The 56,085-nt window shown below is 71.8% G+C and carries 52 protein-coding genes (1 of these 52 running past the window's edge); 22 read left to right on the top strand and 30 right to left on the bottom strand.

The window, feature by feature from the left end:
- Positions 1–119 precede the first annotated feature (119 nt).
- The 3 genes from ACFVGS_RS06015 to ACFVGS_RS06025 form a co-directional block, all read right to left on the bottom strand.
- On the bottom strand, positions 120–764 hold the full coding sequence (locus ACFVGS_RS06015) for a dihydrofolate reductase family protein (protein ID WP_384413928.1): 645 nt from the start codon (positions 762–764) through the stop codon (positions 120–122).
- Between the two features lie 173 nt (positions 765–937).
- The gene (locus tag ACFVGS_RS06020; protein ID WP_384413931.1) at positions 938–2,425 is read right to left on the bottom strand and encodes a membrane-associated oxidoreductase; all 1,488 of its coding nucleotides are present in this window, start codon (positions 2,423–2,425) and stop codon (positions 938–940) included.
- A gap of 216 nt (positions 2,426–2,641) precedes the next feature.
- Entirely contained in the window at positions 2,642–4,033 is a 1,392-nt protein-coding gene (locus ACFVGS_RS06025) for an MFS transporter (RefSeq protein ID WP_384413934.1), read from the bottom strand.
- A 175-nt stretch (positions 4,034–4,208) separates the two neighbouring features.
- Between ACFVGS_RS06025 and ACFVGS_RS06030 the strand changes: the two genes are divergently transcribed.
- Positions 4,209–4,817, top strand: coding sequence for a helix-turn-helix domain-containing protein (locus ACFVGS_RS06030; protein ID WP_384413937.1), 609 nt, complete (start codon positions 4,209–4,211; stop codon positions 4,815–4,817).
- A gap of 87 nt (positions 4,818–4,904) precedes the next feature.
- Here the strand turns inward: ACFVGS_RS06030 and ACFVGS_RS06035 are convergent, their stop codons facing one another.
- From ACFVGS_RS06035 to ACFVGS_RS06050, 4 genes are all read right to left on the bottom strand, one after another.
- On the bottom strand, positions 4,905–5,708 hold the full coding sequence (locus tag ACFVGS_RS06035; RefSeq protein WP_384413940.1) for an MBL fold metallo-hydrolase: 804 nt from the start codon (positions 5,706–5,708) through the stop codon (positions 4,905–4,907).
- 125 nt (positions 5,709–5,833) lie between these two features.
- Positions 5,834–6,127, bottom strand: coding sequence for a hypothetical protein (locus ACFVGS_RS06040; protein ID WP_384413942.1), 294 nt, complete (start codon positions 6,125–6,127; stop codon positions 5,834–5,836).
- Positions 6,128–6,453: 326 nt separating this feature from the next.
- On the bottom strand, positions 6,454–7,191 hold the full coding sequence (locus tag ACFVGS_RS06045) for a VOC family protein (protein WP_384413945.1): 738 nt from the start codon (positions 7,189–7,191) through the stop codon (positions 6,454–6,456).
- A gap of 66 nt (positions 7,192–7,257) precedes the next feature.
- Positions 7,258–7,704, bottom strand: a complete 447-nt coding sequence (locus tag ACFVGS_RS06050; protein WP_385690801.1) for an anthrone oxygenase family protein — start codon at positions 7,702–7,704, stop codon at positions 7,258–7,260.
- Between the two features lie 91 nt (positions 7,705–7,795).
- Here ACFVGS_RS06050 and ACFVGS_RS06055 point away from each other — a divergent pair, with 91 nt between their 5' ends.
- Positions 7,796–8,374, top strand: coding sequence for a TetR/AcrR family transcriptional regulator (locus ACFVGS_RS06055; protein ID WP_384413950.1), 579 nt, complete (start codon positions 7,796–7,798; stop codon positions 8,372–8,374).
- 201 nt (positions 8,375–8,575) lie between these two features.
- Here ACFVGS_RS06055 and ACFVGS_RS06060 read toward each other — a convergent pair whose 3' ends face one another.
- Together ACFVGS_RS06060 and ACFVGS_RS06065 are read right to left on the bottom strand one after the other, a co-directional pair.
- A complete protein-coding gene (locus ACFVGS_RS06060) occupies positions 8,576–8,959 on the bottom strand; it encodes a nuclear transport factor 2 family protein (protein WP_384413953.1) in 384 nt (127 codons plus the stop codon).
- Positions 8,960–9,127: 168 nt separating this feature from the next.
- Positions 9,128–10,033, bottom strand: a complete 906-nt coding sequence (locus tag ACFVGS_RS06065; RefSeq protein ID WP_385690803.1) for an alpha/beta fold hydrolase — start codon at positions 10,031–10,033, stop codon at positions 9,128–9,130.
- Between the two features lie 83 nt (positions 10,034–10,116).
- Between ACFVGS_RS06065 and ACFVGS_RS06070 the strand changes: the two genes are divergently transcribed.
- Complete coding sequence (locus ACFVGS_RS06070) at positions 10,117–11,076, top strand: DUF5937 family protein (protein WP_385691144.1); 960 nt, start codon at positions 10,117–10,119, stop codon at positions 11,074–11,076.
- Between the two features lie 331 nt (positions 11,077–11,407).
- Here ACFVGS_RS06070 and ACFVGS_RS06075 read toward each other — a convergent pair whose 3' ends face one another.
- Positions 11,408–12,418 (bottom strand): NAD(P)-dependent alcohol dehydrogenase, encoded by a 1,011-nt coding sequence (locus tag ACFVGS_RS06075; protein WP_385690806.1) that lies wholly within the window; start codon positions 12,416–12,418, stop codon positions 11,408–11,410.
- Positions 12,419–12,721: 303 nt separating this feature from the next.
- On the opposite strand from ACFVGS_RS06075, the gene ACFVGS_RS06080 reads away from it, so the two are divergent.
- A complete protein-coding gene (locus ACFVGS_RS06080) occupies positions 12,722–13,309 on the top strand; it encodes a TetR/AcrR family transcriptional regulator (protein WP_385690809.1) in 588 nt (195 codons plus the stop codon).
- Between the two features lie 207 nt (positions 13,310–13,516).
- Positions 13,517–14,053: a hypothetical protein gene (locus ACFVGS_RS06085; RefSeq protein WP_385690812.1), complete on the top strand. Its 537-nt coding sequence runs from the start codon at positions 13,517–13,519 to the stop codon at positions 14,051–14,053.
- A gap of 95 nt (positions 14,054–14,148) precedes the next feature.
- On the opposite strand, the gene ACFVGS_RS06090 is transcribed toward ACFVGS_RS06085, so the two are convergent.
- The gene (locus tag ACFVGS_RS06090) at positions 14,149–14,523 is read right to left on the bottom strand and encodes a winged helix-turn-helix transcriptional regulator (RefSeq protein WP_385690815.1); all 375 of its coding nucleotides are present in this window, start codon (positions 14,521–14,523) and stop codon (positions 14,149–14,151) included.
- A gap of 102 nt (positions 14,524–14,625) precedes the next feature.
- On the opposite strand from ACFVGS_RS06090, the gene ACFVGS_RS06095 reads away from it, so the two are divergent.
- Positions 14,626–15,288, top strand: a complete 663-nt coding sequence (locus ACFVGS_RS06095) for an NADPH-dependent F420 reductase (RefSeq protein WP_385690818.1) — start codon at positions 14,626–14,628, stop codon at positions 15,286–15,288.
- Positions 15,289–15,721: 433 nt separating this feature from the next.
- Here ACFVGS_RS06095 and ACFVGS_RS06100 read toward each other — a convergent pair whose 3' ends face one another.
- Positions 15,722–16,114 carry a CBS domain-containing protein gene (locus ACFVGS_RS06100; RefSeq protein ID WP_384414198.1) on the bottom strand — a complete coding sequence of 131 codons (393 nt, stop codon included), beginning with the start codon at positions 16,112–16,114 and terminating at the stop codon, positions 15,722–15,724.
- Between the two features lie 680 nt (positions 16,115–16,794).
- Between ACFVGS_RS06100 and ACFVGS_RS06105 the strand changes: the two genes are divergently transcribed.
- Both ACFVGS_RS06105 and ACFVGS_RS06110 read left to right on the top strand, forming a co-directional pair.
- Positions 16,795–21,867 (top strand): HAD-IC family P-type ATPase, encoded by a 5,073-nt coding sequence (locus ACFVGS_RS06105; RefSeq protein ID WP_384413975.1) that lies wholly within the window; start codon positions 16,795–16,797, stop codon positions 21,865–21,867.
- Between the two features lie 216 nt (positions 21,868–22,083).
- On the top strand, positions 22,084–22,647 hold the full coding sequence (locus tag ACFVGS_RS06110; protein WP_384413978.1) for a hypothetical protein: 564 nt from the start codon (positions 22,084–22,086) through the stop codon (positions 22,645–22,647).
- Between the two features lie 110 nt (positions 22,648–22,757).
- On the opposite strand, the gene ACFVGS_RS06115 is transcribed toward ACFVGS_RS06110, so the two are convergent.
- The 4 genes from ACFVGS_RS06115 to ACFVGS_RS06130 form a co-directional block, all read right to left on the bottom strand.
- A complete protein-coding gene (locus tag ACFVGS_RS06115) occupies positions 22,758–23,003 on the bottom strand; it encodes a hypothetical protein (RefSeq protein WP_384413981.1) in 246 nt (81 codons plus the stop codon).
- A 119-nt stretch (positions 23,004–23,122) separates the two neighbouring features.
- Positions 23,123–23,407: a hypothetical protein gene (locus tag ACFVGS_RS06120; protein WP_384413984.1), complete on the bottom strand. Its 285-nt coding sequence runs from the start codon at positions 23,405–23,407 to the stop codon at positions 23,123–23,125.
- A gap of 271 nt (positions 23,408–23,678) precedes the next feature.
- Positions 23,679–24,077: an ASCH domain-containing protein gene (locus tag ACFVGS_RS06125; protein ID WP_385690822.1), complete on the bottom strand. Its 399-nt coding sequence runs from the start codon at positions 24,075–24,077 to the stop codon at positions 23,679–23,681.
- 114 nt (positions 24,078–24,191) lie between these two features.
- Positions 24,192–25,115, bottom strand: coding sequence for an aminoglycoside phosphotransferase family protein (locus ACFVGS_RS06130; RefSeq protein WP_385690825.1), 924 nt, complete (start codon positions 25,113–25,115; stop codon positions 24,192–24,194).
- A 307-nt stretch (positions 25,116–25,422) separates the two neighbouring features.
- Here ACFVGS_RS06130 and ACFVGS_RS06135 point away from each other — a divergent pair, with 307 nt between their 5' ends.
- Positions 25,423–26,970, top strand: a complete 1,548-nt coding sequence (locus ACFVGS_RS06135) for a DUF4157 domain-containing protein (RefSeq protein ID WP_385690827.1) — start codon at positions 25,423–25,425, stop codon at positions 26,968–26,970.
- Positions 26,971–27,213: 243 nt separating this feature from the next.
- Here ACFVGS_RS06135 and ACFVGS_RS06140 read toward each other — a convergent pair whose 3' ends face one another.
- Positions 27,214–28,146, bottom strand: a complete 933-nt coding sequence (locus tag ACFVGS_RS06140) for a RusA family crossover junction endodeoxyribonuclease (RefSeq protein ID WP_385690830.1) — start codon at positions 28,144–28,146, stop codon at positions 27,214–27,216.
- A 209-nt stretch (positions 28,147–28,355) separates the two neighbouring features.
- Here ACFVGS_RS06140 and ACFVGS_RS06145 point away from each other — a divergent pair, with 209 nt between their 5' ends.
- From ACFVGS_RS06145 to ACFVGS_RS06155, 3 genes are all read left to right on the top strand, one after another.
- Positions 28,356–29,360, top strand: coding sequence for a helix-turn-helix domain-containing protein (locus ACFVGS_RS06145; protein ID WP_385690831.1), 1,005 nt, complete (start codon positions 28,356–28,358; stop codon positions 29,358–29,360).
- Between the two features lie 363 nt (positions 29,361–29,723).
- Positions 29,724–30,593 carry an oxidoreductase gene (locus ACFVGS_RS06150; RefSeq protein ID WP_385690834.1) on the top strand — a complete coding sequence of 290 codons (870 nt, stop codon included), beginning with the start codon at positions 29,724–29,726 and terminating at the stop codon, positions 30,591–30,593.
- 124 nt (positions 30,594–30,717) lie between these two features.
- A complete protein-coding gene (locus ACFVGS_RS06155; protein WP_384414012.1) occupies positions 30,718–30,846 on the top strand; it encodes a hypothetical protein in 129 nt (42 codons plus the stop codon).
- An 88-nt stretch (positions 30,847–30,934) separates the two neighbouring features.
- Here the strand turns inward: ACFVGS_RS06155 and ACFVGS_RS06160 are convergent, their stop codons facing one another.
- Positions 30,935–31,351, bottom strand: coding sequence for a nuclear transport factor 2 family protein (locus tag ACFVGS_RS06160; protein ID WP_385690837.1), 417 nt, complete (start codon positions 31,349–31,351; stop codon positions 30,935–30,937).
- Between the two features lie 149 nt (positions 31,352–31,500).
- Between ACFVGS_RS06160 and ACFVGS_RS06165 the strand changes: the two genes are divergently transcribed.
- Entirely contained in the window at positions 31,501–32,304 is an 804-nt protein-coding gene (locus ACFVGS_RS06165; RefSeq protein ID WP_384414018.1) for a helix-turn-helix domain-containing protein, read from the top strand.
- A gap of 328 nt (positions 32,305–32,632) precedes the next feature.
- Here ACFVGS_RS06165 and ACFVGS_RS06170 read toward each other — a convergent pair whose 3' ends face one another.
- Positions 32,633–34,195: an FAD-dependent monooxygenase gene (locus ACFVGS_RS06170; protein WP_385690840.1), complete on the bottom strand. Its 1,563-nt coding sequence runs from the start codon at positions 34,193–34,195 to the stop codon at positions 32,633–32,635.
- 469 nt (positions 34,196–34,664) lie between these two features.
- Between ACFVGS_RS06170 and ACFVGS_RS06175 the strand changes: the two genes are divergently transcribed.
- Positions 34,665–35,030: a hypothetical protein gene (locus ACFVGS_RS06175; protein WP_384414027.1), complete on the top strand. Its 366-nt coding sequence runs from the start codon at positions 34,665–34,667 to the stop codon at positions 35,028–35,030.
- Positions 35,031–35,199: 169 nt separating this feature from the next.
- Here ACFVGS_RS06175 and ACFVGS_RS06180 read toward each other — a convergent pair whose 3' ends face one another.
- The 3 genes from ACFVGS_RS06180 to ACFVGS_RS06190 form a co-directional block, all read right to left on the bottom strand.
- Entirely contained in the window at positions 35,200–35,850 is a 651-nt protein-coding gene (locus ACFVGS_RS06180; protein ID WP_385690843.1) for a DUF4360 domain-containing protein, read from the bottom strand.
- A 386-nt stretch (positions 35,851–36,236) separates the two neighbouring features.
- Positions 36,237–36,557 carry a hypothetical protein gene (locus ACFVGS_RS06185; protein WP_384414031.1) on the bottom strand — a complete coding sequence of 107 codons (321 nt, stop codon included), beginning with the start codon at positions 36,555–36,557 and terminating at the stop codon, positions 36,237–36,239.
- A 155-nt stretch (positions 36,558–36,712) separates the two neighbouring features.
- Positions 36,713–37,498 (bottom strand): alpha/beta fold hydrolase, encoded by a 786-nt coding sequence (locus ACFVGS_RS06190; RefSeq protein ID WP_385690846.1) that lies wholly within the window; start codon positions 37,496–37,498, stop codon positions 36,713–36,715.
- A 141-nt stretch (positions 37,499–37,639) separates the two neighbouring features.
- Between ACFVGS_RS06190 and ACFVGS_RS06195 the strand changes: the two genes are divergently transcribed.
- On the top strand, positions 37,640–38,599 hold the full coding sequence (locus tag ACFVGS_RS06195) for a MerR family transcriptional regulator (protein ID WP_384414037.1): 960 nt from the start codon (positions 37,640–37,642) through the stop codon (positions 38,597–38,599).
- A 130-nt stretch (positions 38,600–38,729) separates the two neighbouring features.
- Here the strand turns inward: ACFVGS_RS06195 and ACFVGS_RS06200 are convergent, their stop codons facing one another.
- On the bottom strand, positions 38,730–39,884 hold the full coding sequence (locus ACFVGS_RS06200) for a hypothetical protein (RefSeq protein WP_385690849.1): 1,155 nt from the start codon (positions 39,882–39,884) through the stop codon (positions 38,730–38,732).
- A 168-nt stretch (positions 39,885–40,052) separates the two neighbouring features.
- Positions 40,053–40,640 (bottom strand): alpha/beta hydrolase, encoded by a 588-nt coding sequence (locus tag ACFVGS_RS06205; RefSeq protein WP_385690852.1) that lies wholly within the window; start codon positions 40,638–40,640, stop codon positions 40,053–40,055.
- Between the two features lie 469 nt (positions 40,641–41,109).
- Here ACFVGS_RS06205 and ACFVGS_RS06210 point away from each other — a divergent pair, with 469 nt between their 5' ends.
- The 4 genes from ACFVGS_RS06210 to ACFVGS_RS06225 all read left to right on the top strand — a co-directional run bounded on the left by ACFVGS_RS06210 (position 41,110) and on the right by ACFVGS_RS06225 (position 44,192).
- Positions 41,110–41,445: a hypothetical protein gene (locus tag ACFVGS_RS06210; RefSeq protein WP_385690855.1), complete on the top strand. Its 336-nt coding sequence runs from the start codon at positions 41,110–41,112 to the stop codon at positions 41,443–41,445.
- Between the two features lie 159 nt (positions 41,446–41,604).
- Positions 41,605–42,606: a hypothetical protein gene (locus ACFVGS_RS06215; protein ID WP_385690858.1), complete on the top strand. Its 1,002-nt coding sequence runs from the start codon at positions 41,605–41,607 to the stop codon at positions 42,604–42,606.
- Positions 42,607–42,642: 36 nt separating this feature from the next.
- Positions 42,643–43,176: a hypothetical protein gene (locus ACFVGS_RS06220; protein WP_385690861.1), complete on the top strand. Its 534-nt coding sequence runs from the start codon at positions 42,643–42,645 to the stop codon at positions 43,174–43,176.
- A gap of 257 nt (positions 43,177–43,433) precedes the next feature.
- Entirely contained in the window at positions 43,434–44,192 is a 759-nt protein-coding gene (locus ACFVGS_RS06225) for an esterase/lipase family protein (protein WP_385690864.1), read from the top strand.
- A gap of 83 nt (positions 44,193–44,275) precedes the next feature.
- Here ACFVGS_RS06225 and ACFVGS_RS06230 read toward each other — a convergent pair whose 3' ends face one another.
- The 3 genes from ACFVGS_RS06230 to ACFVGS_RS06240 form a co-directional block, all read right to left on the bottom strand.
- A complete protein-coding gene (locus ACFVGS_RS06230) occupies positions 44,276–45,193 on the bottom strand; it encodes a hypothetical protein (RefSeq protein ID WP_385690867.1) in 918 nt (305 codons plus the stop codon).
- A gap of 145 nt (positions 45,194–45,338) precedes the next feature.
- A complete protein-coding gene (locus ACFVGS_RS06235) occupies positions 45,339–48,323 on the bottom strand; it encodes an NACHT domain-containing protein (RefSeq protein ID WP_385690870.1) in 2,985 nt (994 codons plus the stop codon).
- Between the two features lie 321 nt (positions 48,324–48,644).
- Positions 48,645–49,229, bottom strand: coding sequence for an SMI1/KNR4 family protein (locus ACFVGS_RS06240; RefSeq protein ID WP_384414064.1), 585 nt, complete (start codon positions 49,227–49,229; stop codon positions 48,645–48,647).
- Positions 49,230–49,343: 114 nt separating this feature from the next.
- On the opposite strand from ACFVGS_RS06240, the gene ACFVGS_RS06245 reads away from it, so the two are divergent.
- Positions 49,344–50,924, top strand: coding sequence for a right-handed parallel beta-helix repeat-containing protein (locus ACFVGS_RS06245; protein WP_385690873.1), 1,581 nt, complete (start codon positions 49,344–49,346; stop codon positions 50,922–50,924).
- Between the two features lie 597 nt (positions 50,925–51,521).
- On the opposite strand, the gene ACFVGS_RS06250 is transcribed toward ACFVGS_RS06245, so the two are convergent.
- The gene (locus ACFVGS_RS06250; RefSeq protein ID WP_385690875.1) at positions 51,522–52,097 is read right to left on the bottom strand and encodes an RICIN domain-containing protein; all 576 of its coding nucleotides are present in this window, start codon (positions 52,095–52,097) and stop codon (positions 51,522–51,524) included.
- A gap of 277 nt (positions 52,098–52,374) precedes the next feature.
- Here ACFVGS_RS06250 and ACFVGS_RS06255 point away from each other — a divergent pair, with 277 nt between their 5' ends.
- Positions 52,375–53,355: an RNA-binding protein gene (locus ACFVGS_RS06255; protein ID WP_385690878.1), complete on the top strand. Its 981-nt coding sequence runs from the start codon at positions 52,375–52,377 to the stop codon at positions 53,353–53,355.
- 166 nt (positions 53,356–53,521) lie between these two features.
- Here the strand turns inward: ACFVGS_RS06255 and sigJ are convergent, their stop codons facing one another.
- A complete protein-coding gene (gene sigJ / locus ACFVGS_RS06260; RefSeq protein WP_385690881.1) occupies positions 53,522–54,502 on the bottom strand; it encodes an RNA polymerase sigma factor SigJ in 981 nt (326 codons plus the stop codon).
- Between the two features lie 165 nt (positions 54,503–54,667).
- On the opposite strand from sigJ, the gene ACFVGS_RS06265 reads away from it, so the two are divergent.
- Positions 54,668–55,300: an FMN-dependent NADH-azoreductase gene (locus ACFVGS_RS06265; RefSeq protein WP_385690884.1), complete on the top strand. Its 633-nt coding sequence runs from the start codon at positions 54,668–54,670 to the stop codon at positions 55,298–55,300.
- 267 nt (positions 55,301–55,567) lie between these two features.
- Here ACFVGS_RS06265 and ACFVGS_RS06270 read toward each other — a convergent pair whose 3' ends face one another.
- Positions 55,568–56,085, bottom strand: partial view of an ArsR/SmtB family transcription factor gene (locus ACFVGS_RS06270; protein WP_385690887.1) — the 3' portion only. The gene runs 460 nt beyond the window's last position; the window shows 518 of its 978 coding nt (coding positions 461–978); the start codon falls outside the window, past its right edge; the stop codon is at positions 55,568–55,570.

Genomic DNA, 56,085 nt, shown 5'->3' on the forward strand with positions numbered 1-56,085 from the left:
GCGGCAAGCCCGGCCGGCCTCGCGCCCCCCGCGCCACCGCCCCCCCCCCCCCGGCCCCCACCCCCCCTCTGATAACGGGGGGGGCCGCCGGCCGCGGCCCGGCCCCCCCCCGCTGCCGGTCACTTCCGCCAGAACAGGTGGTGCGTCACGCCGCTCGGGCTCGGGACGACGTCGAGGTGGAAGCGGTCCAGCAGCTCGTCGGGGGAGTCCCACAGGCGCAGGCCGGATCCCAGCTTCACCGGGGAGACGGCCACGTGCATGGTGTCGACGAGGTCGGCGTCGAGGAACTGCCGGATCGTCGTTACCCCGCCGCCGAGCCGGACGTCCTTGCCCTGCGCCGCCTCCCGGGCCTGCGCGAGGACGGTGGCGGGATCACCGTCGACGAAGTGGAACGTGGTGTCGGAGAGTGTGAACGAAGGACGCTTGTGGTGCGTCATGACGAACACCGGTGTGTGGAAAGGCGGTTCGTCGCCCCACCAGCCGAGCCACTCCTCGTCCTTCCAGGGGCCGCGCTGGGGGCCGAACTTGTTGCGGCCCATGATCTCGGCGCCGATGTTCCGGGCGAAGTCCCGGGTCAGGTAGTCGTCGAGGCCACGGCTGCCGCCGGGGTCGGTGCGCATGGGCCAGCTCGCCGTGGCGCCGGCCCAGGCGAACAGCCGCCCCGGATCGACGTGGCCGAAAGGACGCTCAAGGCTCTGGTCCTCACCGGCGCCGATTCCGTCACTCGAGACGTTGAAGTTCTGGACTCTCAGCAGCTGAGCCATCTGTCTTCCTCCTGTGTCGTAGGCATCAGTGGTAGGACCGTCCGTACCACGGAAACTCATCGCTGCCGCCGTGACCGGTCCGAAACCGGGCTGCGAAGCGCGGTCGGCCGGTCTTCCGGCCGCACCACGCAGTTGCGTCGGCGCTGCCCGCCGTACCACGCAGCAGGCGTTGATCAGGGCCCGCCTCCGGGCCCGGCTCCCCGGCTGATGGTGCGGGTCACGCCGGCGAAGACGGTGGTGGCCAGTACCCATCCGGCCACGACGAGGGCGTAGGAAAGGGTCTGGTACCAGCCGCGCGGGGCGAAGGCCTGCTCCTGGCCGAAGGAGATGACCGGAAGCAGCAGGTCGAGGGTGAAGAACACGGGATGGAACTCGGGTGCCTCGTCCGGCTTGAGCGCTGGCGGGTGGTGCAGGCCGTAGACGACCGACCCGACGGCGAGCAGGGACAGGAGCCAGAAGCCCGCGAGCAGGGGGCGGAAGCCGTAGCCGACGGTGGCTTCCTGGAGGTGCCCCCAGATCCGGCCGTGCCAGGGCAGGGTGCGGCGGTGCCGGCGGAGTTTGGCGAGCTGGACGACGCGGGCGGCATGGTCGTCGCCGACCCTGAGGAAGGCCCCGGTGAGCTGCTCGTAGCCGTGCGGCAGATAACCCTCGCTCTCGTTGTGCAGCATGGGGAGGCGGCGCTCCGCGGGCTCGTGCGGAGTGAGGGTGGTGTAGACCAGACCGTTCAGCATCACCTCGTCCGGCAGCACGTCGGGTTCCAGGAACATGACGTCGATCTGGGACCGGCGCATGTTCAGGGCGCCCTGCATGGGCGGTCCCTTGCGCAGCCAGAGCTCGCCGATGACGCAGCTGCCGGCACGCAGAGCCGTGCCGCCGGGGTTCGACAGCTGTGCGTACGACAGGTCGAGCCGCCCCGGGACGCGGGCACCCCGCAGGCCGATCCAGCCGTGTACGGCCGTGTGCCGCATGTGGAGGTCGCTGCCCACGGTGAGGGTCTGCGCGTCGAGGGCGGCGCCGGAAGGGTGATGGAGCGTCGCGTTGTCGAGGGTGACGGCCCCGGCGACGGATGCGCCGCTGAGGCGCACCTCTCCGCGCGTCCGCAGGCCGGGCGCGTACAGGTTGTCGCCGATGGTCGCGTGGCCGAGCCGTAGCGCGGGCCACTTGGTGGTGTCCGGAGGGTCGATGTCGCACCCGTCCATGAACAGCGCCCCGTCGATCCGGGCCCCGCCGAGCCGTACCAGCCCGCGGAACCGGCAGCCGGACAGCTGCACCAAACCCTCCACCTGTACGGTGGCGGCGGCCAGGCCGGGCAGGACGGAGCCACTCAGGTTCAGCTGACGCAGCCTGGCGGCGTAGAGCAGCGGCGTGTCCTCGAAGTAGCAGTCGTTCAGGTGCAGGGCGTGCTCGATCGTGCCGTACGCCAGGTCGAGGGTCCCGGTGATCCGTGCGCCGGCGAGTCTGAGGGCGGGTATCTCCCTCTCCTGGAGAGGACCGCCCAGGAGCAGCGCCCGCAGTACCTCGGCCCGTACGGTCCGCTCCGGGCCCCAGTTCGCTCCGTCTGCCGCGTCCTCGTCGTCGGCAGTGCGCAGGTCGACGGAGGCGCCTTTGGGGAAGGCGTGCCACACCCTCAGTTCGGCGGGAGAAAGATCATTCGTGTCCACCTGCCGTGACTCTGCTGCCCCTGCTGCCTGGCTGTCAACTTCGGTTCAGGACAGAATGCGAGGTCAGGCACGGGCAGTTGGAGTGGTTGTGGCTGTGGCTGTGGCTGTGGCTGCGGAGACGAGACAGAGACGGCTACGGAGGCGGAGACGGCTGCTGCTACGGAGTCGGTCCGTCCCCGGTTCCTCTCGCGAGCCGGGCAGCGAGCGCCGCGCGGCTTACCGCGCTCGTGCGGAGGCGAGGCCGTCCAGGGTGGCGGGCTTCGGGCGGGATGTGCGGGCGACGAGGAACAGCAGGACGCCGCATCCGGCGACCAGGATCCAGCCCGGGCGGGAGGCGATCGCGAGGCCTGCCGGGTCCGCGCCGGTGATCAGGCCGCCGGCGAGGGCGATGCCGAGGGCCGCGCCGAGTTGCCGCGCGGTGGAGGTGACGGCTCCTGCCACGCCGGCCCGGGCGGGCGGCAGTCCGTTGACGGCGGTGTTGGTGATCGGGGCGTTGGCGAAGCCGAACCCGATGCCGATGAGCAGGTACGCGGCCAGGAGCAGCACCACGCTGGTGTGCGGGCTGAGCCGGACCAGGCAGAGTCCGCCCGCCGTGATGAAACCGCCGGCGAGGAGCAGCGGAAGCCGGGGTCCCCTGCGGCCGGTCATGCGACCGGACCACGGAGCGCAGACGGTCGCTCCTACGGCCAGGGGCAGGGTGGCCACGCCGGCGGCCAGCGGTGTCCAGTGCCGTGTGTGCTGAAGGTAGAGGGTGTTCAGCAGCAGTGTCATGTTCAGGGCGACGAAGACGGCCACCGCGCCGACGACCGCGCCGCCGAAGACCGGCCGACGGAAGAGCGCCAGATCCATCAGCGGCTCGGGCCGGCGGGACTCGACCCACACGAAGCCGGCCGCCGCCGCGGCGGCTCCCGCGTATCCGGCAAGGGCCGCGGGTGACGTCCAGCCGATGCGCGGGGCTTCGATCAGGACGCCGACGGCGAGGGCGAGCAGCAGGGTCAGCAGGACCTGGCCGGGCAGGTCGAGCCGGCGGGCGCGCGCCGCCCGCGACTCGGGCACGAACACCGCGCTGAGCAGCAGAGCGGCCGCGATGACGGGTGCGTTGATCCAGAACAGCGCCCGCCAGTCGAGACCGGCGAGCAGCGCGCCGCCCGTGACCGGTCCGGCGGCCATGCTCAGTCCGAACACCGACGCCCAGATGCCGATCGCCTGGGCCCGTTCCTTCGCGTCCGGCATCGCGTTCACCACGATCGCGAGCGCCACGGGGCTGAGCATCGACGCGCCGACGCCCTGAAGGGCACGGGCCGCGATGAGCACGCCTGCCGACGGGGCGAGCGCGCAGACCATCGAGGCCGCACCGAACACGGCCAGCCCGCACTGGAACACGCGGCGGCGTCCGAAGCGATCCGCCAGCGCGCCGGAGGAGATCAGACAACTGGCCAGGACGAGGGTGTAGCCGTCCACGATCCATTCCAGACCGCGCGTGTCGACGTCGAGGCCGCGCCCGATGGCCGGCAGACCCACGTTGACGATGGTGGTGTCCAGGCCCACCAGGAACATGCTCAGGCAGCAGACGGCCAGCACCGTCCAGCGTCTGCGCGCACTCAGCACGGGGGATGCAGAGGGAGCAGAGGGCGTAGGGGGCGTAGGGGGAGTGGAGGGAGATGGCTGGGGAGTCGTCGCAGTCACGGCCTACCTCTGATGTGCGGGGAACGATGCCCGGCAAGGCTCAGCCCAGGCGGGGCTTCAAGCCCACGAATTTTGCGAACACTGCAAAACTGGAGCCATGAGCAAAGGAATCAGTGGCGCCGAGCTGGAGCAGATCCTCGACGGCATCGGTCCCCGGCTGCGCAAGCTCCGGCGGGAGCGGGGACTCACGCTCGAGGCGCTCGCGGTCACGACGGGAATCTCCGTCAGCACCCTGTCCAGGGTGGAATCTGGCCGACGGCGACCGACGCTGGACCTGCTCATCCCGCTGGCACGGGCCCACAACGTCGCACTCGACCAGCTGGTGGCGGCGCCGGCCAGCGGCGACCCCCGGGTCCATCTGCGGCCCCTGCGCAAGCAGCGCGGGAGCGTCCTCGTGCCCCTGACCCAGTATCCGGGCCGGGTGCAGGTCTTCAAGCAGGTGCTGGCACCCCGCCCACCGGAACTGGTCACCCACGAGGGCTACGAATGGCTCTACGTCCTCGCGGGCCGACTCCGGCTCATCCTGGGGGCGGAGGACATCACGCTACGGCCGGGCGAAGTGGCCGAGTTCGACACGACGGAGCCCCACTGGTTCGGCCCCGCGGACACGGACGCCGTGGAGATCCTGCACCTGTTCGGCCCCCGAGGCGACCAGGCTGTCGTCCGCGCCAGACCGTCCACGACCGAACCGTCGACACCGTCATGACCCCTAACAGCCGGACCCGTGCTGCCGATCGCTCGGGAGGTGCGGGCGACCGACGTCCCATCGGCCCTTCGGCGTCGAGAAGGTGGGTCAGCGAGCGACGAACGGCTCGGACAGGTGCGGGGTCGCGAGACGGAGGCTGCCGACGTCCCCGTTGTGGAGCACCCGTTCCCTCGACTTCCTCGCCTGCTCGGGGTCCATCTCGTGGGCGTAGGCGAGTTCGGGATGGAGCAGCTGGATCGCGTGGACGAGCAGGTCACCGGTGACGGCGACCAGTTCGCGTCCGGATGCGACGAGCACGCTCTGGTGCCCGGGCGTGTGACCGGGTGTGGCGATGACGCGCTCGCCGCCGCGCAGCGGGGTGTCGCCGTCGAGCAGCCGTAGCCGGCCGGCCTTCCGGAGCGGATCGATCACCGTGGCGCGCAGCTGGGGGTTGATCTCGTCGATCGCGTCGAGTTCGGCCTGCTGCAACAGGTATTCGGCGTTCGGAAAGAACGGCCGAGCCTGCTCGCCGCCGACGACGGCCCAGCCCACGTGGTCGGTGTGGAGGTGCGTGAGCACCACGCTGTCCACGTCCGACGGTTCGATCCCCGCGGCGGCCAGCGAAGCCGGGAGCACTCCGGGTACGGGCGCCCATGAGGCCGCCGGACTGTCGACCGGGCCGATCCCCGCATCGACCACCGTCACACCCTGGTCGCTGCGGATCGCGAACGCGCGGAACGGGAGCCACCAACGTCCGTCTGCGTCAAGCGCCCCGGGATCGAGCCGGTCGGCCGCCGCCCACTGCTCGGCGGTGGCATCGGGAAACGCCTCCGCCCTGGGGGAGAAGAAGGGACCCTCGCCGTCGGCGAGCGCGATGACGGTGTACGGACCGACCTGAAGGGAAGGGGACATCCCGCAGATACTGCCACCAGCGGGCGACCCACGGCCAGACGAATTCGCTGTTCTCCCCGCCGCCTCGGCGCGCCTGCTCGGGGTCCACCAGCAGGCACCGATCGCCGTCGACGTCCGGAACGGTCCTACCGGATGACGACGTTGTGTGCCGGGATGATCGTGGGCTGGACGTCGGCGTGGCCGAGGTCGGCCAGGACCGGGCCGAAGGCTTCTGCGTGGGCCTCAAGGGCTTCCACGCTCTCCCAGACCTCCGTCACACGGAACGCGCCCTCGGCCGGCCCGGCCGCGTGAGAGATGAGACCCGAGACGGGCACGTCCGCGAACCGGGTGAAGCCTCGACCGCCGGTCATGCGGTCGATGACCGTGTCGTAGAGCTCCTGCCCGGCGCCAGGGAAGTCGAAGGTGACGATGATGGCCATCCGTATGCCCCTTTCTCGGTGCCGCGTGGCTGCGGCAACGGCCGCGATCCTAGCCGCACGTAGTCGGGGGAATGCGCAGAGCGACGAACCCTCTCGGTGCGCGCGAGGGCTGGGGGCGGCAGCATCTGGGCCCTGTGAAGAGCCGGTGTTGTCGGCCCGTTGCCGGGTGGGTCGCGACCTTGCCGGCATCCCGCGGGGCTGCTCATGGGACATCAGCCCGACGACGTATGCCCCGGTGGTTCGTTGACGTTCGCCGCCGCGCTTCCGCATGTCCGGTGCTGACACGGCGGCGCGGCGGCGTTGCGCCGCGGCGGCGCCCCGGTGGGTCAGCGAGGGGAGAGGAGGCAGAACTCGTTGCCCTCAGGGTCCGCCAGAACCGTCCAGGAGATCGCGGACTGGTCGATGCCGGGATCGGTGGCGCCCAGAGCGCGCAGCCGGGCCTCCTCTGCAGCCGGGTCGTCCCCGAGGTAGGGGCTGATGTCGAGGTGGACGCGGTTCCACACGGTCTTGGTGTCGGGAGTACGGACGAACTCCAGGTAAGGGCCGACGCCCTTGGAGGAGCGCATGGTCGCCTGGTCGTCGGTGACCTCGTGCAGCGTCCAGTCCATCGCCTCGTCCCAGAACCGGGCCATCGCCCGTGGATCGGTGCAGTCGACCACCACGGCGGCGATCGGCCCGGTGTCCCCGTAGATCGGGCGGGGCTCCAGGACGCAGAACTCGTTGCCTTCCGGGTCGGCCATGACCGTCCAGGGCACGTCGCCTTGACCCACGTCGGCGAGTGTGGCGCCGAGGTCCTTCAGGCGTGCGACCAACTGCGCCTGATGGGCACTCGAGGTGGTGGCCAGATCGATGTGCACCCGGTTCTTCACCGTCTTGGGCTCCGGTCGGGTGATGATGTCGATGCAGACCGCCGAGGGGTCGGGGTAGGTGAAGCCGAGGGGTTCGAGGTTGGTCACACCTGGTGCCTCGCTGTCGGTCCCCCAACCGAGTGCCTCCGCCCAGAACCGGCCGAGCGCGGAGTCGTCCCGGGCCTTCATGTTGATCTGCACGAGTCGTGTCGCCATACGTAGATCCTAGGAGCTGCCCAAGGTCGGGGCCCGGTGCGTTCGGGCAGGTGGGCGGCGCTGTGCTCAGGTGAGGGCGGTGACCAGCAGGGTGAAGGCGGCGATGATGACGGCGACGCGGGCGTAGTGGTAGCGGTCCCAGCGGTTCATCTGCTGCTTCCAGTCGGCGGGCCGGTTCTCGGGGGTCCACGTCTTGCCCCGGTTGTTGATCGGGACGAGCAGCAGGACCGACATCACCACGCTGACGATCAGCAGCGCTCCGGCGACGACGACGAGGCCGGCGCCGTCGTGGCGCCATCCGGCGACGGCCCAGGCCGCGACGAGGACGAGCGAGCCGATGTACCAGACCGGCATCAGGGCGCCGAGCATGCGGCCGCCGTGGGCGCGGCCGAGTTGACCGCTGTCCTCGGGGAGCGCGTTGAGGATCGGGTTGATGACGAAGGCGACGGAGAACTCCACCCCCACCATCAGCCCGACGGTCACGGTGGTGAACACCTCAAGTGCGTTGAGCATGACGACCCCTCCAGAGATCTAGCGCTGCTAGCTGATGAAGCAACGCTAGTACTGCTGCCGCTCGGTTGTCTAGCGGTGCTAGGATCGAATCATGTCGGTACAGGAACGCAAGCAGCGCGAAAGGGCGGACCGCGAGCGCCTCATCGTCGCGACGGCCCGCGAACTCGCCGAGCAGCAGAGCTGGGACGCGGTTACCACCCGCCGCCTCGCCGAGCGCATCGAGTACAGCCAGCCCGTCCTCTACAGCCATTTCCGCGGCAAGCGCGAGATCATCGGGGCCGTAGCGCTGGAGGGTGCCGCCGAGATGGCCGCGGCGCTGAGGGCCGCGGCCTCCGCCGCGGACGGCCCTCGCACGCGGGTCCTTGCCCTCGCCCGCGCGTACCTCGACTTCGCGGAGCGCAACCCGGCGGTCTACGACGCGATGTTCCAGCTCGACGGCGGCCTGGCCTTCGCGCAGGAGGACACCCCCGAACCCCTCAAGGACGCCTTCGCCGCCCTTCTGGAAAACCTCGATGAGGTCGCGGGGGACGGCGTCCACGCGGGGCTGTTCACCGAGGTGTTCTGGGCGGCCCTGCACGGGCTGGCCACCCTGACCCGGGCGGGACGGCTGCCGTCGGCGGACGCCGAGCGGAGGGTGGAGCTGCTGGTGGACCGGCTCGCTGTCATCTGACACACGGTCGGGGCGGCCGTCCGAGACCCTCCGGCCCGGCCTCCCGGAGTCCGGTCTTCCCGGGTCCGACCCGTCCCGGCCCGGGGCCGGGCAGCTGAGCGCGTCCCGGAGGGGAGGGCGAGGGGCAGGGGAGGGTCGCTCGACCTGACTCGGCCCCTGACCACACCACGCTGTCCCGGGCCGGTGAGTCCGATGCCCAGCTCAGAACATGGTGTTGTCGTTCCTGGAGGTGGGCGGGATCACCTGGAGGACGTCCCAGTGTTCGACGATCTTGCCGTCGGTGTCGAAGCGGAAGATGTCGATGCCCGCGTAGTCCTCGTCGCCGGGCCAGGTCTGGTGACAGTGCAGGATGACGTGGTCGCCGTCGGCGAAGGCCCGTTCGAAGGTGACGTGCTTTCCGGGGTAGTCGGCGGCCATGCGCTCGAAGTAGTCGATGAACGCCTGCTTGCCGTCGCCCACGTGCGGATTGTGCTGGATGTACGTGTCGCCGACGTACTGGTCGACGGCCTCGGCGGGGCGGCACTGGTTGAACATCAGGTCGTAGAACGCCTTGGCCGCAGCCTTGTTCTTCTCCGGGTCGCTCATGACGCCACCGTAGGCCCGGAGGTCAGGTGCTGCGCGGTGAGCGCGTCGAGCAGATGGCGGACGTCGGTGGGGAAGGGCAGAGCCCCACGATCCGCGCGCAGACAGCGTCGACTTCGACGACCTCCGTCCCATCCCCACCGGCCTGCCTCACCATCCCGCTCCACCACTTCAGCGGGCGGTGACGAACTCCTCGCTCCCCCCGGAGCTGTGCGAGTGCGTTCGGTCCGCTGCGGAGAGGAAGCGCTCGACCGTTGTCGTGAACGCCTGTGGGCCGTCCAGCCATGGATAGTGACCGGCGCTCCGCTGGACGCCGAGGGTCACCTTGGGGAAGAGTGACGCGGCGTCGGCGGCGGACCTGGCGGTGGGCCACAGGTCGACCTCGCCCGCGATGAGCAGCGTCGGGCAGGGCAGGGCATTCAGGCGGTGGCGGAGTTCGTCGGTGTCGGGTGTGTAGTCCTTGTAGTAGTGCTCGCTGACGGGCAGCGAACGCTGGGCCGGGTCGGCCGCGGCATGGGCACGGGCGGCGTCGTCCCAGCGGCCGTACATCAGCGGCTCGAAGGCGAAGCGATGCGGCGCGGCCTCGGCAAAGGTCTTCGCGGTCCTCATGTGCCCGTGTGCCGTCACGGCCTCGGCGTGCCAGGGCTCGGCCGCGCGGGCGGCGATCACCTCCTCCGCCCCGGTGTCGGAGGGCAGTCCGACGGCGGCGAACGAGGGGGCGACCAAGGTCAGGCTGTTCAGCCGGTCGGGGTGGCCGGCGGCGTAGAGCATGGCCAGGCTGCCTCCGGCGGAGTGGCCGAGCAGGTCGACTCGGTCGAGCGCGAGGTGGCGGCGCAGCGCCTCGACGTCGGCCACCAGGCGGTCGACTCGGCAGGTGGCCAGATCGGCAGGCATCGCGGAGGCGCCGGTCCCGCGCGTGTCGGGCAGGATCAGGGTGCGGTGGGCGGACAGGCCGCCGAGGTCGCCGAGGTACGCGGCGGCCCGGCCGGGACCGCCGGGGAGGCAGAGCAGCGGCGGGCCCTCTCCGACAATGCGGAAGGCGAGCGTGGTTCCGTCGTACGAGGTGAACAACTCCATGCCGGACAGCGTGTGGGGTGGTGACGAGACCCGGCTATCGTTCAGCCACGGCTAAACGATCAGAGGAGGGGGCGGACTTGGCCGTGGAGATCCGGCTCTCGGCGGCCGAGGTGGCGCGGGTGCGGTTCGCGGTCTCACCGCTGGCCGAGACCGTGCTCGGGGTGCGGGCGGCGCTTGGTGTCGGCGGGCACGCGGTGCACCGGTCGTGGGTGCGCGAGGCGGAACCGGTGATGACGGGGGAGTCGGAGTCACGGTTGCTGCGGACACTGCTCGAAGGCTGCCTGCCGTCGTTCCTGTTTCCGGTGCCGGAGAAGCGCCTGCCCTCGTTCGAAGCCGAGTTGGCGTGCTTGCGGGCGATGGACCCGGCGTACGTCGCTGCGGAGTGCGCTGCCGCGCTGGGCTCCCGAGGTGGGGAGCTGCCGGAGCCGGCCGTACTGATGGAACGGGTCACCGACGCGCTGGCGCGCTGCCATGCCCGTCTTGTGGCCCCGCACTGGGCGCGCATGCGCGCGGTGCTGGAGGCGGACCTGGGCAGGCGGGCAGTGGCCCTGGTGGACGGTGGGGTCGAGGGCCTTTTCGCGCAGTTGCACGGTGACGTGGTGTGGCGCGACGGCGAGTTGGTGGTGCACGGGCGTCGGCGCCCGGATGCGGTGTGGACGGTCGACGCGGGCGGGCACGGGCTGGTGCTGATGCCGACCGTCTTCGGCTGGCCGGACGTGATCGTCGACTACTCCCCGCGCACCGCCGCCTCCATCCGCTACCCCGCCTCCGGTGTCGGCCAGCTCTGGGAGCAGCCTCGCCCGACGCCCGCGGGCCTCACCGCCGTCCTCGGCCGCACCCGTGCCGCCCTGCTCACCGCGCTCGGAGAACCGCTGAGCACCCCGGATCTCGCCGCCCGCCTCGGCGTCACGGCCGGCGCCGTCTCCCAGCACCTCGGCGCACTGCGCGGTGCGGGCCTGGTGACGACCCACCGCACGGGCCGTACGGCCGTACACCTGCGCACCCGGACGGGCACGGCACTCACGGCCGAGTCTCTGGACTAGGCCGTCTCTTCCGGGTCTCGGCAGGGGCCCGTGACGCCTGGCGCGGCACCTAGGCCGTCTTTTCCGAATCTTGGCCGCGTCCGCGGCACATGGCACGGCCCCTCGCCGCGTTGCCGAAACACCCCGACAGCTCCGCTATCGCGGTGCTCGGCAACCAGCCGCCGTCGCCACTGCACCCCTATGGGGGAGTGCAATTTGTGAAGACACCGCTTAGGTCAATCCCTCCGGATGAGAGCCGGGTCGATGTGCGTCGCGACGCGGGTGGTGCGGGCGCAGACTGCCGGTTCCAGGGGCAGGCACTAGAGCTGCCCCGCGGAGGCGTAGGTACTGCTCAGGAGTGGCTGATGACGACCTTGCCGAAGGAGCGGCCGGCCGCGAAGTGACGGTAGGCGTCCATGGCTGCGTCGAAGGGGAAGACGCGGTCCGTCACGGGCCGCAGTCCGTGCGTCTCGATGAAGGCGTTCATCGCGGTGAACTGGGCGCGACTGCCGACGGCGACGCTGCGGACGGTGGCGCCCGACGCGAACAGGGCACCGGGGTCGAGGGGCACGGCGGCGTTGCCGGTGAAGCCGACGCACGCGATCGTGCCCGACAGGGCGATGGCGCGGACCGACTCGTGGAGCAGCCCCGCGACATCGACGATGCGGTTGGCGCCCCGGCCGCCGGTGAGCGTGCGGACCTCGGCGGCCCAGTCGGGCGTGGCCGTGTAGTCGACGACCTCGTCGGCGCCGAGGTCACGCAGCCGCGCGGCCTTGACGGGACTGCTGGTCGTGGCGATCACGCGCGCGCCGAGGGCCTTGGCGAACTGGAGCGCGAAGAGCGAGACGCCGCCGGAGCCCTGCACGACGACGGTGTCGCCGGGACCGAGGCCCGCTGCGTCGCCGGTGAGCGCGTTCCATGCCGTGACGGCCACGCACGGCAGGGTCGCCGCCTCCTCGTACGACAGGTGTGCCGGGATGGCCACCAGCGAGTCCGTGTCGAGCAGCGCGAACTCGGTCAGCATGCCGTCGAGCGAGCCGCCGCGCTGTGCGAGGTGCTCGACGGCGAACGGCCCGTCCTGCCACGAAGGGAAGAGCGTGGCGGCCACGCGGTCACCGACGCCTACGGTTCCGGCGCCCGGGCCGATCGCGACGACCTCGCCGGCTCCGTCCGAGAGCGGGACGACGTCCGGCTTGACCGGCAGCACGTAGGTCCCGTCCAGCACCATGAGTTCGCGAAAGCTCAGGGACGTCGCGCGTACGGCCACCAGGGCCTGGCCGGGACCGGGCACGGGCATGTCGTGCTCGCGCACGGTGAGGCCGGCCAGTCCGGCACCGCTGTGCGACAGGTGGTAACTCAGCATTGGGGGAGCGCCCTTCTCGTGACGTGGGTGGTACGCCGGTCGGTGCGGTGCGGTGCGGTGCGGTGCGGTGCGGTGCGGTGCGGTGCGGTGCGGTGCGGTGCGGTGCGGTGCCGTGCGGTGCCGTGCGGTGCGGGTGCGGGCGCCGCAGCTGAAGCGGGAGCCGGAGGCGGGGGCTGCCCCAGCCGGTGCTGTGCACGAACATGACGCCCCCTCAGCGAGCGAGATAGACCGGTCGATCTACTCTCATTCGAGATATAGATAGACCGGTTGATCTACTGCGTCAAGCGCTGGCACAATCACGCCATGACCGTTTCCGTCACCGCCAAGCCGGGCCCGCGTGAACGCCTGTTGCTGGCCGCCCAGGAGCTGACGTACACGCACGGTGTCGGCGTCGGCGTGGACGCCCTGCTCAAGGCGTCCGGCGTTGCCCGCCGTTCCCTGTACGAGCACTTCGGCGGCAAGGACGGCCTCATCGCCGAGGTGCTGCGACGCAGCACCTCGGAGGACGTGGCGAAGTACCGGGCCACCATGGAGGCAGCCGGGGACGACCCGCGGACCCGGCTGCTCGCGGTCGTCGACCGGCTCGGCCGCATCGCCGCAAGCCCGGACTTCCACGGCTGCCGCTACCTCGCCGCCGACCTTGCCCTCACCGACCGGCAGCATCCCGCCCACGAGGTCACGCGGGCCTACCGGCACACCCTCCACGGGCTGTTCACCGACGAGCTGGCCGCCCTCGGCCACGCGCGTCCCAGCTTCGCGGCCGACCAGCTGCTCCTCCTCGTCGACGGCCTCCTCGCAACCGGCGCCGCCCGCCCCGAAGACCGGCCGCCCGCTGCCGCGGCCCGCGAACTCGCCGAGCACATCATCGACGCCGGGCTCCGGCCGGCCTAGCAACCGACCTAGCCGGTGACGACGTTGCCGAGGCGCCGCACCGCGGTCGGGACGGTCTGCCGGTCACCGACGGCTTGGCGTCGGCGGCACGGGCGCTTGCCCGCCCTGCCGCCGGCGCGGAGGTCGCCCCGCGGTTCCCGCCACGCGTTCCTCCGCATGGTCGTGCCCGCGGTGCCGGGCCTCGTCCGGCTCACTAGCGTCGAGCCCATGCACCTCACTGCACGCATCCGCCGCTTCGCGGCCGCCGCCGCATCGCTGGCCGCTGCCGCCTGCCTGTGTGTCACGACCCCGGCACGGGCGGACACCGTCGTCATCGACACCATCGACGAGACCAAGACCGAGACCGGCGAGGGCCCGCTCGAAGGCTGCCTACCGCTCGGCGTCATCGGCCGGTTCACCGTCGTCGAGCACACTGTCGCCCAGATCCTGCGCACCGACGGAGCCATGGTCGTCAAGGGCGTCAACAGCTACGACTTCCACATGGACCTGCCCGACGGACGCTACGTGCAGAGCGGAATCGACTACGAACGCTTCAAGGTTGTCCTCGCCCGCCCGTACCACACCGTCCTCAGCACCGTCTCCGAGGACGAGCGCACGATCCACGCCGCCGACGGCACGCCCGTCGGCACCCTCACCATCAAGGAGCAGAGGAAGATCGTCTTCGAGGACGCCGACCTCGACGGCGAGGCCGACCCGGGTGAGATCACCGTCGAACGTGCGCGCTTCGACCTCACCTGCGGGTGACCGTACGTTTCAACTCCCGTTCTCCAGTTGGGCGCTCCCAGTGGCTGCGCCTGGCCCGCTCCTTGGCGCGCCTGAGACGTATCGGATGAGGGGCGTCAGCGGGCGTCGAAGCGGTCCTGGGATGCCAGGACGCTGTCCGCGTAACGGGCGGCCCAGGCGCCCATCGCGTGGATGGGGGCCAGCAGGGCCGTACCGGCCTCGGTAAGGGTGTAGTCGACGCGCGGCGGCGCTTCGGCGTAGCGGCGACGCTCGACCAGACCGTTGTACTCCAGCCGACGCAACGCGTCGTTGAGAACCTTGGGGCTGATCCCGCCGATCCGCTCCAGCAGCACACGCGGACGCATCGGCCCGCCCTCGCCGAGCGTGAAGACCACGACGCTGTCCCACCGGTTCGCCAGCACCTCGAAGGCGACACGGGCCCGGCAGTCCGCCGCGAACCCGTCCCCCGTCGGCTCCTCACGCTCACTCATGCGCCCATCCTGCCCGGCTGATGCGCACCGCGCGGTGTGCATCAGACCGCCTAGCGTCCAGCACCGACATGCCACGAGGCGAGAGCAAAGGGGAGCGGGATCATGCGCATCGGCATTCTCGGTACGGGTTCGATGGCCACGGCGCTGGGTGGTGCCTGGGTACGAGCCGGTCACCAAGTCCTGGTAGGCGGGCGGAACGTGGCAGCCGCGGCCGTGGCCGCGTCCCGAACCGGTGCCGCCTCAGGCAGTCTGAGCGAGGCGGCGACCTGGGGCGAGGCGGTCCTGATGGCCGTACCGGCAGACAGCGCGCCGAAGCTGGCCGCGGAGTTCGCCGCTCCTCTGGCCGGTAGGACGGTGCTCGACTGCACCGTTCCCATGGCGCCCCGCGCGGACGGGCCCAGCCTGACGACCACCGGCGGCACGGACTCCGTCGCCGCGCGCATCGCGGCCGCCGCACCTGACACCGGTGTCGCCAAGGTGTTCGGCATCTGCCACGAGAGCATCTGGACCCTGTCGCGACCCGCCTTCGAGGGCGCGCCGCTGGCGGTTCCCTTCTGTGCCAACACACCTGCCGCAGCCGCTCACACGGAGGAGCTGATCACGTCGATGGGCTGCTCACCGCTGCCCTGCGGCGGGCTGTCCCGCGCGGCACTGCTGGAGTCCACCGCGGTTCTCGCCATCGGTGTGTGGTGGTCCGGCGCCGAAGCCCGGCACATCCTTCCTTCCCCCGCGCTGGCTCCCGGGGCCGTCGACGACGAGCCCTAGCCTGGACCCGTACGTAGGCCGTACCTACGCCGTACGCCCGCCGAGCTCGGGTGCAGGCGCGGGACGCCCCGCCCCCCACCCGCCCGGGCAGGCGTGCCTGCGGCGGGGCCGGGGCATCGCCGACCGTGCCGCCCGGCCGCCTGGTCCTGAAGTGGCGGCTGGAGGGGGCGGGGCTCACCTCGACCGAGGTTCGCGGGCCAGCTCCCGCAGGGACAGCGCGCCGGCTCCCGCTCGGCCGCCGCCGCGAGCCTGGACAGGAGCGGGGAGGTCCGCAGGCTCTCTCTACGTGGCAGATCCCTCCTCCGCCGGCGCTTTCGCCACCCGCCTCGGCGGCGACAGCCTGACGAGGCGGCGACGCCGCCACACATCGCCGTAGCGAGTTCTGGCACGTCCTCGTAGGTTCTGGCAGCTCCTGCTCCTGATCACTCTCGCTCTAGCTCGAGATGTCCTCGACCAGATCGCCGACCCTGGCGTCCGGCAGCGCGCGGGCGACATCCGCCTGGGCGACGATGCCGACCAGTACGTGATGGTCGATGACGGGCAGGCGGCGGATCTTGTGCCGGCTCATGGTGCGCAGGACGTGTTCGGCCGTGTCGTCGGCGTGGACGGTCACGACCTCCCCCTGCGCGAGCGCCCCGGCCTTGACCTCGGCGGGGTCCTTGCCGGCCCCGATGACCTTCACGACGATGTCGCGGTCGGTGAGCATTCCCTTGAGTTTTTCGTCGCTGCCGCAGATGGGCAGGGAGCCGACGCCGAGTTCCGTCATCTTCTTCGCCGCTTCCGCGACGGTCTCGTTGGCGCCTATGCAGGTGACGTCCGGGGTCATGATCTGGCGTGCGGTGATCGTGCCGGCCTTCTTCTGCTCGGTGGCTCCGGTCGACTCGGACATGGCCGGGGTGCCTGGCATGGCCCCTGTGGCCTGCTTGTCGTGGGTGGCGCCGGGCGGCTCCGCGAGGACGCCGCCGTCCTTGCGCAGTACGGCGTACCCGACACCGATGCCGGCCGCGACCGGCCAGGCCAGTACATCCGCGGCGGCGAGGACGCCCAGGCCCAGGTAGAGCGGTAGCCCCTTCTTCGCGGGAAGGACCTGCCGGGCCACGGCCACGGGCAGCATGGCGGCGTTCATCGCCTCGCTCCCCACCTTGCCGAGCGAGGGCACGGTGAGGGTGACCGTGCGCTGCGAGGGCGAAGCGTGGTGCGTGGGGGACGGAGAGGTCACGAAGATCACCTCGCTTGCTTCCTTCGGAACCCTTCTCCTGTCCGTCTGTCCGTTTTGGGCCGGGTTATTGCTGCCGCAGGGGACGCGTTTACGCCGCGGGCGGGGCTGTGCCGTGCCGGGCCGTGTCCGCCTCGCGAGCCTTGCCGGGGCTTGCCTGGCCTTGCCGAGCCTTGCGGAGTCGCCTTTCTCGATGGGGCTACCACCTGTAGCTGCTTCCGCACGGCTCGACCAGACTGCCGGTGAAGCCTGATGCGTTTACACCGCTCGGATGCGAGGAGAAGAGGGCCATGCCGTCTGCGCCTGCCTCGCTTCCCCGGCTGCCTTCCTTCCTCGGCGCGGCCGTCACCGGCGCCGTCTCCGTGGCAGGTACAGGAGCCTCCCTGCTGGGCACTGGCGCCTCCCTGCTGGGCACAGGGGCATCCCTGCTGGGCACGGGAGCCTCCCTGCTGGCCACCGGGGCACGAGCCGCCCTGGGAACGGCACAAGACCTGATGGAACCCGGCCGTGACGTGTCCTGGACGTCGGGCCGCTGCTACATCGCGGTCTCCGGCGTGCACGGCGCCGGCGGCGAAGCCGTACGCGAGCGGGTGCAGCGGGCCCTGGAGCAGCATCCGGGAGTGCTGTGGGCGCGGGTGAACGCACCCATGGAACGGGTGATCGTCGCCGTCGCCTCACCGGCGCCGCCGCAGAGCGAGCTGGTCGCGCTGGTCGAAGGAGCCGAGGGCGACCACGCCGCCGACGCGCAGGCCTTCGACGACTGGCAGCCCGAACCGCATCACCCTGCGGAAGGCGCGCCCTACCCGGCCGTTCCCGCACTGGTCGCGGACACCCTGGGCCTCGCCCTCGTCACGCTGCGCAGGCTCGCTCCGTGGTTCGGGCTGCCCCCGGAGGTCGCCGGTGGCATCGACGCCGTATCCCGGCACCCACGCCTTCGCCATCTCGTCGAGGACACCGGAGACGGCGACCACAACGACTCCTTGCTGCCGGTGATCGGGGCCCTGGCGCAGGGCGTGGCGACCGGGGGCGGGGGACTGACCCTGGACGTGCTGCAGCGTCTGGCGGTGTGGCGCGAGGCGAGCGCGGAAGGATCGGCCTGGCGCAAGGGCGAGGCACGGCTGGTACGCGGCCCGGAGGAGGCCGCTGCCGAAGCCCTCGTCGCCGACAGGTCCGGCCCGACCCCGCAGGACGCCGCGGACCGGTACGCGGAGCGGTCCATGGCCGCCGGCATCGCCGCGGGCCTCGTCGCGCTGCCGTTCGCCGGTGTGCGCAAGGCGATCGCCGTGGCCGTGGCGTCCGTGCCCAAGGCCCCCGACGCCGGAAGGGAGGGCTACGCCACCACCCTGGGCCGACATCTGGCTCTGCGCGGAGTGGTGACCATGGACCGCACCGCCCTGCGGCGCCTGGGGCAGGTCGACACCATCGTCCTCGAGGAAGCGGCTCTGCGAAGCAACCGGTTCGAGCTGATCGATCTGGAGCTCCTCGGGAACCCCAAGTCGAAGGCCAAGGCCAAGGTCAAGGCCGAAACCGGAAACGAAGCCGATCGCAAGGCCAAAACCGAGCCAAACGCCCCGCCCGACCCCAACGCCCCGCCCGACCCCAACGCCGAGCCCGACCCCCACGCCGAGCCGGACGCCGAGGCCGAGCCCACGCCCGAGGCCGCGGCCTCCAACGCCGTCACCGAGCCCAAGGCCGTCACCGAGCCCAAGCCTGAGGCCGGGCGGCCCAACCCCGACGCCGCGCGGCCCGAGATCGAGCCCGAGCAGGCCTCCCGGCAGCTGTTCGCCCTCTTCGACCCCGATGCGCCACTAGCCGTCCGTCGCGACGGCGACTGGATCCTCGGGCCGCTGGAAGAACTGGACCTGAAAGGCCGGACCGGCCGCAAGGCCGCCAAGCGCCTGCGGCGCCGCGGCAGTGAGAAGTGCCTGGGACTGGCCCGGCAACGGCGCCTGGTGGCGGTCGCGGGGCTCGGCACCCCGTCGGCTCCGGGCGCCGAGGCCGTGGCGGCGGCGGCGCGGCGGGCCGGGGCACGGGTCGTGGTGGCATCCGACCGCAAGGACCCCGGACTCGCGTTCGCCGACGCCGTGGTCCCGGCAGGCGACCAGCTCGCCGCCGCCGTTCGTCACCTTCAGGCGGAAGGCGCGGTGGTCCTTCTCGTCTCCGGCGACCGCGCGGCGCTGGCCGCGGCCGACTGTGCGATCGGTGTGCACCGGGAGGACGAGCACACGCCCTGGGGCGCCCATGTCCTGGTCGGGGCGGATCTCGAGGCCGCCGGTCTCATTGTCGACGCCGCCGGGGCGGCAGCGATTGTGGACCGCGACAGCCACCATCTGGCCGCGGGCGGCAGCGGAATCGGCTCCGTCGCCGCTCTGCAGGGGCCGGCCTGGCGGGCCACCGCGCGGGTCCTGGCGGTCAGCAACACCTCCGCCGCCATGGCGTTCGCCCTGGGCGCCTGGCGCGCCCGGCAGCTCCTGAGCCGTCCGCTCACGCCACCGGTGACCAGCGTTCCGTGGCACCTCATGCCCACCGACCGAGTGATGGAACGGCTGGACACCCGCCCGGAGGGCCTCACCTCACGGGAGGCGGCGGCCCGCAGCGCCGGCGCGGTCGCCGGCGAGCCGGCGAAGCTCACGCTGCCCTACGCCTTCGTCGAAGAGCTGTCGAATCCCCTCACCCCGATCCTCGCCGCCGGGGCAGCCCTCTCCGCGGCCGTCGGCTCGCGCACGGACGCCGCCCTCGTCGCCGCCATCACCGCCCTCTCCGCCCTGGTCGGCGGCTTCCAGCGGGTACGCACCGACAAGGCGCTGGCCCAGCTCTTCGCCCAGTCGGCCATCGGCGCCCGCGTACGCCGGCAGGGACGCGAACGCCTGGTCACCTCCGCCGATCTGGTACCCGGCGACGTGATCCACCTGAGGCCCGAGGACGTCGTACCGGCGGACTGCCGGCTGCTGGAAGCCGAAGGCCTCGAAGTCGACGAATCCTCCCTCACCGGCGAGTCCCTGGCCGTCAGCAAGGACCCGGCTCCCGTGGTGACCCCGCACCTCACCGAACGCCGCTCGATGCTGTACGAGGGGACCACCGTCTCCGCCGGACGCGGCACCGCCGTCGTCGTGGCCACGGGGTCGGCGACGGAAGCCGGGCGCAGCCTGGCCACGGCCCGCCAGGCCGCACCGGAAACCGGTGTGGAGGCCCGCCTCTCCTCGCTGACCCGCGCCAGCATGCCCATCGCCCTGGGGTCCGCCGTCGCCGTCACGCTCTCCGGGCTCCTGCACGGACGCCCCCTGACCGAGAACCTGTCCTCCGCCGTCAACCTGGCCGTCGCCTCCGTGCCCGAGGGTCTGCCCTTCCTGGTCAACGCCGCCCAACTGGCCGCCGCACGCCGCCTCGCCGACGCCGGCGCCCTCGTCCGCAACCCCCGGACCATCGAGGCACTGGGCCGCGCCGACATCCTCTGCTTCGACAAGACCGGCACCCTCACCGAAGGCACCCTGACGCTCAGTGGCGTCAGCGACGGCGACAGCCCGGCCGACCCCACCCGGCTCGACGGCCTCCACAAGGACATCCTCGCCGCCGGCCTACGCGCCACCCCACCCGCCCGGCAGGCCGAACCGATGGCGCACCAGACCGACCGGGCGATCGTCGACGGCGCCCGCCGCGCGAACGTCACCACCCGCCAGGGCGCCGCGCGGTGGCGCCGTACGGACGCCCTCCCTTTCGAACCCGCCCGCGCCTACCACGCCACCACCGGTCACACCAGCGGCGGAATCCTCCTCAGCGTGAAGGGAGCCCCGGAGAACGTCATCGACCGCTGCGCCCGCCGACGCCGGCCCCAGGGCGCGTCGAAGCTGGACGACGCGGACAGAAGCGCTCTGGCTCGCGCGGCCGAGGAACTCGCGGCAGCGGGGCGAAGGGTCCTGGCCGTCGCCGAACGGCGCATGGAACCCGACGAGGAGCTCAGCGACGACACCGTGCGGGACCTGGTGTTCCTCGGCTTCCTCACCCTCGCCGACCCCGTCCGCGACAGCGCCGCGCCCGCGACCGCGCGACTGCGCGAGGCCGGAGTGCACACCGTCATGCTCACCGGCGACCACCCCGCCACCGCGGACGCCATCGCCTCGACGATCATCGACGTCGACGAGCCCAAGGTGTGCACCGGCCCGGAGATCGACGAACTCGACGACGACGCCCTGGACGCGCTGCTGCCCGGTGTCGACGTCATCGCCCGCTGCAGCCCCACGCACAAGGTCCGCATCGTCCAGGCCTACCAGCGCATCGGCCGAGTCGTCGCCATGACCGGCGACGGCGCCAACGACGCCCCCGCGATCAGGCTCGCCGACGTCGGCATCGCCCTCGGCCGCCGCGGCACACCGGCCGCGACGGCCGCCGCGGACCTCGTCGTCACCGACGACAGGCTCGAGACGATCGTCGCCGCCCTGATGGAAGGCCGGGCCATGTGGACCTCCGTCCGCGCAGCCCTCGCCATCCTCATCGGAGGCAACTTCGGCGAAGTCGCCTTCAGCGTCCTCATCTCCACGGTCACCGGCACCACGCCCCTCAACGCGCGCCAGATCATGCTCGTCAACCTCCTCACCGACCTGGCACCCTCCCTGGCCATCGCGGTACGCCAACCCTCGGAGCAGACCGGCGAACGGCTCCTCGCCGAGGGCCCGCACCGCTCGCTGGGCACCTCGCTCACCCGGGAAATGGTGCTGCGCGGCGTCGTCACCGCCCTCGGCGCCGGCCTGGCCTGGACGGGCGCCCGCGTCACCGGACGCGGCCGCCGCGCCTCCACCGTCTCCCTCGCCGCCCTGGTCGGCACCCAGCTCGCCCAGACCCTCACCACCGGCGGCACGGACCGTCACGTCCTCGTCGCCGGCCTGGGCTCCGCGGCCGTCCTCATGGCCATCATCCAGACCCCCGGCGCCAGCCAGTTCTTCGGCTGCACCCCTCTCGGCCCCGTCGCGTGGACCATCACCCTCGCCTCGATCACCACGGCCACCCTCCTCGGCCACTTCCTCGGGCCTCGCCTCATCGCCCGCCTCATCCCACCGCAGACGGAGAACACGCCGCCGGCGGATGCCCGGGCCGAAGCCCAGACGGAGTCGCAGACCGAGAACCAGGCCGAAGCCCAGACCGAAACCCAGACCGGGACTCAGGCCAAAGCCCAGACCGAGTCCCAGACCGAGTCAAAGACTCAGACCCAGGCCGAAGCCCGGACCGAGTCAGAGGCCCAGTCCCAGGCCGAGACCCAGGCCGACTCCCAGTCCGGCACACCAGGCGCATCCGCGGCCGCCGCGCAGGGCGAAGAGGAGTCCGACGCGCAGGGCGAATCCCAGGCCGACGCCGTCGCTCCGGAGCGCTGAAATCCCGGTGGGGGCGAGGTGCGGACGGCGCCCGCAGCCTCACTCGGCGGCTGCTCGGCAGGCCCCCGAGTCCGATCCATGGCGAGGTCTTCGAGCAGCCCGAGTGCCGCGGTGCCCGCTCAGCCGGACAAGAAGGCTGCCCGGCGTTCACCCGTCACGGTGGCCCGCCCGCCAGTCCCGCACGCTGCCGCGCACCGATCCGCGATCGTGGAGCCCATGCACCTCCGCCGCACCGTCCCCGTGCTCCTCGGCGCCGCACTCTTCCTGGCCCTTACCGGCTGCGTCGCCGTCCCCAGTGGCCCGCCGGTCCATCAGGAACGGCCGGCCGCAGGCCTCGCTCCCGCAGACGACCGCCCACCCGCCCCGCTCCCCGGCGAGTGGCCGGTACCCACCCAGGACGCGCCGCGCGAGGCGCTCGACACCACCGAGCCCGACCCCGGCCGCCGGTCTCCCGGCACCTCAGCAGACCGCGGCCGCGAGGCCTCCGGGTCGCCGGCCGCCGAGCAGGCTCGCCGATCCGCTCCCGCCACCCAGAACCGGTCGAGGAAGCGCCAGTCACCACCCACCACCAAGCCGCCGAAGAAGCCTCGGGCGACACCGAAGACGAAGCTGAAGCCGAAGCCGAAGCCAAAGACGCCGAAGCCAAAGACGCCGAAGCCTCGTGTCCAGCCCCGCCCGACCTCCGGAGCCGCGGACATCCGCGCCCTGTGCCGCGAAGCCGAACGCATCAACGTCCCGTACGGCGTTCCGGCACTCTGCCGCAACACCTACGGCCGCTGAAGTCGTGTCAGCGCAGAAGGATTCGCAGCGATCCGGACCACCTCCGGACCACCTCCGCCGGCCGGGCGGCGTGTCCGAGGCGATCAGGGAACTCGAGCGGTGGCACGACGTCAGTCGAGGTAGCTGATCTGAAGGACGGTGACAGTCTTGAGGGTGCCGCCGATGAGGAGGACGGCGAAGGCCTGGTCGGTGAGGACGGTCCGGATGACGCCGTCGTCCTCGCCGTACGGCAGGGTGGCGCCGATGGGATCGTCGCAGGCGGCCGCGAAGGCGAGCGTCAACGCCTCGCTGGGTGAGGGCGGCATCGCTTCGTGCACGGCTTCGGCTGCCGGGTCGTACTTGAGCCGGTACTGCAAGGCGTGGTCCTTGATTTCCGGGCACCTCGGGGGTGCGGCGAAATCACTGGACGGCGGGACAGTGATCCTTCCGCGACACAGCGTATCGGGTCGCCGACTGTCGGATGAACCGATCCTGATCAGGCGGCGCCGCTGGCCCGTGACCGGTCGGCGGCGGCCTGCGCCTTGTCGGTGGCGTCGACCCAGGGGCCGGGTGTTTCTTCGCCGCGGGCGTCGTACGCGGCGAGCTTGCGGCCACGCTCGACGGCGGCGACGGCGTCCTTGGCGATACGTTCCCACTTGGCGAAGACGGTGAGGAGCTGGTGCGCCGGCGCGCGGTTGATCTCACCGAGGAAGCGCTGGGCGAGAGCAGGGTTTCCGAGGGCGTCGCAGATCCGTTCGATCGTCCACGCGTCGCTGCTCATCCTGGCCCTCCGGTGGGGTCACCATTCGTGTTTCCACCGTAGCGCAAATCGTTAGCGGGCTATCGTTTTGGACTGACGATCGGCGCTTGCTATCGGCGCTAACCGTCGGCCCTAACCAGCCGCTCTAACCGTCGGCCCCAACTATCCGCCCTAGCCGTCCGCTCTGACCATCCGCCCTAACCGTCGGCCCCAACTGTCCGCCTTAACCGTCGGCTCTGACCATCCGCCCTAACCGCCGGCGAGGGAATCAGGAAGGCATCACCCTCCGGCCTCACGCCCGTTCGACGACGCGGAATCTCAGGCACACCAGCGGTGTGTCCTCCTCTACCGGAGTGCCGATGCTCTCCCAGAAGCGGGTGTGGACGGCGCGCCAGTCCTCCAGCGAGCGGTCGCCCTCGCCTTCGGCGGCGGCGTGCTCCCACGTGACGTCGCTGAACGGCGCGATCTCGACACCGGTGATCTCGATCGTGGCGACGTACATCCCTTCGTCCCCGAGGAGCGCCAAGCGCTCACCCGTGAACTCCAGGCCCTCGGTCTCCGTGACGTACTCGGACAGCAGACCGGTGGTGGCGGTCTTCCGTCCGGCCAGTACCAGTGCGTTCAGCGATGCGCGCAGCTCACCAGGCGTGCCCAGCTCCATCGCCCGCATGCCGTTCACCCGTGGCCACATGCTCCTGCCGTCCTTCTCGGGCCCTGCCCGCTGGTGAGTCTTCCCGCGCGAGGTGCGCTGCGCGCCGTGCGGACATGCTGCGTGATGTGCGGGGTGCGATGTGCCGGACGTTCGTCACACCGTGCCGAACCATGCCTCCGCGAGGGAGTGCAGCGTCCCTTCGGCGGGCGCGTGCAGTTCCCGCATGTACCAAGGGAGGTTGCTGTACACGTGCAGCAAGGTGTACGCGAGGAGTTCGGGCGGTGCGAACGTGTGGCCGTACGCCTTGGCGAGGCGGGCCAGCAGGGCCGGATCGCCCCGGGTGACGAACAGGCCGACGCCCACGAAGTCGTACGCGCGGTCGCCGATCATGGCCGGTTCGAAGTCGAACAGTCCGGTCAGCCGCCACCCGTCGGGATCGACCAGGAAGTGCTGACGCATGACCTCGGTGTGCAGCAGGGAGCGCCGAGGCTCGCGCGGGAGGGGAACCGAGGCCAGGAAGTCCGGTATCTGTTCCAGCCAGGAGTCCGGCAGTCCGCGGTCGCGCTGCCGTTCCATCGCACCCGCACTCTGGCGCTCCAGGAACGCGCCCCAGTCGCCGGGGCCGAGGACGTCCCCAAGGGGGCCGTGGTCGAGTGAGTGGAGCACCGACAGGGTCTCGCCGATCTCGGTGACGAGCCGTTCGCGATGGCTCCGCGGCACGCGGTCCCAGGAAGCGGCCAGGTTCTCGCCGCGGAGCCGGGACATCAGGACGTACCGCCAGCCGTTCTCGTACGGGCCGAAGTCCCGTACCTGCGGTGTCGGCACCGGCAGCCGCCCCTGGACGTGCGCGAGGACACGGCCTTCCGCGATGCCGTCCTGCGCGGCGGCTCCCGGGAACAGCTTGAGGACATGGTCGTCGCCCACCGCGTAGACCGGCTGCGATCCGTCCGGGAAACGGGTCAGCGGACGACCGGCGAGGCCGAGGCGCGCACAGAGGTCCTCCACGGCGGGCCGCATCACCGTCTCGTCAGGGACGACGGCGTCCCACTCTTCATCCGTTTCCACCGGTGGCAGCATGATCGGGAAGGTAGGTCACCGCCTGCCGGGAAGGCAACGGAGATTCACGGGCCGCGCGGGCGAGGGGTCCGGAGGTGCTCAGGTGAGGAGTTCCGCGAGCCGGGCCCTCTCGGCGGGCGCCACACCGGACGCCCGGGCGGCCAACGGACCCAGGTGCAAGGCAGTTGCGCGAAAGGGCAACCGGACGCGTCGCCGCGGCCTCGAATCCCCGGCCGACTCTGCCCGAATCGCCCTTCACCCGGCGCGCCCGTTCGCGGTACCCAGGAGCAGGTAGTTGATGGAACCTCAGGGGAGAGGCCTGCTCCGCATGCGTACGCACAAGCCCGGGAAGTCGTCCGACGAGGTGGAAGCCCAGCGTGCGGCCCGCCCGACCCGCCACCCGGCCACGACGGCCGCCGTCGAGTCTGCGGAGGCGGCGCCGATCTCCGCTACGGCACTGCCGGCCCTGCAGCGCAGCGCGGGCAATGCCGCGGTCGTCCAGATGCTGCGGCGGGCGGCACACTCCGGCGGGCCGGGCGAGGAGCGGCACCAGCACGACGACGGCTGCGGCCACCACCGGCCCGGGCAGGCCCCGGTACAGCGCTCCACCGTCCCCGACGTGCTGCGTTCCGGCGGCCGGCCGCTGGACGAGGCCACGCGCACCGACATGGAGTCGCGTATGGGCGCGGACTTCTCCGACGTCCGCGTCCACGACGATCCCGCGGCCCAGCGTTCGGCCGCCGAGATCGGCGCCCGCGCCTACACGTCCGGCAACCACGTCGTCATCGGCCGCGGCGGAGGGGACCGGCACACGCTCGCCCACGAACTCACCCATGTCATCCAGCAGCGGCAGGGACCGGTGGCCGGCACGGACGACGGCAGCGGACTGCGGGTGTCCGACCCCTCCGACCGCTTCGAGCGCGCGGCCGAGGCGAACGCCCGCCGGGTACTGTCCGGACCCGGACACGGAGCCGGACACGGAGCCGGACTCGCCACGGATCGGCCGGCTGCGGAACCGGTCCCGGCGCAGCGCAGCGAGCAGACAGGTGCCGTGCAGCGGGTGCAGACCCCGGCCAACATCCAGGACCTCTGGACCGACGGCTACTGGGAGGGTGAGGCGGGAAACCGTCCCGCGGTCGCCCCCACCGCGCCGGGAAGGGGGCGGACTCTCAACGTGATCCTCACGGACGTGGCCAACCAGCTCCTGACGGCGTTGACGGCGCAGGCAGCGAGGGAAGGACAGAAGGAACTACGGGTCTTCCGGACCATGACCATCGAGGAAGCCGACGCGATCCTCGAATGGAACGGTGCCGGCAAACTGGCGGGCACCGAGGCATGGCTGCGAGAGCACCAGGACGACGCCCAGATCACGAGCAACTTCCACGCGGCCAAGGACGCACCCGGGTCCACCGTCGGTGCCATGCCGGTCAAGAACCACCTCGGTGACATGGACCAGGCGTACCGCTACTACAAGAGCCAGCACGACCAGCATTACGCGGACCACAAGAAGGCAGCAGGGAGCGCCGGCAGGAGGGTCGTCGGGGGCCCGGCGACCCGCGTCCTCGAGTTCACCCTCAAGCCCGGCGCGCACGAACTGCTGTTCAGCCCGGACAACATGGCCCTGTCCGGGAACTCCGGAGCAGCCGCGGCACTACGCAAGATCTTCGGCGCGAACCGCACCTTCCCGACGGGTTCGGGTGCCGAAGGAAACCTCAGCGGGTACGTCGGCATGAAGCCGGAACAGCACGGGGACTTCAGCCTCAGCCTCGGGGACACCGAGGCGACCAAGCTGCTCTTCCAGTTGTTCGTCAAGCAGATCCAGGACGTGACGTCCAGGGCCAGCCACAAGTGGAACAACGAGACGACGGAGTACTAAGGGTTGTCCCGTAAGCGATCTCCTGTCGCGGCGCTGCGGGGATGACGAGTGAGTGCGGGGCACTGCACTGCCCACGATGACGGCGTGGACATATTGGGCATGCTGGCGGCCTCCCTGCGCACGCCCACGACCGCGGTGGAGGACACCGCGGTCACCATCACTCCCGGCCTCATCGCCCGGGGCCAGACAATCCACTTATCGGTCCTCGTCGACGGGCCGGCCCCGCGCCTCACCTGCCAGGCATCACTCATCGACGTCACGGTCCAGGAGCGGCGGGACCCCAGTCGGCAGCACGGGCGTGACATCGGGATGGGCATCGCCATCGGGGCGTACCTCGTCCTGACCGCCCTGGTGTTCCTGGTCTACTTGACGGCGTTCGTCCCGCTGGGCCCGGTTGACGAACTCTTCGAATTCAGCGGCCCGCTGATTATCCTTCTGGTCAGCGGAGCCTTCATCGTCTGGTTGCGCCGACGGCAGTCCACGTGGCGTCCCGACCAGAGCTGAACGGGCGTTCGCGCGACTGTCAGAATTCGGTGTGGTGGAGCACCTCGAACTTCCCCAGTCGCGCACGAGGAAACGGGCGAACCGACGGAAGAACGCTCCGCGCGGCGTGCTCGGAGATGCCTGACCGAGCATTTCTTGGTACCTCTCGAGTGCCGCACGGTACCCACGCACGACAGCCGCCTGTATCGACCTCTCGACTCCCGGCAAGACGTAGCAACGGTCCGCACTGAACTCCACGAAACTCAGCCCCTCGCGACGAGACAGGTAGTCGTCGGCCGTCAACGCCGTGAACCGCAGCTCAAAGCCTGTTTGCCCGGGGGTCGTCCACGAGGCGCGGATCGATTGAATCTGATTGTCGTCGATCATGATGCCGTCAGGTCCCGTGACTGCGTCCAGAATCGGCTTCATGACGTTGTCGAGGTCAGCCACCATGTGGGTCTGGTAGCGACGGGATTCCTCGATCAGCCACACCAGGGTCACTTCGACATCGTGGATGAAAACGCCTTTCGTCGCCTGCGAGACGGCCGAAGCGAGGGCGTCCTGGAAGTCGGCCTTCCGGGAGTTGTCGGCCTGGAGTGAAAGGGGATCTATGGTGCTCCGGATGTCGATCCGGCTTTGGTCGCCGAATTCCTGAACATCGAAGTCGCTTGCGTGGGCCATCGAACGAGACATGGAGGGAATGTTCTCAACGCCGGGGGATCATCACAAGCGCTGAGTCCCGTGGGCAGCGGAAGCCGCCCACCTTCGTCCGCGGCGCCCAAGCCAATGGCGCGTTCCGTGCAACATCCACTACGTCTCATGGCGTCCTTGAGGTGGGGGAGACGATCAGCCCGCACCTGAAGGACGTGCCGATCCCCGCGGGGAGGACGGAGAGCGCAGCAGTGATCGGGACCGTGTTCCGCAGTGAGGACGTCCCCGCCGAGGAGCGGTTCGACCGCTGGCGGGAGCTGATCGACCGTACGCGCGCGAGCGATGCCACCACCGACCATGCTGCCGACTTCCGAGCGGAGTTGCGCGTGATGGAGCTCGGACCGGTCACGGTCTGGCGGACGTCGTTCCCGACCGTGCGTTTCCGCCGGAGCGTGCGCAGGGTGCGCCAGGCGGATTCCGAGCTCCTCCACCTCTCCTTGCTGACCGACGGCGGCCTGACACAGACCCATGAGCGGGGAGGCACGGCCGCGGTCGGTGCCGGCGGCATCCTCGTGGACTCCAGTTGGCAGGCGTGCGAAGCGCTGGCGCACGCCTCCGGTCCTGCGGTCGAGGGGCAGACGGGCGTCGTCGCCGGAGTGGGCGTGGACCTTCCGAGGACCGCGCTGCCCCTGCCCCCGCATCAGGTGGAACGGGTGCTCGGACACGGCCTGTCCGTCGGGAACGGCACGGGAGCGCTCCTGGCCGGCTTCCTCACCGGCCTCGACCGGCAGGCCCATGCCCTCCGGCCGTGCGAGGCGCCGCGTCTGGGCACGGTCGCGCTCGACCTGGTCTCCGCCTTCCTCGCCGACGCCTTGAACGCCGAGACCGCCCTCCCGGCGGAGACCCGGCACGAGGTGCTGGTCGCACGGATCCGGACCTTCATCCAGCAGCACCTGCCCGACCCGGAGCTGACCCCGGGGACCGTGGCCGCCGCGCACCACATCTCCCTCGGCCACCTGCACCGCGTCTTTAGCGAGCAGTTCCCGGGTGAGACGGTCGCCGCGTGGATCCGCTCCCGGCGGCTGGAGAGGATCCGCGCCGAACTGGCGGACGTCTCGCTGCGCACGCTGCCCATCCACGTTGTCGCCGGCCGCTGGGGCATGCCCCGCGCCTCCCAGTTCACCCGCGCCTTCCGGGCCGCGTATGGCATCTCCCCGCGCGAGTACCGGCAGCAGGCCCTGGCCGGACAGACCTGACGGGGACGAGCGGCCGGAGGAAGCGAGGGAGGCGGGTCCCATCCGGGGCGCCGCCGGCCCCGCCCCGGCCCGCCCTGATCGCGTTCAGCCCCGTGCAGGTCCGCTCGCCCCCGCCCCGGTCCCGTCGGGTCCGCCCCGGCAACTCCCGCACCGCGCCGCACCGCACCGCACCGCACCGCGCCGCACCGCACCGCACCGCGCCGCGCCTCACCGCACCGCACCGCACCGCGCCGCACCGCGCGCGCCCGGCTCGGTACGGAAGGGGAAGACGTCGGCGACGGAACGGCAACACGGCCGGAAGACACTCGGGCATGCTCGCGGTGCGCCGCTCCACAGGCGGCGCGGGAAAACCGAGGAGGGGGATTGAATACGCAAGATCCGAGGCCGGGCGCGCCCACGCCCGGGAGGGTGTGGCTCGTCACCGGTGCCACGTCCGGCTTCGGCCGGAGCATCACCGAGGCCGCTCTGGACGCCGGTGACACGGTCATCGCGGCGGCCCGTCGGCCGGCCGTCCTGGACGAGCTCGCGGCAACGTACCCGGGCCGGCTGGTTCCGGTGGTCCTGGACGTCACGGACGCCGGCGCCGTCGACGCGACGGTCGCCGAGGCGGTCGCACGATTCGGCCGGATCGACGTCCTGGTGAACAACGCCGGCCGAGGCCTCGTGGGCGCGGTGGAGGAGACCACCGACAGGGAACTCCGGGACCTGATGGAGCTGCACTTCTTCGGGCCCGCCCGCCTCACGCGGGCGGTCCTGCCGCACATGCGCAGCCAGAAGTCCGGCGCCGTCGTGCAGATGACCAGCATGGGAGGGCGGCTGTCCTTCCCGGGCGTCGGTGCCTACTCGGCGACCAAGTTCGCCCTGGAGGGGCTGACGGAGGCGCTCGCGGCCGAGGTCGCCCCGTTCGGGATCAAGGCGCTCATCGTCGAACCCGGCTCGTTCCGCACCTCGTTCGCCGGTGGCGACGCCCTGCGCCTGACGGCCGAGATGCCGGACTACGCCGAGACCGTCGGCGCGGTGCGTACAGCGCTCCCGGACAGCGACGGCAAGCAGGCCGGCGACCCGGAGAAGGCGGCCGCCGCCATCCTGCGGGCGCTCGACAGCGAGCACACCCCCCTGAGACTCGCCCTGGGCAACGACGCGTTCGACGCGATCACCGCCCACGCCGAGGCGGCCCTGGCGGAGGCCCGGGCCTGGGAGTCGGTCAGCCGAGGCACCGACTTCGACGACTGAGCACCACGCGGCACAAGAACACCGGACACCGGATCTGCCCGATTCGGCGAGCCGTCCAGCACAGAGCACAGAGCACAGAGCGCAGAGCACAGAGAAACAGACAACAGAGAAAAGAGGGAACGACATGAAGAAGCTCCTCGTGGCCGCGGCCATCACCCTCGGCGTCCTCGGCATCGCCACGGCCACCGCGGTCGCCGACGGCCCGGCGTCCCAGGTACGGCACTCGGTCGCCGGGGACCCGGCCTGCTGCTGACCCACCCGACACCCCCCGGTCGGGCCGTGCGCTCCGACCGGCGGCGGTGGGTGAAGGAGCCCCTCGCCCACGGCGAGGGGCTCGCCGCTCAGGACGCGGCCGCGTGCTGCGCCTCCGGGTCGAAGCCCTCGGGCGCGCGGTCGAGGAACACCGTGACGGAGCTGATCCGTCCGGTCGTGTCGAACTGGAGGATGTCCGTGCCCATGGCGAAGGAGGCGCCGTCGCCGGTGAGGATCTCCCAGGCGATCCGGGCGCGGCCGTGGTGGGTCTGCGGGCGTTCGCGCAGGCGGAACTCGACGGCGCCCAGGTGGCCGGCGAACCGCTCGCGGAAGTCGCCCAGGGCCCGGGTGCCGCTCAGGAGGCCGATGGGCGCCCGGTACTCGACGTCCTCGGCGAAGGCAGCCGCCGCGGCGCGGTGCCGTTCCTCCTCGGTTCCGGCGTTCCAGAACCGTACGTACTCCTCGACGGGCTGGGCGCAGGTGTGCGGGACGGTCACCTCGGTCATGGCCGGAATCCTTTCGTCGGGTCGTCGCTGCGAGGAGGCAACCGCCGTCGGTGTGCCTCTGGTGGACGACTGTGCGGGCTGCGGAGTCCGACTGTCGATGACCTCCGAGGTCATTGCCGGCGTACGCGCGGTCGGGAAGCCTGGGAGCCATGACGACGCCCCTCACTGAACCCGTCGGAGTGCTGTTGCGGCGGTGGCGCGAGCGCCGTCGGCGCTCCCAGCTCGACGTGTCGCTCGCCGCCGAGCTGTCCACCCGGCATCTGAGCTGCATCGAGACGGGGCGCGCGAATCCGAGCCGCGACATGATCCGGCGTCTGTGCGACGAGCTGGAGGTGCCGCTGCGCGAACGCAACGCCCTCTACATGGCGGGAGGTTTCGCGCCGGTGCACCCGGAGCGTGCCCTCGCCGACCTGGGCGCGGCGCGCGAGGCGGTGGAAGCGGTCCTGAGGGGGCACGAGCCGCATCCGGCGCTCGCGGTCGACGTGTGCTGGGAACTGGTGGCCGCGAACCGTGCGGCAGAGCTGTTCCTCAGCGACGTCCGTGGCGCGGGGGACGGGACCACGGACCCGCGGTTCAACGTCCTGAAGGCGACGCTGCACCCCGACGGTCTGGCCGGGCGCATCCGGAACCTCGCCCAGTGGCGGGCCCATGTGCTGCGCCGGGTCCGGCGCCAGTGGGAGCGGACGGCGGTCGCCGGCCTCGCGGAACTCCTCGCCGAGCTGGAGAGTTACCCCGCCCCCGCGGCGGACCCGTCCGGGCCCTCCGGGCACGGCCCGGCGGACGACCTGGTGGTCCCCCTGCGACTGGCGACCGACCACGGCGAACTCGCGCTGCTCTACACGACGACGGTGTTCGGTTCGCCACGGGACGTGACGCTGGACGAGATCGCCATCGAGACGTTCTTCCCGGCCGATCCCCGCACCGCCGAGCTGATGCGGGCGGCCGCTACGTAGCCTTCCACCCCGCCGCTTACCCGTCCCGGCTCAAAGGCGGGGCCTGCCCGTACGGCCCGACGGCCCGGGTACGGCTCACCCGACTCCGGCGCCGAGGGGCAGGCGTCCGTACGGTGAGCGGCCCGCGCGCTCATCAGCGCGGCGGTGGGCGGCTACGGCAAGGGCAACGACCGGGCGGCACAGACGGGCAACCTGCCGCAGACCTGACCGCCCTGCGCCCGCCGGCCGCCGGTCCTCGCACGGGTCGAAGACCGGCAGTCCCAGCTGGTGTGTCAGTCGGTGTGTCAGTCGGTGCACCCGTCGGTGGAAAAGCCCGTCGGGTCGGCGATCAGGACGCCACCACACCTCCTGGCACTCCGAACCACTCCTCCAGCGCTTCCGCCAGCCCGGCCGTCGACGTCGGCGCCTGCACCCCCGCGTCGGCCGCCCAGGCCGTGAAGCCGTCCGGACGGACGAGGACCGCCGCCAGTCCCGGGCGGGACGGGCAGCCGGCCGTCAGGGTGTCGACGCGGCCGGCATAGCCCGCGGCGAGGGCCCGGAGCTCGGGGTCGTCGGTGAGGTCGAGCAGGAGTGCCCGGCCGCCGTGGAGGTGGTCCGCGAGGCGGCTGCCGTCGGAGAGTTCGAGGTCAGGCGTGCTGCGGCCGGTCAGCGGGTGCTCGCCCGGAAGCTCGTACCGCACCCCGGCACCGTTGAGCCGCGCGGTGAGGTACGTGGTCCCCGCGACCGTCCCCGCCAGGTCGCTGACGATCTCGCGCAAGGCCCGGGACTGCGGGTCCGGGCGCATGGCCGCGACCTGGGACCGGGTCCAGTCGAGGATCCACGAGCCGACCGGGTGCCGCTCGGAGGTGTACGTGTCCAGCAGCCCTTCCGGCGCCCGGCCGCCGATCACTGCGGCGAGCTTCCAGCCGAGGTTCATCGCGTCCCCGATTCCCAGGCTCAGCCCCTGGCTCCCGAACGCGGAGTGCACGTGCGCCGCGTCGCCCGCGAGCAGCACCCGGCCCTTGCGGTACGCGGTGGCCTGGCGGGCGTGGTCGGTGAAGCGGGTCGCGGTCCGCACCCCGGTGATCGTGACGTCCACGCCGGACACGCGGCGCAGCCGCGCCTGGAGGTCCTCGGGGGTGACCGGCGCGTCCCGGTCGGCCGGCGGGCCGTCGAACTCCACGGTGACGACGCGGCCCGGCATCGGCCCGTAGGCGTACACCCCGGTGTCCGTGGCGGTCCAGCCGAGCTTCAGGTCCTCGGCGCCGGTCATCTCCACGACCGCCTGGTGACAGGTGATCTCCGGGTCCGTACCGGGGAATGCGAACCCCGCGAGCTTGCGGACCGCGCTGCGGCCGCCGTCGCAGCCCACGAGCCAGCCGGCGCGTACGGTCCCGTGGCTGGTCCGCACGGTGACGGCCTCCTCGTCCGCGTCGAAGCCGGTCAGCTCCACTCCCCGGCGCACGTCGACTCCGAGTTCGTCCGCCCGCTCGCCCAGCAGCCGCTCGATGTCCTGCTGCGCCACGAGCGCGACCTCGGCGGCGGGTCCGGCGTCGCCGAGGCCAGGCTCCGTACGGTCGACCAGGTCGGCGCGCAGCATGATCCCGGCGAAGTGCCCGACGAACCCGAGGCCCCGGCCTTCATCCCCGCCGTCTAAGCCCCCGCCGTTCCGCTCGCGCATGAACGCGTGGAAGCGGTCCATCGCCTGCCGCTGCACCTCGGCCAGCGCGGGCAGCATGCCCCGGCGGTACAGCGCCTCGGCACAGGGCGCGGTGATCGCCCCGCCCTTGATCGTCGGGTCCACTTCGGTGAGGCGCTCCAGGACGGCCACCCGCGCGCCCCCGAGCCGGAGCTCGCAGGCCAGCATCAGTCCGACCGGGCCGCCTCCGGCCACCACTACGTCAAAGTCCATGATGCTCACTATGACCGAGGGCCAGAAAGCCTTTTTCACCGCCCTGACCAGCCACAACAGGCTCCGCGTGTCAAGGGCCGGTGCCGCGAGGAGAGTGAAAGGCGAGCCGTCCGTGCTCCTCCCGGAGGTGGACGACCTCCGTCCGAACGCATCGCGGCTTACGTGGCCGCGCTGCTATGCACGGCTGGTGCAGTCCGCGGGGCCGGCTGCCGCCTTGTGGACACCGTGCAATGCCCCGAGGAAAGTGCGCCACTCTCCCGTGAGACGGAATCCTCGCAGCGCGCCCCCGTGCGCCTTACGGGCTCGGTCAGGGTCCGGGAAAAGCGATTGGCGGACGGGGCGTCCCCGCCTACCGTCGTGTGTGATGGAGATGGTCTTCCGGAAGCTGCCGGGCAATCAGCATGAGATTCTGGTCCGCGCCCGAAAGGGGCCCGACGTGAGGCTTCCTGCCCAGCCGGACGGTCCGAGCATGCCGCACGACCTGGTGCACGCCGTCGTGGAGACGGCCCTCGGCATCGAGGACGGTTTCTGGGGCGCGACGGCGCGCGGTGCCACCTTTCAGGGCTTCGAGCTCGTGACGCCGGGGCGGCACCGCCGCTCCGGGGTGAAGGTGCTGCGCCGGGGCGGCGACGCCGTCATGGCGGCCGAGCTGTCGGTGAACTGGGCCTACCGGGTCTGGCGGGGCCTCTCCACGGAGGGCCGCGGCGTCGGCCCGGCGCCGCTGGACGCGGAGGCTCTTGCGAGAACGGGGCCTCGCCTGGACGCGGCCGCCGCCCGCTGGGCCGCGGTTCCGGAGGGCGGGGAACTCCTCTGGCGCTGGGGCTCGGACCGCTAGCAGCAGCCCGCCGACCTGATTGCCCACCGCCCGGATTCCGCGTTGCTGCAGGTGACTCGAACCGCCCGCGACGCATACGCCTCGTCGGTCGGGACCGAACCCCGGACGCGCGCCTGTTCGGGAACGGAGCCCGGCCGGGTGAGGCGTACCCGGCCGGGGTGTCAGGGCGTCAGTTCCCGGGGCACTGCTTCCACGCGAGGTGGTAGATGGTGCTGATGTCGCCGTCGGTCGAGTCCATGGTCATGTAGCTGGTGGCGCCAGGCTTCGACGTGCCGGCGTCCACCCGGAGCTCGGTGTTGATGTTGAAGTTCCGCTGGACGCCGCAGGGCGCCCACACGAGCTGCGCCCAGTCGGTCGCGTCGGTGGCCTGCCAGTTGTCCTCGTACGGACCTCGGAAGGTGTGCGTCCGGGACGCGGTGTTCGGCGATCCCTGGAAGTAGTACGAGGCCTTCTCGGTACTGCTCGCTCCCGGCTGGAGGGACGCGTAGCCACGGTAGTCGGCGCTGGCGATCGCGTAGGTGAACCCCTGGGGCACATGCACCAGAAGGTTGAGCTGACAGTTTCTGCGGGCTGCCGTGGGCGAGGAGCTGCCGCCCGCCTGCGCCAGGTACTCGCTGTACGTGACGGTGAAGGCGGTGTTGTCCTCCGACACGGCGATGGCGGCCGTACCCAGGGGGCAGCCGGAGCCGTTCACCGTGGCGATGTCGATGACGATCCTGTCCGGGGGCGGGTCGGCGATCGACGAGGGGCTTGCCTGCGCGGGCAGGACCGAGGCGAACAGGGCGATGATCGCTCCGCTCACCAGTAAGGGGATTCTCATGCTTCTCCCATCCGGTGCTTCGGTGCCGGGGCGACCGGGCGAACGCGGGGGCGTCCGGTCGCGGGCTGGGGGGTGCGGCGCGCCGCAGGGTCGGGCGGCCGTCACGGACCTGTTGCGGTGGATCGAGGAGCCGGCCGTGCGGAAGGGTGGTGCAGTCGGCAACGGTTGAACTATCATGTACGTGCCAGACGTGTGGCCCTCGTGCCCCGCCGGTACGGGCGGGGGTGCTCGAATGCTAGAGGCCCAGGCGCGCAGGGTCAGGACAGCGCCCGGCCAACAATGGCCCCGCAAACGGCCCTTCTGTGGCTCGGAATGGCGGGTGACACCTCAGGCCCCGCCCCTCGGCTCATGCCCCTTGGCTGGATGGACCGCCGACCCGAGCGCCGTCAGTCGTCGATTCCGGTTCCGTCGCGAACCGAGTCCACGGGAGCGCCACGGAGCTTTCGGCGTGCGCGGACGAGGCGGGCGATCCTCACCACCGTGCCCGCGCCCCAGATGACGCAGCCGACGCCGATGAGGAAGGTGCTGTCGAGCAGACCGCCGAGCAAGAGAGAGGCGAAGAAGAGCGCGTCCGACACATCCAGCCACGCCGCCAGCCGTACGGCGGGCTCGTCGGCTCGTAGGCGGCGCAGCGCGGGGGCGTTGGCGAGCACCATGAGGGCCCCCAGGCCAATTGCGAGCCAGCGGGCTCCGGTGGGCATGTCCACCGGCGAAACGTATCGCCGGTCGTGAACCCGCGGGTGGCCGGCGCATGAACGACCGAGGTACGGACGGACGCCTCCCCCGTCGCTCCCGACGCCTCGCCGCCGGAGGTACGCACTCCCTTCCACGCCGTTCGACCGACCTGCCCGCGCCGTTGCGCTCAGGCCCGCGTGCCCAGGCGCCTGCCCCCGCCCGTAGCCGCCTCGATGAGAACGTCCGCGAGCTCGACGGGGACGGACAGCATCGGGTAGTGGCCCGTGGCGAGTTCGAAGAAGGTCGCGTCGGCGCCGACGGCGCCCGACACGCGCGGGTCACCGGCAGCGTAGAGCGCCTCCACCATCGCGATGGACACGCCGTTGTGCGTGCAGAAGACCGCGCTGCTCGGAAGGCCCCACACCGCCCCGCCCAGGCTGATCCGCTCGGTGAAGCAGGCGTACGGGTGAGGTGCCGCGAGGCGCCGCATCCTGGCCAGGGCCTCCTCGTCCATGCCCGAGAGACTGCCCCATTCACCGAGCCGGTCCTCGGGCGGCAGAGGGAACCGCCAGCCGTCGCCGTCGGCGGCCACCATCTCCTCGACCGCGGCTCTGCGGGTCTCGTCCATGAAGCCGTCCTTCACGGTGTCCCCGTCCTGCGGCACGCCGGTGTCCAGGTAGACGATCCTGCCGATCCGCTCCGGCCTGCGGTCGGCGGCGCCCACCACCGGGAAGATCCCGTAGCTGTGGCCCACGACGACCGCGCCGGTCGCCTCCTCGTGGTCGAGCACCTGGACGATGTCGTCCACGTGCGTGCTCAGGCCTGTGTCCCGACGCGCCAGGTGCCTGCGCTCGCCCAGACCGGTCAGGGTGACGGGACGCGCGCGATGGCCGCGGCGGGCCAGTTCACCGGCCACGTCGCGCCAGGCCCATCCGCCGAGCCAGCCGCCCGCCACCAGGATGAAGTCCGCCATGGGAGAAGGTCCCTTCCACATCGTGGCCCCGCCGCGCGCACCAGGACGCGCGCAACCGGGGCAGGAGCGATCCGCCGCGCGGACGGCTGCCCGCGCGGCTCGTGGCATACGTTAGAAACCGCCCCAGGGGGAGGTTCAAGGATGAGGTCCGAGTGGACGATCGGGGGTCTGGCCGCCGAGGTCGGCGTGTCGGTCAAGACCGTCCGTTACTACACCGAGCGCGGCCTGCTGCCCGGTGTCACCCGCAGCGCCGGCGGTCACCGCCGCTACGACCGCTCCGCGCTGGAGCGCCTGCGCCTGCTGCGGGCCCTGCGCGCGATGGGCATGCCGCTGACCGTCGCCACCGACGCGGCCACGGGAGAACTCCCGCTCGGCCAGGCCCTCGACAGCCAGATCCGAGGCCTGGAGACCGAGCTGCAGCGGATGCGCTGGCGGCGGGCCGCGCTGCTCGCGGTGCGCGACGGCGGGGACGACGTCCTCGCGCTCCACCTGCTCGCCGCCGTGCCCGAGCCGCCCGACGGGCAGGAGATCCTCGCCTTCTGGCGGCGGGTACTCCCGCCCCGCCTGCCGGCCCCGGTGGCCCGGGGCGTCGCCGAGGCAGCCGCCCCGGCCCTGCCGCGGGACCCGGCGCCCCGTCAGGTACTGCTGTACGCCAGGCTGCACGCACTGGTGACGGACCGCGGGTTCGCCGCCGAGGTCCGCGCCCGTGAACGGCGGGCGGCGCGCGCGGCGGGCGTCACCGTGGACTGCCCGGACCCGCTGGCGCTGTACGAGGGCCTGGGCGAGGCCTACGCGCTGGCCGCCACCGAGATGACGGAACCGGCCCGCCCCACGGGCGGGCCCGCCCTCGACACCTTCGTCCGCGCCTACGCGCGGTCCCGGGGAGAGGCGGACACACCCGCCTTCCGCCAGGCGCTGCACCGGTGGCTGGGGCACGCGAGTGATCCCAGGATGGGCGACTACTGGACCTGGACCGCGGAACTGAACGCCGCCGCCGGGCCGCGGCCACACTCAGGAACCCATGACGCTCCTGCCCCGACGCTCGGCGCCTCGCACGCCTGGCTGCTGGACTCGCTGCGCCGCGCGGCGGGCGGGGGCTGACCGTCGGCACGAAATGATCGTCTCCCACGGGGACGGGTCGCTGCCCGGAGTGCTGCCCCCGTCCACCGTGTCAGGCGCTCTCTGAGAGCCATGACCCCGAGGGCAGCACCGGACTGACCCGCGGCTCTCTTCAGCGGTTCGGACCACGGAAGAGAGGGAGCCTTCTCGTGAAGGCCTTCCGTGGAGCGGTCTCCTGGTCGACCGCAGCCGGCGTGGAAGTCTCGGGCGGGCCGCTGCTCCCGGTTGCCTCGGCCAGTGCGGCCAGCGCGGATTCGGCTGCCTCGCGGTAGAGGTCGCACGACTCCGTCATGGCCTGGAGCGCCTTGGCGTACCGGGTGACCATGGCCCGTGCGTGCGCCAGCTCCTCGTCGGCGGTGAGGAGGTGCCAGCCCTGGCGGAGGCGTGTCAGGGCCGCTTCGGCGTCGGTCGGCAGCGGTCGCGGCAGCGAGGCGTACTCCGTGATCTTGCGGAGGAGTTCGGTCGGCTCCGTGCCGTCGAGGAAGACGTCGCGTACGGTGAAGCGCTCGGCGTCGTAACCCGTGGCCTGCGGTGTCGAGGGCAGGACGACGGCACCGCCGCGGGGCAGCCCGACACCCAGCTCACGCTTCATCACGAAGTCGGCGATCAGCGCCTGCTCCGGCGTGGCCCGGTGCTCGACCACCCGGTGCTTCAGGCTCGGCGGCAGGAACGTCGTGACCGGTCGTCGCCCCAGCTCGTCCGGTGTCATCGCCTCGTGCACCACGACATGGACGAACCAGCTCTGCCGGGTGCACTCACGCAGCAGGCGCCGCAGCTCCCCGTCGTCCTTCGGCAGGTGATTGGCCGTCCGCAGACGCACGCCCGCCACGCTGTCGTGATCCCAGGCGACCTGGTCGCTGTCGGGCCAGAACACGGTGGCGGGAGAGGGCCAGCTCGCCTCCCACCGTCGCTCCGCCTCGGCGGCGAGGACCCACGCGACCTCGCCCTCGCTGTCCGCGCGACGGGACGCCGGTTCGTACGTGGTGAGTTGGGCGCGCACGGTAACGCCGTCGGTCACCCGCCAGCGGGCTTCGAAAAGACGGCGTGCCGACGGACCGGGGTCGGCGGACGCGTCCCGGGGGAACATGTCGGTCGAGCGGACCGCCTCGACGGGGTCGAGGTCCAGGAAGTCGTCGATCACCCCGGCCGCCTTGAGCGCGATCAGGTTGCGCCGGACGTCCCGCTCGGCCTCCGGACCGCGGTGACGCCCACTTCCGAGCCAGGCGGTGTCGGGGGCAGTGGTTGATGAAGGGCTGCTCTTGGCCATGGAACCGTCCAGTGGGTGATCAGGGCCCGACCAGTATGGTCCGTGGCCGGGCGGTTGGGTCCACCAGGCCGCCGACCCGGTCGGCCACACCGCAGGAGGAGCCGACGCCGCGGGGCGCGTGCGGGACTTCCCCGGGACGAGGACGCCCAGCGCCGGGCTCAGTACGGCTCAGTACGGCTCAGGGACCACTGGGCAGGCGTGGGGTATGCGGTGGGCGGCGTCGGCGAGGAGGCGGGCAGTCCGCGTTCCGGCTTCCACGACGTGAGGAGTGTGGCTGGGACGGCAGCGGCAGGACTCGGGGTCGTACTCGGTCATGATCACGCCGGCGTGGTCGGCGTCCGGCTCGTCGAGTGAGGCGGGCCAGCCGTGGTGCTGCAGCGCCGTGTGGAAGCGCCGCGACTCCTGGACGGTCACGACCGGATCGGCGGTTCCGTGGATCAGCCGGACAGGGACGGCCGGCAGCGATTCCGCCGCCGCTGCCAGCTCGTGGATCGGCGCGCGGCCTGTCAGCGGCTGGGGTCGGGCGTACGCGCCCGCGATGCCGACGACGGCCTGCGGTCGCCAGCCGTCGAGTGCGCGCGGGTCGATGGCCGCGGCCATCGCCGCGTTGGCTCCCAGGGACCAGCCGGCGAGTGCGATCCGTCCGGTGTCCCCGCCGAACGCGCCCGCGTTCTGCTGGACGAAGAGCGCGGATGCACGCAGGTGGCTCCGGCCGCCGTCGTCGGCGTCCGGCCGCCAGTCCGGAACGAAACACACCACGCCAAGGGAGGCCGCAGCCCGGGCGAGCGGTGCGAGGACGTCCCGCTCGTCCGCACCCCTTCCGTGCCAGAGCAGCACGACGGGCGAAGCGGTTCGTGCTGCCGGCGCGGGCCGATACACGTCCAGACGCTGTGCACCGACTCCGTACGTGAGTCCGCCCGCCACGGCGACATCCATGGTCACTACTACCCGTCCCGTTCCGCATGAGTCCCGGCGTACGGCACGCCAGGCAGACCCCGACCCTACCCAGACGGGCCTTCCTGGCCGACGGGGCCGTTTCGAGGGTTTTCGAAAGGCTGGGGCCCGCTGCCCGGCCTGGACAGACTGGACGCGTCGGACGGTGCAACCGTCCGGAAAGCCGGTGCCGCCCGAACGCATCGCCGCCCACGCCTCGTTGGCGGCGCACGGACCGGCCGTCGTGGGACCTGGATGCGGGGGCATCCAGGCGGAAGAAAGGTGTTTGACCTTGTCACGTAGGAATTCGGCCCGGGCCGCGGTCGCCCTGGCGGCGGGCCTGCTGTCGATCGGCGGGCTCGCGAGCCCCGCGACGGCCCAGACGCCCGCCGCCATCACGGCCCCGACCACGGCCGTCGGCGCCGCCGGTGCCTCCAGCGCCTCGGCGGCCGACTACAACCTGGTGTACCACCGCACGTTCCACGGCTACACCCGGGAAGTCGCGTGGTACCAGTGCAACAACGCGGGGCAGAACGGCGTCCGCAGCCAGTACTGGTTCGTCTACGAGTGCAGGAGCGCCGGCGAGATCACCTACGACCTGTACGTGGCGTGGACGGGCAGCCCCTGACCTGAGCCGCCCGGCGGTGGGCCGGGCAGTGCGGACACCGCGCGGCGAGGAGGACTTCGGCGGCGCGCCGGAGTCCTCCGAACCATGCTCTCCTTCCTCCTGTCCGCGGATACGATCGCGATGAAGAAGCGGGGGTATCGCGGTACTGCGGGGGGCTGCATGTCGAAGAGCGCTGCCGTTCCGATCGGGCGGCTGGAGCACGTGCACCTGTCGGTCAGCCGGCATCCCGGCACGACGCTGTTCTCCCTTCTCACGGGTGTCTTCGGTGACCGGCCCCTGGGCATGCCGGAGGCATGGCGCCGGGGCGTCCGCGAGGCGGCACGGCCTGGCGACGCCGCCCTGATGCGGCCTCTGCTCTCTTCGGGCGCCCCGTGGTTCCCCGACTGCCTCGCGCTCGTGCGAGGGGTTCACGACGCCGGGCCCGCGGCGAGCACGACGGAGGTCGAGGACGAACTGGACGCCCTCGACGCCGATGAGCTTCAGCAGGAGATCGCCCGACGGTTCGGCGACGCCGTCCCCGAAGCCTGGCGGCAGATCGCAGACCGTCCCCGCAGCTTCGTCGACGCCTACCGGCGGCTGGCGAGCTCGGTCTGGTCCGGTTTCTCCCCGTTATGGCGGCGGGCGGACGGACTGCTCCTCCGCGAGGCGGAACGCGTCGGAGTCGCCTCGGTGACAGGTGGCCTTGACGCGATGCTCAACACCCTGGGCGCCGCCGTCCATTACGCCGACGGCCTGCTGGAGCTTCCCCACGCCTGTCCCTCGCACCACGTGGGCCCCGGCCGGCGCCGTCTGGTCCTGGCACCGCTCGCCTCGGGGTTCTCGGCCTGTGCGTACAGCGCCGAGGATCCGGACCTCATCTGGATCGGCTACCCGCTGCCCGGACTGGGGAGGCTGACCGAGGGCGCGGAGGCGGAGCGCCGTACGGCCTCCGACGCGCTGGGCCTGGTCCTCGGCCCGGTCCGCGCCACGATCCTCCGCGACGCCCACCGTCAGCCGTCGGTGTCGGAGACCGCCCAGCACGCACACGTCACGGTCAGCACGGCCACGTACCACTGCGGCCAGCTCGTGCGCGCGGGCCTGCTCCGGCGCACGCGCCGCGGCCGCGAGGTGCGACTCCAACTCACCGACAAGGGCGCCGCTCTGCTGGATCTGCTGTCCTGACGGGTCACTGTCAGTGCCCGTTCTTATGATCACCGCATGTCTGATGCCTTCACCGTTCTGTGGACCCAGGACACGTGCCGCGCGCTGCGCAGGGCCGGCCGTGTGGGGGAGCGGCCGCCGGTCGCCTTTTCGGGTGCCCACCAGTCCCTGCCCGCCTGGTCGAGCGCACGTGCCGGCGACGAGGTGTACGCGCTGCACGTCAACCGGTGCGAGGTGTTCGTGGTGTCCCGCATGCGCGTGGCCGACATGGAACGCGGTGACTGCTGCGGCACGCCGCCGACGACGTGGCGGGAGCCGGCGTTCCCCGGTCACGCCGACTGGGCGGCGCTCGGCGCCGGCGGTTGCGGCGCCACCGCGGTGCACGTCGACGCCACACCCGTACGTTTCGACACACCGGTACCCGGTGAACTGCTGGCGGTACTCACCTGGCGCAACGCCCGGGGCAAGACCCGCACCCTGAAGTACGTCGTCGACGGCCGCCTCGAGCGCTCCATCAGCCTCCAGGGCTTCTACCGCCTGACCCCCGAGTCGGCCGACGCACTGTCCGAACTCGTCACCAGCACCCCGTGAAAGCCCGCGGCACACCGTGAACGGCACCACCGATCCGACCGACCGGACCCCGAACACCTTCCCTTCCCACGCTGCTCCCGGCCCGCCGGCCGGGGTGAACGGCACCGGCCGCACGAGCGGCGACCCGTGCGTGGGCGCGAGACGAGGTCGACCGACCGACGGGCTGTCACGTTTCTGCGGTGAAACACCGCCACCGGTCGGGTGAGGCTGCACGCCGGGACCTGCCGCTCCTGTCACCAGCGCGCTACAAAGCGCGGGTGATCAGGATTCTGTCGCGGAGCCTGTTGCTCCTCCTCGCACTCGCGCCCGCTCTGCCCGCCGCCACCGCCGCGTCCGCCACCGCCGCGTCCGCCACCGCCGCGCCCGCCACCGCCGCGTCCGCCGCCGTCACAGCCGGCGCCGCGTCCGCCGCCGACAGCCGGCATCGGGCCGCGCGCCCCGACCCCATCGTCTTCGTCCATGGCTGGAACTCCGACGGTGCCACGTGGCGGACCATGGCCGACCGCTTCCAGGCCGACGGATGGCCCGCCGACCACCTCGATCGGTGGACCTACGACGCCACGCAGTCCAACGCCACCACCGCCGCACGGCTCGCCGAGGAGATCGACCGGGTCCTGCGGCGCACCGGCGCGACCAAGGTCGACCTCGTCACCCACTCCATGGGCGGACTGTCCTCCCGCTACTACCTCAGGAACCTCGAGGGCACGGCCAAGGTCGACGCATGGGTTTCCCTGGCGGGGCCCAACCACGGGACCGACGCCGCGCGCTGGTGCGGAGGCGCCCCGTGCGTCGAGATGCGACCAGGATCGGAGTTCCTGAACTCGCTCAACGCCGGTGACGAGACTCCCGGTTCCGCCCGCTACGCCACCTGGCGCTCACCGTGCGACCTGATCATCAGCCCCAGGGACAGCGTGGCGCTGTCCGGTGCCGTCAACACCGTCACCGCCTGCCTGGGCCACAGTGACCTGCACGGCGACCAGACGGTCTACGAGCAGGTCAAGAGGCACATCAGCTAGCGGAAGTGCCCGGGCACGAGAGTGCGCGGCGGCTCTGGCAGGGCTCGTACGCCCCCCGGAACGGGCAGAGCGCCGGACGGAGTTCAGTTCACCGGCATGCCGATGCCCGGCAGCCACAGGCGGCCGTGGTCGTTGACCGTCAGCTCCCAGGCCACCAGCTCGTCCGGACAGACCGAACCACGGCCACGGACGTCGGCGACCAGGAGCCGGGCCGCGGACCTTGCCGCCGAGGGGTCCTCGTCGGCGAACACCGCCCGCCACCAGCCGCCGTCGCGCTCCTGCCAGCCCCGCTCCCGCATGACCTCCTCCAGACCCGGCTCCTCGGCCGTGGTCCGGTGATCCACCATCAGCGACAACTGCCCCCGGTCCTGGCTGTAACCGACCCGCAGATGCCGCGGCCAGTCACGCGAGCACCCGACGACGAAGGACGCCCAGTCGCCCGGCAGCTGCACCGGCAGCTGTTCCATCCACGAGTCCAGGAGCAGTTCGAGCGAGGACTCGAGGTGCTCCCAGGACGCGGCCGTGTGGTGGCCGTCCCAGCGGAAGGCCGGCCAGCTGCGCCCCGGCCCCCGATGCAGCAGCCAGAGGTAGGGCAGCGCATCGAAGCCGTGTGGCTCCTCCGGCCGCCAGCCGACCGAACCCGATTCCACGGCGGTGTACTCCCGTCCGTGCAGGTCCGACGCCGTGTGCACCGAGAGCGTGGCGCCCTGCGGGCTGCCGGCCAGCAGCACGACGTGCTGCCCCGTGTGCCAGCGCACGCTGGGGCCGGCGGCCGAACCTCCGTACAGAGTGGGCTCGCCGAGCTCGGCGAACACCGCGTCGTACACCGGCCGCAACGCCTTACGCCGGGCCGCGCGGCCGGCCCCGGACGGGTACGGAGCGACGAGCACGGGCGGCGTGCCCAGGTGAGCCTCCGGACAGTCGTGCAGGGCGCGTGCGTGTGCGGCAGCACCTGCGGGACCGGGAATTCGGGGAAGGGAGGGGGACGTGCCGATAGCCATGGCGCCATCGTGCCAGGTGGCTGTCACCGTCCGGTGCTCGGCCTGGCGAGGGCGGGCCCCGCCCGGCCGGATGTCCGTGGAGGCGGGCCGCGCCTGGCCGGATGTCCGTGCAGGCGGGCCCCGCCCGGCCGGATGTCCGTGCGCCTCAGGGAGTGAGGACCTGGACCTGCTCTTGTGAGTCGACCAGTTCGATCCGTTCCAGGCCGGGAAAGACCGCGGTGACCTCGCCCGTCGTCGCCGTGCCGTCATGCACGAGGCGGACCGTCCTCACCGTTTCCAGGACGAGCCCGTCCGGGCACGAGGGAAGGTCCATCCGGTCGAGCGCGAGGACGCGCAGGCGGGGGAGCGCGGCGAGGGAGCGCCATGTGCCGGCGTCGGCGACGGGAGCCCGCCACAGGTTGAGCGAGGTCAGTTCACGGAACCGGCCGAGGGTTTCCAGACCGTCCTCGGGCCACACGGGCGGCAGTTCCAGGTGCTCGATCGGGGCGCGTGCGGGCAGGTCGGCGGTGGACCAACGGGCGTCGGCGTCCAGACCGAGGACGAGGGACGTCAGCCGGGTCAGCGCGGTGAGTGCCGACAGGTCCGGCCGGCTGCCGCCGCGCCGCATGCGGAGCTGGGCGGGGTCGCAGGCGCCGAGGAGTTCGGCGAGGGAGGGGTCGGAGACGCCTTCGGCGATCTCCAGCAGGGCGGGCCGGAGGCCGATCCGGAGGAGTTCCCCGGCGTGCTCGTCGTTGGCGACGAAGTAGCGGAGCCGGCTCGGGTCGAGCCGCGCCACCACCTCTTCGGCGTACGTCCGGCTCTCGAAGCGGTGCCACGACCAGATCAGCTGGGACCGGACGCCGAGCGACGGATGCCCGGCGAACCGGGCGAGGTAGGGGATCGCCGCGTCGGTCCGGATGTGGCTGGCGGCCGTCACCATCATCAGCGCCTCCTCGTCGCCGAGGCCCTCCGGATCGGACAGCAGGTCGAGGGCGAGGGGGCCCACCTCGCCCAGCACCCTCGCCTCCTGCTGCGTCCGGGGCGGGAAGACCTCCGAGGCGCGGTCCAGGACCGCCTGCCGCACGTGCGGAGCCACCTCCGTCACCTGGTCGAGGGCGGAGACGGCGAGCACCAGGATGCGCTGCTGGCCTCGACGGTCTTCGACGCGGTCAGCGGCCTTCATGAGCTCGTCCAGGAGCTCGGCGCACTCGCGGGGACGGGCATGGCCCAGCGCCATGCGGATGACGTCCTCCCACTGGTCGTCCTTCGCGTGCGCGGCGAGGACACCGATGTCCCACTGCTCGACCAACGCCTTGGCGGCCAGGTAGTCCTGGAAGGTGCGGTGGACGAAGTCGACCGTGTCGGCGGTCGGCTCGCGCAGCAGACCGCTGCGGTGGAGGAGATGGGTGAAGACCGCCCCAGGGTCGTACGCCGAGGCCTCCTGGACGGCGGGGACGGCGGAGCGTACGAGCGACTCGGCGTGCCGGCGGTCCATCTGGGTGCGCCCGTTGAGGGCCAGCCAGTACGCGAGCCGCTGGATGAGCTGGATCTGCGGGGCCTCGCCCAGTTCGACGCCCGTAGGGCTGCCCATGTCCCGTTCGCGGTCGCGGCGGCTGAGCAGCATGGACAGGGCTGCCTCGTACAGCGCCTTGCGGCCGCGCGGCAGGAAGCCGCGGCGGTCCCGGTGGAGGGCACAGATGAGGCCGCACATCAGGGGATTGGTGGCGAGCCGGGCGACGTCCTCGGTGGTACGCAGGGCGTCGAGCAGCGGCTGCTCGTACGGCGCGGCGGCCGGACCGGCGGCCTGGTGCCAGCGGCGTACGAAGGTGGTCACCTCGGTGCGCGTCATGGGGGACAGGGTGAGCTCGGTGAAACCGTCCGCAGCCAGCCACGCGTCGCCCACCGCGCTGGGGCGCGAGGTCACGAGCCAGCGGTTGCCGTCCCCGTAGGCGGCCAGCAGGTCGCGCAGCCACTGGCGGGCCCGGCCGCGTTCGGCCTCCGGGATCTCGTCTATGCCGTCCACCAGGACCAGGCCGCGCCCGGAGGTGAGGACCCGGTCGACCCAGCCGTCGGGCGCGGTGAGCGGACAGCCGGAGGCGGAGAGGAAGTGCGCGGCGGCGGGCAGCCGCTCACCGTGCCGGGTGAGGGTACGCAGGGGCAGGACGAAGGGGACGCGGCCGTGGAGATAGGCCATGCCCTCGGCCTGGTGCCCGGTCGCTGCGGACACGGTCAGCCACTGGACGAGGGTCGTCTTGCCGGAGCCGGCGAGGCCGCGCAGCAGGATCCGGTCGTGCTGGGCGAGAGCGAGGTCGGCGCGTACGGCACTGCTTTCAGGAGGCGTGGGATAGGCGAAGCCGTCCAGGGACGGTCCTTGGCCGGCGGCGTCGCCGGTCCGGAACCACTCCTCACCGTCCTGGAAGGATCCGTCCACCGATCCCGGCGCCGTCGCCTCCAGCGACAGATACGCCGCGTCGAGCGGCCACTGGTCCGGTGAGTGGTGCAGATCGATGCCGTAGATGACGAGCCGGCCGTGCTTCTTCGCCAGATGCGCGAGATAGCGGCGCTCGAAGTCGGCGTCCCGCACGTCGGGATGGGGGAGTCGGGCGAGGAGGACGTCGGCCTTGGCGTGGAGCGCCGACTGGCCGCGGGACTGCTCCACGAGGGTGCGGGGCACGAAGGCGGAGCGCTGGGTGAAGAACTCCAGGATGTGACGGCAGGCCCAGACGGTGACCGCGTCCAGGAAGTGCAGGGACGCGGTGGCCAGGCCGTCGGGGCACGGCGCGGCGGCGCGCAGGCGCGCCGCCAGGGCCTCGTGGCCGAGCGCCACGGCCTGGACGTCGTCCATGTCGAGGTCGCCGAGGGCGATGAGGGTGGCCGCGAGGGCGTCGGTGACGGCCTCGGCCTCGTCGGCGGGGAACGGCTGCTCGCCCGGCCCCGCGGCCGCCCGCTCCACCAGGGTCGCGGCGAGGCGGCGGACGTCCTTCTCGGTCAGGGTGCGCTTCTCGCCGCGGAAGGAGACGAGTGAGGACAGGCGTACGCGGCGGGCCTGGCCGGGAAGGCCGGCGCCCGGCCCGTCGGCGGCCAACAGCTTCCGGAGCAGCGGGCCGAGCGCGCCCGACGCGAGACGGGTGCCGATGACTGCCGGATCCATGGGTGCCTTCCCGCTCTTTCCTGTACGTCCTCAAAGGCGTCAGCGTAGTGCTCGACGCTGTTTTCGCAGGCGGTGGTTGCGTATGCGGGTGCGATCGTAGGTGACGTCACCATCCGGGTGGCTCCGGCCACTTGGGGCCGGGGGCCCCGGGGGCCGCGTGGGGCCGGCCCGGCCACCTGGGATGCCCGGCCGCCTGGCCGCCTGAGGGCCGCTCCGGGCCGCCTGAGGCCGCTCGTGCCGCCCGTGGCCCGAGTGGGGCCGCCTCGGCCTTCCCCGGACAGCAGGCCGACCAGACGGGTCCCCGCCCCCCCCGCAGCACGGTCAAGCGTCCGCGAACCACGGGCGGCGCTCGGCCCAGTGCGTCACCCACCCGGTGAAACCGGGAATGCCGGGCATCAGGGCGTCGGGAGCGTGGGTGCCGAAGGGTATCGCGCCCTCGCCGGCGATCTGCCAGACCTGGCCGCGCTGCGAGCCGGTGACGATCAGGTGCCAGTACATGCCGCAGCCGTCGGTGCCCAGCAGCAGCGAACCGTGGTCGAACACGGCGTTCGTCCGGGCGGCGAACTCCTGCTCCGACAGTTCGGTCTCGTCGTCCTCCCAGAGCCACGCCTCCGTCAGGGGGAACGGCTCGGCGAGCAGACGTTCGGGGCGGCCCTCGCCCCAGTCCGGCGGCGTCTGCGCGAGGGGCAGCAGGCCGTAGTACGGCGGTCCGGCGCGCAGCCCGTCGCTGACCTCGGCCGCGAACGTGCGGTACGGCTCCGGGAGCACGACGGCGTGCTCCGCCTCGAAGGACCGCACCGCCTCCCAGCCGGCCGGCGGTGCTGCCTCGGGGTACGACGCGATGACCTCGCGGAGGGTCGCCAACTCCACCGGGTCGCATGTCTCCGTGTTCATGCGGGTCATCATGCAAGATCCGGGGTGTGCGCTCGCCGGGGCGGGACCCGCACCGCTGACCCGCGGCGCGCTCGAACGGGCTCTGACGTACGCTCCTGCGGTACGTCGACGACGGGGGAGTGGCTGATGGAACGCCGTACGGTGATGCTGGGCATGGGCGCGTTCGCGGCGGCATGGGACGGCGGGGCGGTGCTGGGGGCCACGCCCGCGGCGGCCGCCGGCCGAGGTGTCGTCGTCGACGTCACCGCTCACGGCGCCAAGGGCGACGGGTCCACCGACGACACGGCCGCCTTCCAGGCCGCCCTCGCCGCGGTCAGGGACGTAGCCGGCGGCGCCACGTTGCTGGTCCCGCCCGGCACGTACCCGATCGGCACGAGCCTCGTTCTCGGTGCCGGCACCACCGTCTCCGCGTACGGCGCCCGGATCGTCCGCAACAAGGACAGCGGTGCCCTGCTGAAGAACTTCGACTCCGTCACGCCCGCCTACGGCTACGAGGGCGCCGGCGACATCGCCGTCCTCGGCGGCACCTGGGACATGCGAGGGGCGCTGTTCAGCAAGCAGAGCGACGCCATCGGCTTCGCCCACTGCTCCGGCGTCCTGGTGAAGGACTGCACCTTCCTCGACACCCCCTCCGCGCACGCCGTCGAGCTCAACGCGGTCCGCGACGCGGCCGTCGTCGACTGCGTCTTCGACGGGCTCCACCCCGGTGACGGGGCAAGCCTCACCACCAAGGAAGCCATCCAGATCACCTGCGCCACCGAGGGCAACCTCCCGGCACCCGGCTACGACGCCACCCCCTGCGAGGACATCCTCATCACCGGCTGCACGTTGCGCGCCGGTACCACCACCGGGCCCTTCGGCGCCCTGTGCGGGGACCACTGGGGCGCCAAGGGTGTCCACCACCGGCGCATCCGGGTCATCGCCAACACGGTCGAGTGGAGCGGTGCCTTCGGCATCCGCGCCGCCGACTGGCAGGACTCGGTCATCGCCGACAACACCCTCACCGGCATCGCCCTGCACGGCATCTACCTCAATTCGCCCCAGGGCAACGCCCTCAGCGGCATCACCGTCTCCGGGAACACCGTGCGCGGCGTGGACGGCAGCGGCGGCATCTCCGTGACCGTACCCACCGGCGGCGCCCGCCACCGCGACCTGGCCGTCGTCGGCAACACCGTCGAGTCCGTGAAGGGCGAGGCCGGCATCTACGCCACCCAGACCGACGGCCTCACCATCGCCCGCAACACCGTCACCGCCACCGTACGGCTCACCGCCACCGGCAACAGCCAGGGCATCCACGTCCAGAACTCGCCGAACGCCCTGGTCACCGGCAACAGCGTCACGAACGTCCAGGGCGACGGCATCGGCGTCGACAGCGGCGCCACCGGCACCCTCGTCGCCGACAACACCGTCACCACCACCACCGGGTACGGCATCAACGCGGGTGTCAGCGGAGCCACCCTGCGCGGCAACCGCATCACCGGCGCCACCACCTACGCCGTACGCGTCGGCGGCAACGCGGCCGGCACCTTCGTCCAGTCCACGACCGTCGACCAGGTCGTCGGCGGCACCTCGGGCGCGGCGATCGGCGTGATGGCGGGTTCCACCGGCACCTGGCTCGTCGGCAACGACCTCACCGCGCGCGGCACCGGCACCCCGGCCATCGCCGACAACGGCACCGCCACCACCCTCGTCCAGAACCTGACCTGACGGGCCGCTCACCTCGCCCCACGGACACCGGCCGCCGCAGGTTGCGCCGAGGACCCCGTACCCATGGTGGCCCCGCCCGGCACACGGCGCCGTCGAAGGCCAAGTGGCCCGCCCCGCCCGTGAACGGCACCTACGACGCCGGTACGAGCGTGTCGGCCGCGCGAACGCGGTGGAGGTGGACGAGAACGTCGTAGGCCCGGCCGAGGGCCAGGGTGGGCTGGGGGCGAGGGGTGAAGGTCGAACCGGCGTCGTACACCGGGCGTGCCTGGTCGAGCCAGGTCAGGCGTGGCCGACGCGGGCGCGCGCGTCCGGCCCGCCGCCATGCCTCCAGCCCCCTGCCGGACGCCTCCGTTCGCTGGTCACCGGAGCCGGCGGTCTTCGCACAGACCGTAGAGTCGGGAATGAACTCCCGGAACTCTCGCCTGCCCACAGCGGCGCGCAGCAGCGGTCTTCGCCAACGCCGGGGAGGCGATCCAGAGGCTCACACCGTCCAGGCCAACGGCGCCTGAAGGTCCAGCCGTCCGCGCCCCCGAGCGGGTCGGCCGCCCCGCACCCGCAGCCGCAGCTCGAGAAGACTCGGTCACTAGACAACCCAGGTCATTGCCAGGGCTTGAACGACCACTTCGGGGGGCTCTCGGTGCAGGCCTGGTACACGACGGGGGTGCCGTTGCGCTGTTTCCCGCTCGGCACGCCGACGCAGTGCTCGCTGCCGATCTCGAAGCGGTCCCCGTGTCCGGTCAGCCCCCACTCCGTGCTCAGGTTCTGGTCCGAGCAGTCCGCCTGCACGATGTCGACGCCCGGATCGAAGCGGTCCCCCGCCAAGGCGAGGCACTTGTCGCTGTGCTGGGCCCGGAGCTTGACGAAGAGGACGTGGTCGGTCTGCTGGTCGGCCGGTCGGTCCTCCAACTGCCCGACTGGGGTGTCTCCGACGTCCGTGACTCGCCATCGCTGGTCGGTGATTCCCAGGCAGTCCCACAGGACCACGTCCGCGCCGGAGCGCTGGGAGGATCCCGGGACGGCCAGGCACTTGCCGTCCGGGCTGCGGATCTCGTAGTACTGCACGGCGGCGTGAGCCGGGCCCGTGCCCAGGACACCCAGGGCCAGGGACTGCGCGGCGAGGATCCCGAAGGCTGCGGCCACGCGGGCCGCGGAATGCCGGGGCATGCCCGTCATAGGTCCTCCTTCGGCCATATGGGCTACCTACGAAACGAAGCTAGTCGCCCTCCACGAGCCACTGGGGCTTGGACGCGTCCATTCGGGTGATGGCGCCAGGCGTCCGGGCTCACCGCGAGCCCGCCAGTGCGCACGCGGTTCCGCGTCGCACCGCCGAGCCGAGTTGCTGGCCGGCACCGCGCGCTGACCAGTCGGTTTCCGAGTCGTCTTGCAGCATGTCGACGCCGCGTCTCAAAACCCGTGGCAGTTCCCCAGGCCGGCGCCGGAAAATGCCGGTGTGCAGCTCTCCTATGTCTACCGCGTGACGAAGTACGACCCCGCCGACCGTGACGAGTACGGGGACTACACCGGAGCCGAGGACGTAACCAGCGATCATGGCGAGGTCGAGGCGGCCTATCTTCACGCGATTCAGGCGTTCGCCGCGGATTCGGGCGTCGACCGTCTGTCTGTGCGCGAGCCGGGGATCTCGTCGTTCGTCCATTTCGGTGTCGAGCCGCCTCTCAGCGGCTTCGGTCTCGGCACACTCCTTCCGGGCGGACTTGCCGGCTTCTACGACGGGGCAGAGGTGTCGCTGGACACCGGGTTGGAGCTGGTCCGGCTCATGCTGCGGGACAGTGGCGCCTGGTGCAGGCTGGAGGTCGAGGGGGCGTTCGCGGTGCACGTCGGATGGGACCAGTACGTCTACGTCGAAAGCGGTCAGCCCTGCCACGCGGCACTTGCCCGCTCCCGAGAGCTCGGGCTTTTCCCGGAACGCCTGGATGTGTCTCCCTACGATTTCGAGCCCGACGAGGACGGCGTCCTACGGCCGGGCGACGACGAGTTCTGGGCGAGACTGCGCAGGGAAGTCGCCAGCGGCCGCGCGGGACTCCTGGAAGAGATCTACGTTCACAGCGCTTCACGATGGCATCCCCTCACCAGCGACACCGTCGACGCGGTTCGCGCCGCCCTCGCTCCCCGCGCGCGCCTGTCCGTGTGGCCAGACCTCTCCTCCGACACCGCCGCTGTTCTCGAAGCCCTGCCGACGGAGGGGCTCGTCGAAGGCGTCTGGCAGGACATGGACGGCCAGATCCACAGCGGTGTCGCTGACGAAGGCGAGTTCCCGGAGCTGGCTGCCCGGATCGCCGGTGCCCATGCTGCAGCGGTTCTGCCCGTGTACGCCGACGAACGGCGCCCTCTGCTCTCGGCTGTCATGCCTGACAGCGACGGAGTCGTGCGGGCTCGCTGGCAGGCTGAGCGCTCCCTCGACGACCCGGCGTAACCCACAGGCACCCTCGACGGGCCGCACGCCTTCGTCGCCCTTGCGCGTGATGGCACGTTCAGGCCCAGACCCCGCAGGGCACGGGTGTCGCCGAAGGATGTGTGCAGCCCTTCGGCGACCACGATCTGATCAGGCTCGACCCCTCCACCGGATGCCTCGTACGCGGTCATGACCGACTCCGGCCGGCACGGACCTGGACGACTGGCTCAGCTCCCGCCGTCCAGCCGCGGAGCTTCTCGGGGTTACGGATCACCCAGAGGCACTTGATCTTCCGGTCGACGACATCGAACGCGAACACCGTCACGATGACGCCGTCCTGCTCCGCCACCACGCCGGGCTGACCGTTGACCGTACGTTCCAGGAACGCCATGTCGCCGGGCCTGCGGCGGGCGATCTCGACCAGGGCGCGCGCGACCTGCTCGCCGCCTTCGATGGGGTCCAGGAAGGTGACGGCGAGGCCGCCCCCGTCGCCGATCGCCGTGGCGTCGGGGTCGAGAAGGCCGATGAGGGCGTCGATGTCCTTCGCTTCCCATGCCTGCTTGAAGTCTCTGACGATGCCGGCGCGCTCGGCCGACGAGGGCGCGGAGGCCTGTGCGGCCCGGACCCGGCGGCGGGCCGACGAAGCCAGCTGGCGGCATGCCGCCGGCGTGCGGCCGACGATCTCGGCCACTTCTGCGAAGGGGTAGCGGAAGACGTCGTGCAGGATGAACGCGACGCGTTCGGCCGGAGTCATCGATTCGAGTACGACCAGAAAGGCAAGGTTCACCGACTCGTCCAGGGTGACCCGGTCAGCCGGGTCGACGGCCTCGCCGCCCGGCCGCCCGCCGATCCACTCCGTCGGTTCTGGCAGCGGTTCGGGAAGCCAATGCCCCACGTAGGTCTCGCGCCGGGCCCGTGCCGAGCTGAGCACATTGAGGCAGATGCGGCTGGTGACCGTGGTCAGCCAGGCACCGGGGGACTCGATGGCGTCCTGCTGCCGCCGAGACATGGCGTACCACCGGCTGTAGGTCTCCTGCACGGCGTCCTCGGCGTCGGCGAGGGAGCCCAGCAACCGGTAGGCGAGATTGATCAGATGGCGCCGCTCGCTCATGATCGCGTCGAGTCCTGGATCCGGCCGGCGCAGTTCTGGCACGGATGGTGTGGTCATCGTGACGGCTCCTCGGTCGTGTCTGCCTACGCCTCACCGACAAGACAGCGTGCCGAAATGTGAGGCCGCCGCGTCACCTGACATTCCACGGCGTCGTGTTGTCGAACAGTCGAGACGAACTCGCCCGCCCGCCGCGTCGCCGGCGGCAGCACGCAAGGAGACACCATGAGCCTGTTCCGGCTTGACGCCAGCATCCGTCCGGACACCTCGGCCGGCGCCGAACTGGCCGACATCGTGGAAGCCCAGTGGACCGCGGCCCACCCGGACAAGCCGGTGGTACGCCGCCATCTGGGCACCGATCCGCTGCCCGCCGACGCCTGGGCACATGCCCACGCCGGTGCCTTGACGCCCGACGCCGACCGCACTCCCGCCCAGCGCGACGCCCGCCTGCTGGCCGAGTCGCTCGTCGCGGAGCTGGAGGTGGCCGAGGCGGTGGTGCTGGCCGTGCCGCTGTACAACTTCGGTGTCTCCCAGCACTTCAAGACCTGGGTCGACCTGGTCATCGCCGGGGCGCCCCTGGGCAGTCCGGTACTCAAGGACAAGCCGACCGTCCTGATCACCGTGCGAGGAGGCGGCTACGGCCCCGGCACCCACCGCGACGGCTGGGACCATTCCACCCCTTACCTCAAGCGCATCCTCGCCGACGTGTGGCAGGCCGACCTCACCGTCATCGAACGCGAGCTCACTCTCGCCGCCACCGCCCCCGGCATGGAACACCTCCAAGACCTCGCCGCCGACCTCCACGCCGAGGCCATGGCCGCGGCGCGCGACGCCGGCCGTGAAACCGCGGCCAGGTGACGCCCGCCTGCTCCGGTGCGCCTCACGGTCGTCTCGAACCGTCGCCCTGCGATCGCTGAGGTACCTGGCTGACAGACAGGGCCGTGTTCCGGCGACGGATGCCTGGGCGACGGCCTGCCGGCTGCCGAGCCTGTGCGCGCACCTGCCGTACGCGGAGTCCGGCCAGCCCAAGCCCGGGCCCCTCCGCCTCGGCCCCGCGCCCGACCTGGCCGCAGCTACGTGATGATCAACTGACGGCAGCTCAAACAACACTGCTGATCGGAGCCGTCAGCCCGAACCGGCGACCAGTGCCTCGCCGAGCGGGGTGCGCCGGTAGAGCACCGACCGTCCGGACCGGGCGCGGACGAGCAGCCCCGCGCCTCGCAGGATGGCGAGGTGGTCTCCTACCGCGCCGGGTGCCATGGCGAGGCTTCGGGCGAGGTGGCTGGTGCTGGCCGGGGCGTCCAGCGCCACCAGCAGCCGGGCCCGGGCCCGGCCGACCAGAGCGGTCAGCGCGTCGGGGCGGGGGAGGGGCTGCTGTTCGTCCCACAGGGCGGCGGTGCCGCGGGCGGGATAGACCAGGGTCCTGGGCCAGGGGTCTTCCAGGTGGGCGGCGACGTTTCCGACGAAGACCGAAGGGATCAGCAGGAGCCCGTCGCCGGCGAGGCGGATGGTTCCGCCCCGGAAGAACCCGAGTTCGATACCGCCGGCGTGCCAGGCGATGCCCGGGTGCAGGCCCTCGATGGTCGTGGCCCATCCGTGTTCGCCGATCACCCCCACCCGGTGCACGACATCGCGCTCGCAGA

Source organism: Streptomyces sp. NPDC127114 (assembly GCF_042677525.1).
Classification (GTDB): domain Bacteria; phylum Actinomycetota; class Actinomycetes; order Streptomycetales; family Streptomycetaceae; genus Streptomyces.

Coding starts and splice junctions, on each gene's coding strand:
- ACFVGS_RS06160 (WP_385690837.1), bottom strand. CDS start 31,351: ATGACCGAGGTGACCGTCCCGCACACCTGCGCCCAGCCCGTCGAGGAG.
- ACFVGS_RS06135 (WP_385690827.1), top strand. CDS start 25,423: ATGCGTACGCACAAGCCCGGGAAGTCGTCCGACGAGGTGGAAGCCCAG.
- ACFVGS_RS06180 (WP_385690843.1), bottom strand. CDS start 35,850: ATGAGAATCCCCTTACTGGTGAGCGGAGCGATCATCGCCCTGTTCGCC.
- ACFVGS_RS06215 (WP_385690858.1), top strand. CDS start 41,605: ATGTCGAAGAGCGCTGCCGTTCCGATCGGGCGGCTGGAGCACGTGCAC.
- ACFVGS_RS06140 (WP_385690830.1), bottom strand. CDS start 28,146: ATGTCTCGTTCGATGGCCCACGCAAGCGACTTCGATGTTCAGGAATTC.
- ACFVGS_RS06085 (WP_385690812.1), top strand. CDS start 13,517: ATGCACCTCACTGCACGCATCCGCCGCTTCGCGGCCGCCGCCGCATCG.
- ACFVGS_RS06090 (WP_385690815.1), bottom strand. CDS start 14,523: ATGAGTGAGCGTGAGGAGCCGACGGGGGACGGGTTCGCGGCGGACTGC.
- ACFVGS_RS06190 (WP_385690846.1), bottom strand. CDS start 37,498: ATGGCGGACTTCATCCTGGTGGCGGGCGGCTGGCTCGGCGGATGGGCC.
- ACFVGS_RS06050 (WP_385690801.1), bottom strand. CDS start 7,704: ATGCTCAACGCACTTGAGGTGTTCACCACCGTGACCGTCGGGCTGATG.
- ACFVGS_RS06170 (WP_385690840.1), bottom strand. CDS start 34,195: ATGGACTTTGACGTAGTGGTGGCCGGAGGCGGCCCGGTCGGACTGATG.
- ACFVGS_RS06105 (WP_384413975.1), top strand. CDS start 16,795: ATGCCGTCTGCGCCTGCCTCGCTTCCCCGGCTGCCTTCCTTCCTCGGC.
- ACFVGS_RS06240 (WP_384414064.1), bottom strand. CDS start 49,229: ATGATGACCCGCATGAACACGGAGACATGCGACCCGGTGGAGTTGGCG.
- ACFVGS_RS06125 (WP_385690822.1), bottom strand. CDS start 24,077: ATGTGGCCACGGGTGAACGGCATGCGGGCGATGGAGCTGGGCACGCCT.
- ACFVGS_RS06165 (WP_384414018.1), top strand. CDS start 31,501: ATGACGACGCCCCTCACTGAACCCGTCGGAGTGCTGTTGCGGCGGTGG.
- ACFVGS_RS06120 (WP_384413984.1), bottom strand. CDS start 23,407: ATGAGCAGCGACGCGTGGACGATCGAACGGATCTGCGACGCCCTCGGA.
- ACFVGS_RS06155 (WP_384414012.1), top strand. CDS start 30,718: ATGAAGAAGCTCCTCGTGGCCGCGGCCATCACCCTCGGCGTCCTCGGC.
- ACFVGS_RS06055 (WP_384413950.1), top strand. CDS start 7,796: ATGTCGGTACAGGAACGCAAGCAGCGCGAAAGGGCGGACCGCGAGCGC.
- ACFVGS_RS06245 (WP_385690873.1), top strand. CDS start 49,344: ATGGAACGCCGTACGGTGATGCTGGGCATGGGCGCGTTCGCGGCGGCA.
- ACFVGS_RS06045 (WP_384413945.1), bottom strand. CDS start 7,191: ATGGCGACACGACTCGTGCAGATCAACATGAAGGCCCGGGACGACTCC.
- ACFVGS_RS06200 (WP_385690849.1), bottom strand. CDS start 39,884: ATGGCCAAGAGCAGCCCTTCATCAACCACTGCCCCCGACACCGCCTGG.
- ACFVGS_RS06040 (WP_384413942.1), bottom strand. CDS start 6,127: ATGGCCATCATCGTCACCTTCGACTTCCCTGGCGCCGGGCAGGAGCTC.
- ACFVGS_RS06035 (WP_384413940.1), bottom strand. CDS start 5,708: ATGTCCCCTTCCCTTCAGGTCGGTCCGTACACCGTCATCGCGCTCGCC.
- ACFVGS_RS06065 (WP_385690803.1), bottom strand. CDS start 10,033: ATGGAGTTGTTCACCTCGTACGACGGAACCACGCTCGCCTTCCGCATT.
- ACFVGS_RS06015 (WP_384413928.1), bottom strand. CDS start 764: ATGGCTCAGCTGCTGAGAGTCCAGAACTTCAACGTCTCGAGTGACGGA.
- ACFVGS_RS06195 (WP_384414037.1), top strand. CDS start 37,640: ATGAGGTCCGAGTGGACGATCGGGGGTCTGGCCGCCGAGGTCGGCGTG.
- ACFVGS_RS06110 (WP_384413978.1), top strand. CDS start 22,084: ATGCACCTCCGCCGCACCGTCCCCGTGCTCCTCGGCGCCGCACTCTTC.
- ACFVGS_RS06175 (WP_384414027.1), top strand. CDS start 34,665: ATGCCGCACGACCTGGTGCACGCCGTCGTGGAGACGGCCCTCGGCATC.
- ACFVGS_RS06075 (WP_385690806.1), bottom strand. CDS start 12,418: ATGCTGAGTTACCACCTGTCGCACAGCGGTGCCGGACTGGCCGGCCTC.
- ACFVGS_RS06100 (WP_384414198.1), bottom strand. CDS start 16,114: ATGACCCCGGACGTCACCTGCATAGGCGCCAACGAGACCGTCGCGGAA.
- ACFVGS_RS06080 (WP_385690809.1), top strand. CDS start 12,722: ATGACCGTTTCCGTCACCGCCAAGCCGGGCCCGCGTGAACGCCTGTTG.
- sigJ (WP_385690881.1), bottom strand. CDS start 54,502: ATGACCACACCATCCGTGCCAGAACTGCGCCGGCCGGATCCAGGACTC.
- ACFVGS_RS06095 (WP_385690818.1), top strand. CDS start 14,626: ATGCGCATCGGCATTCTCGGTACGGGTTCGATGGCCACGGCGCTGGGT.
- ACFVGS_RS06130 (WP_385690825.1), bottom strand. CDS start 25,115: ATGCTGCCACCGGTGGAAACGGATGAAGAGTGGGACGCCGTCGTCCCT.
- ACFVGS_RS06030 (WP_384413937.1), top strand. CDS start 4,209: ATGAGCAAAGGAATCAGTGGCGCCGAGCTGGAGCAGATCCTCGACGGC.
- ACFVGS_RS06265 (WP_385690884.1), top strand. CDS start 54,668: ATGAGCCTGTTCCGGCTTGACGCCAGCATCCGTCCGGACACCTCGGCC.
- ACFVGS_RS06060 (WP_384413953.1), bottom strand. CDS start 8,959: ATGAGCGACCCGGAGAAGAACAAGGCTGCGGCCAAGGCGTTCTACGAC.
- ACFVGS_RS06230 (WP_385690867.1), bottom strand. CDS start 45,193: ATGGCTATCGGCACGTCCCCCTCCCTTCCCCGAATTCCCGGTCCCGCA.
- ACFVGS_RS06235 (WP_385690870.1), bottom strand. CDS start 48,323: ATGGATCCGGCAGTCATCGGCACCCGTCTCGCGTCGGGCGCGCTCGGC.
- ACFVGS_RS06220 (WP_385690861.1), top strand. CDS start 42,643: ATGTCTGATGCCTTCACCGTTCTGTGGACCCAGGACACGTGCCGCGCG.
- ACFVGS_RS06250 (WP_385690875.1), bottom strand. CDS start 52,097: ATGACGGGCATGCCCCGGCATTCCGCGGCCCGCGTGGCCGCAGCCTTC.